This is a genomic window from Rubrivirga marina (genome assembly GCF_002283365.1).
GTDB classification, from domain to species: domain Bacteria; phylum Bacteroidota; class Rhodothermia; order Rhodothermales; family Rubricoccaceae; genus Rubrivirga; species Rubrivirga marina.
Map to the genome: position 1 here is coordinate 2,872,571 of NZ_MQWD01000001.1, position 57,671 is coordinate 2,930,241.

The window sequence follows — 57,671 nt, forward strand, 5'->3', positions numbered from 1 at the left end:
CGAGCGCGAACGCCGGCCACTCGAGCCCGTCGACCCGGGCGTGCGGGAGGTCGACGCCCTCGCCGAGGTGCGTCGACCCGAGCGCGTCGCGCTTCTGGAGGAGCCGGAGGACGAGCGCCTCGTCCAGCCCGGCCGCGTCCGCCACGCGCGGCGCCAGCGCCGCGACGACCGCTTGCCGGTCGACGGGCTCGGTCCACACCGCGACGCCGCCCGGAGCGAGGAGGGCCGGGAGCCGGAGCGACGCGTCGAAGGCGTCGGGGGGGGGAGTCAGGGCGGGGCGGCCCCGCTTCCACCAGGGGCGGGGTCGGTCGTCGGACATGCGGGGTGGGCTTCTGGTCGTCCCTTCAACCCCGGCGGCACCCGGCGTGTTCGCGGCTCGCGCGGTGTTTGGGGATTGCGGTGTTTGGGGATTAGAGAGTCGTCACGGCCACCCCCAGCTGCCAGCGACAGCGGACGCCGGGTGCGTGTCTAACCCCGAGGTCCCGCGTCCCACGAGGCCGGAGAAGAGAGCGCGAAGCCAGAGGCGGTCCGCCGCGCGACGCCTCGAACCCAGCGTCCGCGCGGGCCTCGACAGCGCGTTACACAATGGTAACCGTCCGAGACGAACCGTCCGGGTCGCGCCGGGAGTTCGAGGGGCATGCGACTCCTTGCCCTCCTCCCGCTCCTCGTGCTCGCCGGCTGCGCCGGGTGCGAGGAGGCCGACCCCTCCGGCCTCGCGGGCGCCGTCACCGTCGACGGCTCCTCGACCGTCTTCCCCCTCGCCGAGGCCGTGGCCGAGGAGTTCATGCGCGACCACTCGGGCGTGCGGATCACCGTCGGCGCGAGCGGGACGGGCGGCGGGTTCGACAAGTTCGCGCGCGGCGAGACCGACGCCTCGAACGCGAGCCGCGTGGTCAAGGCCGAGGAGCTCGAGCGGCTCCGCGCCTCGGGCGTGCGGTTCATCGAGATTCCCGTGGCGTACGACGGGATCGCCGTCGTGACGCACCCCGCGAGCGACTGGGTCGAGTGCCTGACGACCGACGAGCTCCGGAGGATCTGGGAGCCCGAGTCGGCAGTCGAGACCTGGGCCGACGTCCGGGCCGGCTTCCCGGCCGTGCCCATCGCGCTCTACGGGCCGGGCACCGACTCGGGCACCTACGACTACTTCACCGAGGCGATCACCGGCGAGGAGGGCGCGAGCCGGACCGACTACACGGCGTCGGAGGCCGACAACGTCCTCGTCCAAGGCGTCTCCGGCGAGGAGGGCTCGCTCGCCTTCTTCGGGCTCGCCTACGTGGCCGAGAACCCGGACCGGCTGAAGGTGCTCGGCGTCGACAGCGGCGACGGGTGCGTGGTGCCGACGCCCCAGACCGTCCAGTCCGGGGAGTACGCGCCGCTCGCGCGCGTCGAGTTCGTCTACGTGAACGCCGCCGAGGCCGACCGCAACGAGGCGCTCGACGCCTACGTTCGGTTCTTCCTCCGGATGGCGGGGCCGCTCGCGACCGAGGTCGGGGCCGTGCCCCTCAGCGACGAGGCCTACCGCCTCGCCACCGAGCGCTACCACTCCCGTGCCACGGGCAGCCTCTTCGCCGGCCGCGTCGGCACCCGCGTGGTCGACGTGCTGACGACCGCCACCGAGTCCGCCGCCCTCCGGGCGGCCACCCGATGACCGACCTCGCTCTGGGGCACGGCGCCGAGGCCGTCCCGTCCGCTGCGCCCACCTTTGAGGGGAACGTCTCGCGGAGCGCCACGGAGCGGACCGTTGGCGCCCTCCTCTCGGCCTGCGCGCTCGTCACCGTCGCGACGACGCTCGGCATCGTGGCCGTGCTCGTCTGGGAGACCGTCGCGTTCTTCGGCCAGGTCTCGCCCGTCGAGTTCTTTACGGCGACGGAGTGGACCCCGCTCTTCGTCGACGGCCAGTTCGGCGTGTGGCCGCTCGTGACGGGGACGCTGCTGATCACCGTCATCGCGGCCGTCGTGGCGCTCCCGCTCGGGTTGCTCGCGGCCGTCTATGTGAGCCAGTTCGCGCGGGCCGGCGTCCGGCGCGTGGTGAAGCCCGCGCTCGAGCTCCTGGCCGGCATCCCGACGGTCGTCTACGGCTACTTCGCGTTGACGTTTGTGACGCCGCTCCTCCAGGCGGTCGTCCCCGGGCTGGGCGTGTACAACGCGCTCTCGGCCGGGCTGGTCGTCGGGATCATGATCCTGCCGCTCGTGGCGTCGTTGTCGGAGGATGCGCTCCGGGCCGTCCCGCGGCGGCTCTCGGAGGGCGCGTACGCGCTGGGGGCGACCGAGGGCGAGGTCGTCTGGCAGGTCACGATCCCGGCGGCCCTTAGCGGCATCGTGGCCTCGTTCATCCTGGCCCTCGGTCGGGCCGTCGGCGAGACGATGATCGTGGTGCTCGCCGCTGGGGCGACGCCCGCGCTCACGCTCGACCCCCGCGAGAGCGTCCTCACGATGACGTCGTTCATCGTCAACGCCACGCTCGGCGACGCGGCGCAGGGCTCGGCCGTCTTCCAGAGCCTGTTCGCCGTCGGCCTCCTCCTGTTCCTGATCACGCTCGCGATGAACGTCGGCGCCCAGCGGGTCGTCCGGCGGTTCGCCGAAAAGGCGTAGCCATGTCCGCATTCGACCTCACCGTTCCGTCCCCCGCGCTCGCCCGTCGTCGTCGGCGGGGGGGCGTGCTGCGCGGGCTGTCGCTGGCGGCCGTCGTCGTCGGCCTCGGGACGCTCGTCGCGCTCCTCGGGCAGGTCCTCGTCGAGGGAATCCCGTGGCTGAGCGCCGACCTGCTGTTCGAGTACCCGTCGCGGATCGCCGAGCGGGCCGGGCTGAAGGCGGCCCTGGCCGGGACGTTCTGGCTCATGCTGGTGACCGCGGCCGTCGCGGTGCCGATCGGCGTCGGAGCGGCGGTCTACCTCGAGGAGTACGCCCGGCCCGGACGCTTTCTGGACCTCGTGACGATCAACATCGCGAATCTCGCGGGCGTGCCGAGCGTGATCTACGGGGTCCTCGGGCTGGCCGTGTTCGTTCGCGTGCTGGGCTTCGGCGCGAGCTTCGTCGCGGGCGGGATCACGCTCGCGCTCCTCGTCCTGCCCGTCATCGTGATCGCGACGCAGGAGGCGCTCCGGGCCATCCCGAAGGGCGTCCGCGAGAGCGCCTACGCGCTCGGGGCGACGCGCTGGCAGGTCGTCCGCGCCCACCTGCTCCCGCTCGCGGCGCCCGGCGCGCTGACCGGCATCATCCTCGCGCTCAGCCGGGCCATCGGCGAGACGGCCCCGATCCTCGTCGTCGGCGCGGCGACGTTCCTGGCGTTCCTGCCCGCGACGCCGCTCGACGCCTTCTCGGCGCTCCCGGTCCAGATCTACAACTGGGCGTCGCGGCCGCAGGACGAGTTCCGCGGGCTGGCCGCGGCCGGGATCCTCGTGCTCCTCGCCGTCCTCCTCGTGCTCAACGGCCTCGCCATCTGGCTCCGCGACCGCGCGGAGAGCCGGACGGCCCGCTAACCCTCTCCCCATGACCACGACCCTCCCTCGTCCCCGCCCCGTCCGCGCCCCGTCCGAGGTGGCCTACGAGCCCCCGATCAAGCTGGAGGTCCGCGACCTCTCGGTCTGGTACGGGTCGACCCAGGCGCTCCACGGCGTCTCGCTCGACGTCCCCGAGCGGTCGGTCCTCGCCCTCATCGGCGCGTCGGGCTCGGGCAAGAGCACGCTGCTCCGGGCGATGAACCGGATCCACGAGCTCACGCCCGGCACGCGGACCGAGGGCGACGTCCGCCTCGACGGGCAGTCGGTCTACGGCGCGGCCGACCCGGTCCTCGTCCGGCGGCACATCGGGATGGTGTTCCAGGCGCCGAACCCGTTCCCCAAGACGATCTACGAGAACGTGGCGTGGGGCGCCCGCATCAACGGCCTCGACGGCGACATGGACGACCGGGTCGAGGAGGCGCTCGAGCAGGCGGCCCTCTTTTCCGAGGTCAAGGACCGGCTCCACACGTCGGCGTACGGGCTCTCGGGCGGGCAACAGCAGCGGCTCTGCATCGCGCGGGCCCTCGCCGTCGAGCCGGCCCTGCTCCTGATGGACGAGCCGACGAGCGCGCTCGACCCCCGCGCGTCGGCGCTCATCGAGGAGACCGTCCGGACCCTCGCCGATCGGTACACGGTCGTGATCGTGACGCACAACATGCAGCAGGCCCGCCGGGTCTCGGACCGGACTGCGTTCATGGACGCTGGCCGCCTCGTCGAGGTCGGCGAGACGCCGCAGGTGTTCGAGGCCCCGCGAGAGGAGCGGACGCGGGCCTATGTCTCCGGCCAGTTCGGCTGACGCCGCCCCCGCCGCGGGGCGGCGGCGGCCGGGGCCACCGTGCATCGTGCAACGCAGACGCGTATGGCCGTGCGGTCCGCACGACGGGGCGACGGCGGGAGGCCCCTGGGACGGGGCGTGAGAGTGGGGGGAACGTGGCACGGAGTTTCGTAGCGGCGGCCAAGGCCCTGCTGGGCCCTCACTCCACCCCCGACGGCGCGCCCGTCCTCCGCATACCCGCATGGCAGACGCCTCGCAGACCCGAGACGCTTGGGGAAGCCGCATTGGCCTGATCCTGGCGATGGCCGGCAACGCCGTCGGCCTCGGCAACTTCCTCCGGTTCCCCGTGCAGGCGGCCGAGAACGGCGGCGGCTCGTTCATGGTGCCGTACTTCATCGCCCTCCTGCTGCTCGGCATCCCGCTGATGTGGGTCGAGTGGGGGATCGGGCGTCACGGCGGACGCTACGGGAAGGGCCACGTGCCCGGGATGCTGGCGGCCCTCTGGCGGCACCCCGCCGCGAAGTACCTCGGCGTGATGGGCATGGCCATCCCCATCATCGTCCTCATCTACTACACGTACATCGAGTCGTGGTCGCTGGCGTACGCGGTGTTCTCGATCTCGGGGACCTTCCAGGACCGCTCGCCCGACGAGATGGCGTCGTTCCTCGCCGACTACCAGTCGGGGGGGGCGTTGGCGATCGGGTTCTTCGTCGTGACGCTGGCGATCAACGTCTGGGTCATCTCGAAGGGCATCGAGCACGGGATCGAGCGGCTGGCGAAGATCGGGATGCCGGTCCTGTTCCTGTTCGCGGTCGTCCTCGCGGGCGTGGTCCTGTTCGCGCTCACGGCGCAGCCCGGCGCGGGCGGCGCGACGGCGGCCGACGGCCTCGAGTTCATCTACAGCCCGGACTTCTCGCTCCTCGGGAGCCCGAGCGTCTGGCTGGCGGCCGCGGGCCAGATCTTCTTTACGCTCTCGGTCGGGATGGGCACGCTCTCGGCCTACGCGAGCTACCTCAAGAAGGACGACGACCTCCTCCTCTCGGGCCTCGCCACGAGCGCGACGAACGAGACGGCCGAGGTCGTCCTCGGCGGGACGATCGCGATCCCGGCCGCGGTCGCCTTCTTCGGCGTCACCGGGGCGGTCGCGATCGCGGGCGAGGGCGCCTTCAACCTCGGCTTCGTGACGATGCCGATCGTGTTCCAAAGCCTCCCGCTCGGGGCGTTCCTCGGCTTCATGTGGTTCGGGCTCCTCTTCTTCGCCGGCATCACGTCGTCGGTCGCCATGGCGACGCCGCTGATCGCCTTCTTCCGCGAGGAGTTCGGGGCGCGCCGCGAGCCGGTCGCCTGGGCGCTCGGCGGCCTCGTCCTCGCCGCCGGCCTCCTCCACGTGGCGCTCCTCGATCGCGGGTTCCTCGACGAGTGGGACTACTGGGCGGGGACGTTCGGGCTGGCGCTCTTCGCCCTCGTCGAGGTGGTCCTCTTCATGTGGGTGTTCAAGCCCGAGAACGCGTGGCGCGAGCTCCACGAGGGCGCCGACATCCGCCTCCCGCGCGTGTTCAAACTCGTGCTGACGTACGTGACGCCGGCCTACCTCGGCCTCCTGTTCCTGTGGTGGGCCGTCGCCGACGCCGTGCCGATCCTGGCCATGGAGCAGACCCCGAACGGCACGCCGTACGCGCCCGAGGACGTGCCGGTCGTGCTCCTCTCGCGCGGCGTGATGGTGCTGCTCTTGGTCGTCGGCGCCGTCCTCGTCCGCGTCGCGTGGAAGCGGAACGGCTACGACGACCGCGCCGGCCTCCCACTCGTCGACGACCCGGCCCTCTCGCGGCAGGCCCGCGAGGCCGCCGAGGTGGGCGCCCCCGCTGTCCCCCCTGCCCCTGCCCTCGAGGTCTCCTGATGCCCGCTCTCTTGCTGCTCCTCCTCCAGGACGCCGACCTCGCGTCGCGCGTCGTCGCCGACGGCCAGATGGACCCCGCAGCGCTGGCCTTCCTCGCCGTCAGCTGGGCCTGCGTCCTCGGGCTCACCGGTTGGGCCTTCGCGCGGATCCTCCGCAAGCCGACGCCCTCCGCACCCGAGCTGTAGCCCCACCTCGGCGTCGAGGCCGGCCCGATCCCCTACGACGTCCGCTCTCCCTCCGGGAGAGAGACAGGGCACGGGTCGCCGCCCGTCGGATCAGGGAGTCGATTCCAGCGCCGAGGCCGGCCGGCCCCCATCCCTGGCCGCGTCGACGCTCCTCGGCAACTCCCTCCGCTCCGGGCCTGCCTCGGCGTCGTCGAGGCGGGGGGGGCTGCGGTTGCAGCATCGGAGTCCGCGTGGCCCGTCGTCCGGGGTCCGTCGTTCCCCGCCCGCCGCCCTAGAACCAGACCACCCAGATCATCAGCAGCGACACCGCCCCGACGATGAGGTTCGCCGCGGCCCCGCTGACCAGAAAGTCCGAGACGCGGTACCGCCCGGCCGACATCACCATCATGTTCGTCTGGTAGCCGATGGGCGTGAGGAAGCTGCACGACGCGGCCACGGCGATGGCCAGCGCGAAGGCCTCCGGCGGCGCGCCGACCGCCCGGGCCGATTCGAGCCCGACCCCCACCATGAGAGCCGCCGCGGCGTTGTTCGTGATGAGCTCCGTGAGCAGGCTCGTCGCGACGAAGGCGGCCACGACGACGCCCATCGCCCCGAACGGCCCGGCCGCGCCCCCGACGGCGACGGCGACCGCTTCGGCGAGCCCCGTCTGCTCGATGGCCCGCCCCAGGCCGAACGCCGAGGCGATCACGAGGAGGACGGGGAGGTCGACCGACCGCCGGGCCTCGGCGCCGCTGAGGCACCCCGAGGCGACCATCGCCAGGGCCCCGACGAACGCCGTCGTCGCGATCGGCACGTCGAACACGGCGGACACCCCGATGACGCCCGCGAGGATCGCCAGCGACGTGGCCCTCCGCGCTGGCGGAGCCGGCGCCCGCCCCGGCCGCACGCGGGCGACGACGACGAACGTGTCGCGGTCGCGGCCCCACCGCTGGGCGAACCCGGTTGGGGCCTCGACGAGGAGCAGGTCACCGGCCTCGAGGGCGGCCCGCCCCAGGCCGCCCGTCAGCGCCCGGTCCCGCCGCCGGACGCCCACCACGACCCCGCCGTACCGCTCGCGGAACGCGACCTCACGGAGCGTCCGGCCCACCAACTCGGAGCCGACGGCGACGACGGCCTCGAACAGGGGGAGCCCGTCGCCCAGGCCGCGGACCGGCCGCCCGAGCCCGGGCCGTCCGAGGAGACCGTCGAGGGCGTCGAGCGCTCCGACGAACAGGAGTCGGTCGCCGGCTCGCAGGACGGTCGCGGGCGTCGCCGGGGTCGCCTCGCTGTCCCGTGGCTCGATGTGGGCGAGGTACGCCCCGTCCAGGTCTCGCAGGCCGGCCTCCTCCACGGATCGGCCCACGAGCGGCGAGCCCTCGGCGACGCGCACCTCGAACAGGCACTCGGCAGGGACCGGTCCGGCCTCGACCGCGTCGAGCCCACGGTCGGGCAAGAGCCGGTGACCGACGAGCCCGAACCAGGCGACGAGCGCCAGCGCGGCCGGGAGCGCGATCGGCGTGAGGTCGAACAGCCCCATCTCGGGGCCCCCTGCCTCCACGACGAGCCCGGCCACCACGAGGTTCGTGCTCGTCCCGATGAGCGTCGTCGTGCCGCCGACGATGGCCGCGTACGACAGGGGGATCATGAGCTTCGACGGGGCCACGCCGGCCCGCGCGCACCACGCCTGGACGCGCGGCATGAGCATGGCCACGAGCGGCGTGTTGTTCAGGAAGGCCGAGAGTGTGGCCGTCGTCAGCATGAGCCGCGCCGTCGCCCGGCCCACGCCCTCCCCGTTCCGGAACAAGAGCCGGTCGGCGAACGCGAGCGCGCCCGTCGCCTGGACGCCGGCCGCGACCACGAACAGCGCGCCGACGGCGATGACGGCCGGGTTCGCGAAGCCCGCGAAGGCGTCCTCGGGCGTGAGCACGCCGGCCACGAGGAGCGGAGCGAGGCTGGCGAGCAGGAGGAGGTCCGGCCGCGCCACGCCCCGCACGAGCGCGACGAGCAGCGCGGCGACGACGGCGAGCGTGAGCCACGCCTCCCAGGAGAGCCCGGCCACCAGGCTACAGGAGGGCCGGGGCGTCCGCCCCGGCGCCCCGTGCGACCCCATCTCCCTCGGCGACGGGCGCGGCCTCGGACTCCGGCTCGACGGGAGACTCGGGAGAGGCCCCACGGCGCCCCAAAACGCGCCCGGCGCGCGCGCGCCAGCCGTCGAGGATTTCGTAGACCGTCGGGATGACGAGGAGCGTGAGGAGCGTCGACGTGATCACACCGCCGATGACGGCGGCCCCGAGCGGGCGCCGGAACAGGGCGCCCTCGCCGTGCCCGATCGCGATCGGCACCATGCCCGCCACGAGCGCGACGGTCGTCATGAGGATCGGCCGGAGGCGCACGGCGCCCGCCTCGATGAGCGCCTCGCGCGTGGGCATCCCACGCGCCTTCGCGTCCTTGGCGAAGTCGATGAGCAGGATCGCGTTCTTGGCCACGATGCCCGCCAGCAGGATCACCCCGATCATCGACATGATGTTGATCGTGCTCCCGGCCACCCACAGGCCGCCCATGACGCCGACGAGGGAGAGCGGGAGCGACGCCAGGATGGCGAGCGGGTCGAGAAACGACCCGAACTGGAGCACCAGGATGAGGTACATCAAGAGGATCCCCGACCCGAGCGCCGTCAGGAGCGTCCCGAACACCTCGGCCTGGTCCTCGGCCTCGCCGCCGGTCGAGAGCGTGACGCCGTCGGGGAGCGGGCGGGCCTCGGTCTGGCGGGCGATCTCGGCGAGCACGCCGTTGAGGCTCGCGCCCGGCGCCACGTTCGCCTCGACGGTCACGACAGCCTCCCCGGCGAGGTGCTCGACGAGCGCTGGACCCAGTCCGTCGCGGACCGTCGCGACCTCGTCGAGGGTGATCGCCCGCGCGCCGTCGGGGCCGGCGACGCGGACCGGGAGCGCGGCGAGGTCCCCGGACTCGGCCCGGTAAGCCTCGGCGTAGCGGACGACCACGTCGCGCGTCTCTCCGTCAGGGTCCACCCAGTCCCCGGCGTCGACGCCGGCGAACGCCGGGCGGAGTGAGGCGGCGAGCGTGGCCACGTCGACGCCCCGCTCGAGGGCCGCGTCGCGGTCGATCTGGACGTCGACTTCGGGGCGGCGCCCGCGCGTCGAGAGGCCGACGTCGGTCGTGCCCGGCGTCGCTTTGACCGTCGCCAGGAGCCCCTCGGCGGCCTCGGCGAGCACGCCCGCGTCGGCGCCCGAGAGGCGGAGTTGGATCTGCTTCGCGGCATCGAAGCCGGTCGCGAGCGAGACCTCGACGCCCGGGACCTCGGCCACGACGCGCTGGCGGAGCGCGTCGGCGACGTCCGTCTGGCCCCGCTCGCGGTCCGCGATCGGCACGAGGCGGACGTAGACGGTCCCCTCGTCGACGGCCCCGCTCTCGGCCGAGACCGTCGCGTAGGTGTAGGCCACCTCGGGGAGCGTGTGGGCGATGGCGTCGATCTGCCCCAGACGCGCGCGCGTCGTGGCGAGCGACGTCCCGGGCGGGAGCGTGACCGCGATGCGCGCCTCCGAGTTGTCGTCCTCGGGGAAGAACCCACCGCCGACGAGCCCGAGCGCCGGGAGCGCGAAGGCGGCCACGAACGAGGCCCCCGTGATCGCCAGGACGCTCTTCGGGTGGTCGAGCGCCCACGCCACGACGTGCCGGTACCCCTCGGCCTGCCGGTCGAACCACGCGTTGAAGGCGTCGAGACGGCGCGTGACCCAGCCCCGCTCGTGGGCCGGCCGGTGGGGGTCGGGCCAGTAGGCCGAGAGCATGGGGTCGAGCGAGAAGCTGACGAACAGGCTCACGAGGACGGAGCAGGCGATCGTCAGCGCGAACGGCTGGAACCACTGGCCCGCGAGCCCGCCGATGAACGCGATGGGCACGAACACGGCCACGATCGCGAACGTCGTCGCGGCGACGGCCATCCCGATCTCGGCCGTCCCCTCGCGCGCCGCCTGGAGGTGGCTCTTGCCCATCTCGACGTGCCGGACGATGTTCTCCCGGACCACGATGGCGTCGTCGACGATGATGCCGATGGCGAGCGTGAGCCCGAGCAGCGACATCGTGTTGAGCGTGAACCCGGCGGCGTAAACGGCGGTGAACGAGGCGAGCATCGAGACCGGGAGCGCGAGACCGGTGATGACCGTCGACCGCCACGAGTTGAGGAAGACGAACACGACGAGGACCGTCAGCGCGAGCCCCTCCAGGAGCGTCTCGACCACGTTCCGCACCGAGTCCGAGACGCGCTCGCCGGCGTTCTGGACAACGGCCACCTCGGTCCCCGCCGGGAGCTGCGGGCGGACGGCCTCGACGGCCGCCAGCACGTCGGCCGCGACCGTCGTGGTGCTCGCGTCGGACGCCTTGATCACGTCGACGCCCACGGCCGGCTGGCCGTCGTAGAGCGCCAGCGAGCGGGCCTCCTCGGCGCCGTCCGAGACGGCCGCCACCTGGCCCAGCACGACCGTCCGTCCGTCGGCTCCGGCGCCGATGGGGAGCCGCGCGAAGTCCTGCGGGTCCCGCAGGCGGCCCTCCAGACGGATCGCCTGTTCACCCCCGCCCGTCTGGAGCCGGCCCACAGGCGCGGCCAGGTTCTGCGATCGGAGCGCCCCGACGACCTGCCCCGCCGAGACGCCGAGGCCGGCGAGCGCGTTGGGGTCGAGCGCGACCGTCAGCTCGCGGTCCTGCGCCCCGGCCACGTCGACGCGCGCCACGCCGGGCACGCCTCGGACGGCCCGGGCGAGGTCGCGGTCGGCCAGCCGCGTCAGCTCGGTGGACGAGAGGGCCGGGTTGGTGAGGGCGACCGACACGATGGGGAAGTCATTCGGCGAGAACCGCCGGACGACCGGCTCCTCCATCTCGGCCGGGAGGTCGGCGCGGATGGCCGAGAGGGCGTCGCGGATCTCGGTCGACGCCTCCTGCCGGTCGGTCCCGAAGCTGAACTCGACCGAGAGCTGGGCATAGCTGTCGAACGCCGTCCCCTGGATCCGCTCGACGCCGGAGATCCCGCGGACCGCCTCCTCGATGGGGTCCAGCACCTCGCGCTCGACGCCGTCCGGGGAGGCCCCGGGGTACGCCACGCCGACGACGAAGAACGGCGGGTTGATCTCGGGGAACTCGTCGGTCTCCAGCCGGAGGAGCGCGACGAGCCCGAAGGCGACGAGGGCCAGCACCGCCACGACGGTGACGAGCGGGCGGCGGATGGCGAGGTCGGAGACGAACACGAGGGCTAGGAGCGATCGCCCCGGCGGCGGGCGCGGACGGCGGAGCGCGCGGCGAGCGTGAGGAGGCCGACGCCCACGGCCGGCTCGAGCGCGTCGGGCACCAGTCGGCTCGGGATCCCGACGAGGAGGCCGGCCCCGCAGAGCGCGGCGAAGGAGACGGCCCACCCCCGCCAGAACCGGACGGCCCGCGTCTGGCGGGGGGAGACGCCGCCGGCCACCATCCCCGGTGGCCGACGGGCTAGGCCGCGAGCGACGAGGCCCATCGGACCGTGAGGGCGTCGCGGAGGACGGCGGCCTCGCCCTGGACCTCGTCCACCCGGCTCTTGACCACATCGCCGATGGACACGACGCCGACGACGCGTCCGTCCTCGACCACGGGGAGGTGCCGGATCCGGCGGGCCGTCATCCGCGCCATCAGCGAGCGTACCCCGTCGCCGGACTCGCAGGTCTCGACGGGAGTCGACATCTCCAGTCGGACGGGCCGGGCCAGCGCCAACGCGCCGCTTTCCGCGACCGCACGGACGACATCGCGTTCGGACACAATGCCGACGAGGGCCTCGCCCTCCAGGACGAGGAGCGCGCCGACGTCGCGGAGTCGGAGCCGACGGGCGGCCTCGATGAGGGGGGCGTCGGGGGCCACCGAGTGGAGGACGGGGCGTTTCTGGCGGAGGATGTCGCGGGCGGTCATGGGCTGAGCGGGGAGGACTGGCCTCGTCGTTCCCAACCCCGTGCCAGACCGCGAAACCGATCCGGAGGGCCCCCGGGCGCCGCCACGTCGTGCGCCCTGCACCTCGGCGTCCCTCCCCGTTGCACCCTGCAACGCGCGCTCCGGCCGGACGAGCGCGTCCGTCAGCCCAGGCCGTACCGCTTCCGCTTGCGCCAGAGCGTGGCCTTGTCGATGCCGAGCACGCGCGCGGCCTCCTCGTAGTCCTTCGACCGGGCGAGCACGCGGACGATGTGCCGACGCTCGATCTCCTCCAGAGAGAGCGCGGCGTCGTCCGTCGGCCGGTCCGTGGAGCCCTCCGCCTCGCGGACCTCCTCGGGGAAGTGCCTGGGCTCGACCGGCCCGCCCTTGGCCAGGACGACGGCCCGCTCGACGGCGTTCTGGAGCTCCCGGACGTTGCCCGGCCAGCGGTAGGCCGCCAGCGCCGCGAGCGCGGCGTCGGACCACGACGGGACCGGCCGGCCGGCGGCCTCTGCGTAGCGGGCCCCGAGGTGCTCGGCCAGGAGCACCACGTCGCCCGGCCGGTCCCGGAGCGGGGGGAGCCGTACGCGGACGCCCGCGATCCGGTAGTAGAGGTCCTCCCGGAACGTCCCCTCACGCAGGGCCGCCTCGAGGTCCCGGTTCGTCGCGGCCACGACGCGGACGTCGGCCCGGCGCGGTGTGGCGTCGCCGACCCGCTCGTACTCGCCGGACTGGAGCACGCGCAGGAGCTTGACCTGGACCGGCGCCGGCACGTCGGCGACCTCGTCGAGGAAGAGGGTCCCGCCGTCGGCCCGCTCGAACCGGCCGGCCCGGTCGGCCTGGGCGCCGGTGAAGGCGCCGCGGACGTGCCCGAACAGCTCGCTCTCGACGAGCTCGGCCGGGAGCGCGGCGCAGTTGACGGCCACGAGCGGGCCGCGCCGGCCGCTCCGCTCGTGGACGAACTGGGCGACGAGTTCTTTCCCCGTCCCGCTCTCGCCCGTCACGAGCACCGGGAGCGCGCTCTCGGCCACGTCGGCCGCCAGGGCGAGGGCGTCGACGAGCCCGGAGTCCTGCGTCACGATGGGGCCCGCCTGCCGCTGGCGGCCCAACTCGGCGCGGAGTGCCCGGAGTTGGGACCGCAGCCGCCCGTGCTCGACGGCGCGCTCGACCATGACCCGGAGCGCGTCGACCTCGTACGGCTTCTGGAGAAAGTGGAAGGCCCCGGCCCGGACGGCCTCGACGGCCGCCTCGACGGTCCCGTGCGCCGTCACGATCACGACGGGCGTCTCGGGGGCCCGCTCCTGGAGCCCGTCGAGGACGGCCATCCCGTCGAGCGGGGCCATCCGGAGGTCGACGAGCGCGACGTCGAACCGCCCCGGGGCGACGGCATCGAGCGCGTCGTCGCCTCGAGCGAAGGCCTCGACGGCGCACCCGAACGAGTGCAGGGCGGCCCGGGTCGCGGCGCGGACGTGGGGCTCGTCGTCGACGAGGAGGACGGTCGCGGAGGGGGCGGTCATGGCGAGGGGGAGGGGACTGCGGGGATCGAAACGAAGAACCGCCCGCCGGGGCCGGGCTCGGCCCATGCCCGCCCGCCGTGGGCCTCGGCGACGCGGCGGACGATCGTGAGGCCGAGCCCGGCGCTCCCGGCGCGCGCGTCGTCAGGCGTCCCGAGTTGAACGAGCGGCTCGAACACCCGGTCCACGGCGTCGTCGGGGAGCCCCGGCCCGTCGTCCTCGACCGCGAGCCGGACGCCGCCGGGGGGCGCCTCGACGCGGACGACGACGCGGGACGCCGCGTGGCGGACGGCGTTGGCGGCGAGGTTCGAAAGCGCCATCGCCAGCCCGTCGGCGTCGCCCTCGACGATCGGTACGCCCGCCGCTTCGACGGCGACGTCGACGCCCCGCTCGGCCGCGACGAGCCGGACGCCCTCGGCCGCCGCGTGCGCGACCTCGGACAGGTCGACCGGGCCGACCGGTCGTCCGCCGACCTCGACCCGGGCGAGGTCGAGGAGCCGGGCCGTGAGCGCCTTCATCCGCTCGACGTCGCCTCGGACGATCTCGGCCAACTCGCGCTGGTCGTCCGACAGGGGGCCGACCGCGCCGCGGAGGAGGAGGTCGGCCGCCACGTGCATCGAGGTCAGGGGCGTGCGGAGCTCGTGGCTCACGGCGGCGAGGAACTCGCGACGCGCCACGTCGAGCGCTCGGAACGGCGTGACGTCGTCGAGGACGAGGACCGCGAGCCGGTCGGGCGAACTCCCGGTCGGTTCATCGGGCTCGGCGGGGACCGACACCTCGGTCCGGCGGAGCCGGAACGTCTGGTGGCCCACCTCGACGAGCGGGTCGGGACCGTCGGAGGGGCGGGCCGAGGCGAGGGCCGAGGCGACCTCGGCGAGCGGCCGGCCGGGGGCTCCGCCGCCGACGAGCGCCTCGGCCGCCTCGTTGACCAGGCGGACGCGGGCGTCGGGCCCCTCCGTCACCACGACCGGGCTCGGGATCGCGGCGACGAGCGACTCGGCCGTCCGCTTCTCGCGGAGGAGCGCCCGGACGTTCAGCGCCTCATACGCCTCGAGGCGCTCGGCCATCTCGTTGAACGCCCGCGCGAGGGCCCCGACCTCGCCGCCTGCGCCGGCCCCCACGCGCTGGCGGAAGTCGCCGCGCCCGACCTCGGCGACGCCGGCCGTGAGGTCGCGGAGAGGGCGGGTGATCCGCCGAGTCAGGAGCGCTCCGGCGACCCCCGACGCGACGACGGCGCAGGCGACGGCGAGCAGGAGGAGCCGCCGGGCCCGCTCTCCGGCCGCCTCGGCGCGCTGGGCGCGCTCCGTCGCCGCCCGCTCGTTGAGGACGAGGAGCCGGGCGCGAAGGCCGTCCACCCGCGCGGCCGACGCCTCCCCCTGGCGGTAGGCGTCGAACGAGGCCGCGAGCGTGTCGAGCAGGGCCGGCTCCTCCGGGAGCACGGCGGCCGTCCGGGCCTCGCCGAGCGCGTCGCGGAACGCGCGGTCCGCTCGCTCGGCCTCCCCGTCGTCGTCGCCGAGGCGGGCGGCCTCGGCCGCGTCGAGGGCCCGGCCCATCCGCTCGGCCGCGACCACGCTCCGCACGTTCTCGTCGAGCGTCTGGGTCACGGCCCCGCCGAGCCGCCCGAGGAGCGCCGCCGCGACCGCCCCGATCCCGACCGTGAGGAGGGTCAGGGCGAGGAAGCTCAGGGCGATCTGGACGGCGAGTCGGCGCACGGGCGGGCAGGTGGGGCCCGGAGGGTACGGCCGTTCACATCGTCAGGAACGCGCGGGCGGCGGCGATCAGGCCGAGCACGATGAGAAGGGTGAACGCCCAGAACCCGACGATGTCGCCGGGCCGGCCGCCCTTCGTGTCGGACGGGGGCCGCGGAGGCGTGACGAGGGGGGCGCCGGAGGTGGCGAGCGACGTCGGCCGTTCCTTCGGGGCCGGGGGGCGGGTGCGCGAGTGTGGAGTGCGAGGCATTGGGGAATCAGGCGAGGTGAACGAGGGTGACGGTCAGGAGGAACACGAGGAGGAGCACGGCGACCACGTCGGACGGCCGTGCGGGGAGCGGGGCGGCGGGGTCGGGCATGGCGGGCCGCGGCGGGTCAGGCCGGGAGCGGCGTGAGCGTCGGCGGCGCGCCTGGCGACGGGACCGCCAGTGGCGACGGGGGAGCGGCCCGCCGGGCATGCGGGCGACCGTAGAGCGCGTACACGACGAGCCCGACCGCGAGCCACACGCCGAACCGGACCCACGTCTGGGGCGGAAGCCCGAGCATGAGCCCGACGCACGACAGGATCGACAGCGCGGCGACCAGCCCGAGGGCCGGCACGCGGAACGGCCGCTCCGCCTCCGGCTGGGTCCGCCGGAGCCACCACACCCCGCCGGACACCAGCGCGAAAGCGAAGAGGGTCCCGATGTTGGTGAGCTCGGCCGCGGCCGAGATGTCGACGAGGCCGGCGCCGACCGCCACGAACGCGCCCGTAAGGACCGTCGCGAAGGCCGGGGTCCGGAACCGGGGGTGGACCCGCGCCATCCGCTCGGGCAGGAGTCCGTCCCGGCTCATCGCGAAGAGCACGCGCGTCTGGCCGAGCTGCATCACGAGGAGCACGCTCGCCATCGAGAGGACGGCCCCTACCGAGACGACGGCGGCGACGCCGCCCGCCCCGACCGCCCGGAGCGCGGCGGCGACAGGTTCGGCGTTCGCTAGGGCCGCCGTCGGGACCATCCCGGTGAGGACGGCGGCGACGGCCACGTACAGGACCGTGCAGACGAGGAGGCTCGCGAGGATCCCGATCGGCACGTCGCGCTGTGGGCGCTTCGCTTCCTCGGCCGTCGTGCTCACGGCGTCGAAGCCGATGTAGGCGAAGAACACGAGGGCCGCCCCCGTCAGCGTCCCACCGAAGCCATTGGGCGCGAACGGCGTCCAGTTCACGGGGTCCACGTGGCGGATGCCGACCCAGAGGAACAGCCCGATCATCGTCAGCTTGACCAGCACGAGGACGGCGTTGACGCGCGCGCTCTCGCTCGTCCCGAGGCACAGGAGCGCCGTGATGGCCAACACGACGAGGACCGCCGGCAGGTTGATCACGACCGGCATGCCAAGCACGTGCGGCGCCCCCGCCAGCACGTCGGGCGCGAGGCGCGCCGCCGTCATCGGGTCGGTCCCGAGCCACGCCGGGAGCGCGAGGCCGCCCAGGGCGAGGAGCCCCTGGAGGTACCCACTCCACCCGATGGCGACGGCCACATTGCCGACGCCGTACTCGAGGAGCAAGTCCCACCCGATGATCCACCCGACGAGCCGGCCGAACGCGGCCGTCGCGTACGTGTAAGCGCTGCCGGCGACGGGCATCATCGATGCGAACTCGGCGTAGCACAGCCCGGCCAGCCCGCAGGCCACGCCGGTCATCACGAACGAGATGATGAGGGACGGGCCCGCACCGACGTGCCCCGGCCCGCCGGCCGCGGCCGTGCCGGTCAGGACGAAGATGCCGGTCCCGATGATGGCCCCGACGCCCATGAGGGTCAGCTGAACGGGTCCGAGCGTGCGGCGGAGGGACGGGGGGGCGGGGGAGTGCATGACGGGGCGCAAGGATGGGCGGCCCGTGCCAAAGGGTGTGCCGGCCACCTCTCCCGCTCTCCCAGGCCGCTGCGGGGCGTCACCGGCCTGGACCTCGTGCAGCGTGCGTTCCCAGGCCGCGTCCCCGTTGCAGGGTGCAACGAGGTCCTGTGGCGGTGCGTCGAGCCGCGGAGGTGGGCTTTGGCACGACCCCGATCGGTGCCGGTGCCGGGCTCGGCCGCTTGCGCACGTCAGGCCAATACGCGGCAGATCCCCTTCCCGGCAGATCCGATTTCCTGCCGGTGAGGGGGGACTCCAGGCGGCTTGCCACGCCGCCGTCCTGCACGTCGTAGGGTCCGATCGGGTCGTGCTCCGAGCTCGCCGGGGGCACGCCGGTCAATCCAAGTGACCCACCCGGACGCGGGGCCGGCCTGGGGAAGTCGACCGGCCCCGCGAGGCCCAGGCGAAGCCGTCTGGCGCTCACCTGTGGCGGCGGCGTAGACCCGCGAGGTGGGCCGATCTAACCCCTAGAGGCCGAGGTACCGGTCCGGCCTCGTGGTCCGCGCGTCCCCTGCTCGGGGGCACCCAGCATGCCTCGCGAATCGTCCCTACCCGCACGTGTCGGACACGCGGACCCGCTCGACGACCGACGTCAGGACGCCCTGCGCATTGGCGGTGACGTGGAGGACGGCCTTGAGCCGGAAGTCCGGGGCGGCCCCCCGGCCGATCACCCGCGTCGACTGCGTGATGGTGTACGTCTGGCCCGCCGTCAGGTTGAGGGAGAGCGTCCCGTTCTCGTTCCCGCGGTACGTGTTGCCGAGGCTGCCCGTCCCCGTGACGTGGAGGGTGTAGTTGCTCGTCAAGTGGAGGCCGCCGCCCCGGTCCGCCCGGACGTGGTCGACGGACCTGGTGGTCCCACGTAAGACGACGACCTCGCCTGTGCAGAGGGTGAACCGCGTCCGCAGTGGGGTCTCGGTGACGGTGGCGGCATCGGCGGTGGCGGCCGTCTCGACGGCGTCGCAGCCGGGGAGGGCGGCCGCGGCCAGCAGGAGCGCGATGACGCAGAGGCCGTTGGCGAGGGGTCGTCTCAATGGAGCGATGGAGGTGGGCATTGAGGGGGAGGGAACGGTACGCCGCGCTGGGGGCCAGCGACACCCGGCCTTTCTCTGAGCCCGCTGAATGCGGCTCCAAGGCTGAATGCCGCTGCTTACCCCTGTCGCGGCGTTGGCCCTGCCGGGCACGGCGTCGAGGTGGGCTCCCCGGCGACCGAGTCGGCCTCGGGGACGGGGCCGAGCGGGGGGCGTAGGCGCGAGCGCGATTGGATCGGTTGCGTTTCCGAACGGGTCCGGGGGCCCGGTTCGGGATTCGGGCGTACTCAGAGGGCTCTCAGACCCTTGTCTGAGAGCCCTCTCTTGATTCAGGGGCCGAAGGCGGTCACCACGACGTGTCGCGGTACCGTGGTGTCCGCGGCAGATTGGGCAGGCAGGGAGTCTGCCGCTGAGGGAGCTCCGACGCGTTCGCCTGCTTCGGGAATCCGGTCAGCCCCCGTATCGGGCGTACCACACCTCTGCAGGGACCTTCTGGCCGTCGGCGAAGATCTGGACCCCGGCGGTGTCTCCGTTGCCAGAGACCCGGACGCGGTCGCCGTCGAAACTGGTGAACGACATGGACACTGGCTCGGGGTACATCGACAGCTGCTCCTCGAGGATCGACACGGCGACGCGCTCTCCCAACCGGACGGACTCCGAGTAGTCTGTGTAATAGTGGACGCCGGCCATGTTGCGTGCGATCGCGACGTTCGCCGCCAGCTTGTTGAGCTCTCCCTGGACCGTCAGCATCGGCGAGCCAGGGGCCGGCACGAGCTCGCCTCCCTCGTCCGCATTCCCGCTGAGGTCAGGGCGGAACGTCGGGACCAGCGCCGGGAGCGGCCACATGCGCTCCGCCCGCCCGTCATCGCCGTACATCTCGAAGAACGCCTTCAGCACCGTCACGCACGCTCCGGCGACCGTCGCGTGACCGGCCCCGTAGGCGGGGTGGGTCGGCGAGCCCTCCGGGAAGGCCATCGGGAGGAGGTAGTTCGTCGCGTCGGCGATGGCCGGCAGGCCCGCCGGGATCTCTCCGGCCGGCCGCGGCTTGATCCGCACGGCAGCGTTCGTGCTCGCGTTCTGGGCGGTGTTGTGAGCCGCGACGCGGCTGAGGATGTCCGCCGGAATCATGCTGTGGAGCCGGCCGATGGTGCTGCGGAGCGACTCGTCCGCGATGCGGTCGGGGTCGTTGGCGTGGAGCGTGAGCAGCCCGGCCACCGCCTCGGGGCGGGCGCGACGGTGGTGCATCCACTTCTGGCGCCACACGGCCTTCAACGCGCGCGTCGCCACCTCCGTCACCAGCGACAGGACGTGCGGACCACCAAACGAGGCGAAGGCCGACCGCGTCCGGCTGCTCGTCTCGGGGAGCCCCCGGTCCTTCGGGAAGAGCCGGCCCTCCGCGAGCATCAGGAGGCACGCCACCAAGTACGCCTGGTAGAGCGCGTCGTAGTGGACGTAGGTCGCGATGTCGCGGGGCGTCGTGAGGTACCGCCGGCGGTCGAGGAAGACGTCGAGGTTGTTGAAGTCGACTCCGTTCTGGCAGTCGAGCCAGCTCGCCCAGTTCGTCATGTAATCGATCCCGGGCTTGGCGACGATGGAGCGCTGGTCGATGACCTGCGTCCCGAACAGGACGAACCCATCGTTGGACCCGAAGTTGGCGCGCACGCCGCGGAATCCGGGGCCGGCGCCATTTCCCTGCGCTGGGGTGCCGTCGAGCGCCTGGAAGGTCGCCCTGTCGTTCCGGTTGCCCGCGATCATGAACTGCGAGAGCCACGGCCCCGTCTTCGAACCGGGAGTCGACCCGCGGAAGAGGTCGGCGCCACTCGTGATGCGGCCCCGCATCTCGTACCGCATCTGCTCCGCGTCCGTGTCCGCTTGGAAGCCGGGCCGGAAGTAGGGCATCGAGTCCAACGCGCTCACGACCGCGGCGACGCCTGGGCCGGTCCCGTCGGTGATCGCCGTGAACGGGACGTCCCGCAGCAGCGCCATGGCGTAGAGCTCGGCCATCTCGGCGGCCAACTCGGGCGTGTCCAACCGGGGCGCCGGCTGGAACCCGAGCGCGGCGGCGTCGGCGCCCTGGTTCTCGAAGACGTGCCCCGTGAACGGGCTCGTGAGCTTCCGGTAGCCGAGGCGGTCGCTCGGCGGGGCCGTCTCGTTGCCGGGCACAGTCAGGCGGATCGGATCCTCGGCCGTCCCCGCCCCGTGCCGGTTGGCCCCCATCGGCAACGTTTCGACGGCGCCGGTCTCTTGCCCCGTGAGCACCCGCACCATCGCGTGGTAGCTCGGCGGGTGGACCGCGCCGTTCACGTCGTGAGGGAGCCCTTTGTGGTAGTTGGCGGGGAAGCTCATCCCGTAGGCGGTCTCCTCTCCGTTGATGAGCGTGACGCCGTCGCCCCGGTGGTCGGCAAGCGGAGAGACGGCGTCGCGGCGGGCGCGGGCGGCGGCACGGCGGGCGCCACAGTCTGGAGCCGGGAGTCCAATCGAACGAGACATTGGAGTCGCCGATGAGGCGAGGTAGGGTCGTGGATGCTACGTACCACACTCGTTCTGCTTGGCACGATGGGCCGGACCAGTGGCCGTTAATTTTGAGAACTCGGGCGCCCAATTTTTTGTCACTCCGGCGGTTGCTCCCATGAGTAGTTGGCAGTGGTCGATTCAGATCCGGGCGGCAGGGACTACGCCGAGTGGACGAGTCCGCTTGGGCGGGCGGTGGAGGGGCTCGCGAGTGGGCCCGTCACGTCGTGGCCGAGGTCGCTGCGAGGACCGCTGAGGCGGGGCGGACCCTCGGCCCGACGTGGGCGTGCCACACCCCACACGATGTAGAGAGACCTGACGTCATGGCTGAATACGACCCGGCCCGAGGCCTTGGAAGGGAGGGGCCACCATCTGACACGGACGACCTGGGGAGCTCCTGGGGCACGCTCGGCGATGTCCCTGACGGGTGGGCCTTCGCCGAGATGGTCGTCGACACGGTCCGCGAAGGGCTCCTCGTCCTCGGCCGCGACCTCCGCGTCGTCGCGGCGAACGAGTCGTTCTACCGGACGTTCGGGGGCGCGGCCGAGGAGACCGTCGGCCGCCCCGTCTACGACCTCGGCGACGGCCCGTGGGACACTCCCGAGTTCAGGGGGCTCCTGGAGGACGTCCTCCCCCGCGACGGGAAGTTCGACGGCTACGAGGTCGACCACGAGTTCGAGCGGTTCGGGCGCCGTGTTGTGGTCCTCAACGGCCGCCGACTCCGCGACCCCGAGCTCGTCCTCCTCGCCATCGAGGACGCCACCGAACTCCGGACGGCCGAGCGCGCGTTGAGCGCGAGCGAGGAGCGGTTCGAGCTGTTCGCCGAGAACGCCCGGGAGTACGCCGTGATCGGGATGGACGCCGAGGGCCGAATCACGACGTGGAGCCCGAGCGCCGAGCGGATCCTGGGGTGGACGCGGGCGGAGGCGGTCGGCCGTTCCGGCGCCATTTTCTTCACCGAGGCGGACCGGGAGGCCGGCGCCGTCGAGCGCGAACGGGACCAGGCCCGGAGGGACGGGTCGGCGCTCGACGAGCGGTGGCACGTCCGGAAGGACGGGAGTCGGTTCTGGGGGACCGGGGTGATGATCGCGCTTCAGGACGGGGACCTCCGGGGCTACGCGAAGGTCCTCCGCGACAACACGCAGCGGAGGGCGGCCGAGGACGCGCTACGGGCGAGCGAGCGGACGGCCCAGGCCCGGCTCGACGAACTCGAGGCCGTCTACGCGACGGCCCCGGTCGGGCTTTGCGTCCTCGACCGGGACTTCCGGTACGTCCGGATCAACCAGCACCTCGCCGAGATCAACGGGCTCCCCGTCGAGGCCCACCTCGGCCGGACCATTTTCGAGGTCGTCCCCGACCTGGCCGACGAAGCTGCGGGCGTCCTCCGCCAGATCTTCGAGACGGGCGACCCGGTCCTCGGCATCGAGATCACCGGGGAGACGGCAGCCGCGCCGGGCGTCGAGCGGACGTGGGTCGAGAACTGGCTCCCGCTCCGGGACAGAGACGGCCACGTCGTCGGGGTCAACGTCGTGGCCGAGGACGTGACCGAACGACGCCGGGCCGAGCAGGAGCTCCGCGAAGCCGAGGGGCGGTTCCGTGCCTACGCCGACGCCGCCCCCGCCATCCTTTGGGTCACCGACCCCGACGGCCGGGCCACGTTTCTCAGCCGGGATTGGTACGACTACACCGGGCAGGCCGAGGGGGAGGCCCTCGGGTACGGATGGCTCGACGCCGTCCACCCCGACGACCGGGGGCCCGCCCGCGCCGCGTTCCTCGACGCCAACGAGCGGCAGGTGCCGTTCCGGCTCGACTACCGCCTCCGCCGTCACGACGGCGTCTACCGATGGGCCCTCGACGCGGGGCGTCCCCTCGACGAGGACGGATTCGGGGGGTTCGTCGGGTCCGTCATCGACATCGACGACAGGCGGCGGGCCGAGGACGACGTCCGCGAGCTCAACCGGACCCTGGAGGAGCGGGTCGAGGATCGGACGGCCCAGGTCCGCTCGCTCTCGCGGGCGCTCACGCTGGCCGAGCACGAGGAGCGCCGGCGGCTCGCGCAGGTCCTTCACGACGACCTCCAGCAGGTCCTCCACGGCGCCCAGATTCAAGCCGCCGTCGGGAACGTCGAGCGCGTCGAGACCCTGCTCGGCGAGGCGATCCAGACGGCCCGGTCGCTCTCGCACGAGCTGGCCCCGCCGATCCTGAGGGGCCGGCGGCTCGACGAGCTCCTCGCGTGGGTGGCCGAGCGGGAGCGGGCCCTCTACGGGCTCGAGGTCGAGCACGATGGGGGGACTGTGGAGGTGCCCGAGGAAGAGGTCCGGATCCTCCTGTACCAACTCCTCCGCGAGCTCCTGCTCAATGTGGCCAAGCACGCCGGCGTCCCGGCCGCGCGGGTGACGGCCGAGCAGGTGGACTCGGGGGTCCGGGTCGTCATCGAGGACGAGGGGGCGGGGTTCGACGTGGCCGTGACGCCGGGCGGGCTTGGGCTCGCGAGCGTGCGGGAGCGCCTGGAGGCGGTCGGCGGGCGGTTGACCGTGGAGTCGGCCCCGGGCGAGGGGACGCGGGTCTCCCTCGATGTGCCCGTGGACGAGTAGGCCGCCGCCCTCTGGGGACGGACGGAACCGACCCCGTCCGCCTCGGTGACGAGGCGGGCCGACCGGCCGACTACCAGAACGCCCCGACGAGGGCGGCCGTCGCCGCCACGAGCGCGAGGGCGTAGGCCCGGTAGTCGGTCCGCCAGGACCCACCGCCGGCGGCATCGGGCCGGGCCAGCGCGGGCGTCCAGACGGCCGCGACGGCCTCCGGCGGTGGGGGCCGCGTCGCGAGGCTGGTGGCCACGAGCGCGACGGCGCTGCCACAGAACACGAGCGCGGCGACGTACAGGAAGTGGAGCTCGACCGGCACGGCCAGCAGCGACAGCGCGAGGACGAGCCCGACGCCGAGGCCGGCCGCCGCGCCGGCTGACGTCGCCCGCCGCCACAGCGCGCCGAACAGGAAGCACGCGGCGATGGGCGGGGTCGCGTAGGCGAGGACCGTCTGGAGGTACTGCCACAGCGACGGGAACCGGCCGATCTGGGGTGCCCACAGCATCCCGAGCCCGAGCACGAGGACCGTCGTGACGCGGCCGATCCGGACGAGCGCCCGCCCGGAGATGTCGGGTCGGAGCCGTCGGGCGAAGTCCATCGTCACGAGCGTCGCCGCGGCGTTCAGCGTCGAGTCGAGGCTCGACATGAGCGCGGCCAGGAGCGCCACGAGCACGGCCCCTCGGACGCCCACCGGGAGCACGTCCACCAAGAGCGTCGGGAAGGCGAGGTCGGGCCGGGCGAGGTCGGGGTAGAGGGCCCTCGCGTAGAGGCCCGGCAGGACGATGACGAACAGGATAGGCAGCTTGAGCGCGCCGGCGAAGAGCGCGCCGCGACGGCCCTCGTCGAGCGTCCGTGCGCCGAGCGCCCGCTGCACCACGTACTGGTTCGCGCACCAGTAGTAGATGCCGAGGAGTGGGATGCCGGTCACGAGACCGAGCCATGGGAGGGCCGGGTCGTCGAGCGGCTGGATGAGGTGGCGCGAGGCCTCGGGCGTCGCCGCGACGACCTCCGCCCACGTCGTCTGGCCCATCACCATCGCCGCGACGGCTGTGGCCCCCGCCAGCAGGACGACGGCCTGCGCGGCGTCAGTGTACACCACGGCCTTCAGCCCGCCGACGGCGGTGTAGAGTCCCGTGACGGCGCCCACCCCCACGATGGCCGCCCACATCGGCACGTCGGGGAACAGGAGCTGGACCACGAGCGCCGCCCCGTACAACGCCCCTGCCGACTCGAGGAACACGCTCATCACGACGGCGAGGCCCGAGACCACCAGCCGGATCCGGCCGTCGAACCGCTGTTCGAGGTACTCCGGCAGCGTGAACACCCGCGCCCGGAGGTAGAGCGGGAGGAACACGACGACGAACACGAGGAGCGCTACGACCGCGGACCACTCGTAGTTGAACACCGAGATCCCCGACCGGTACGCGTCGCCGGTGAGCCCGATGAACGACGAGCTCGAGATGTTGCTCGCGAACAGCGACGCCCCGATGAGCGGCCAGCCCAGCGAGCGCCCGGCCAGGAAGTAGTCCTCCTCCGTCGACTGACGACGGGCCGCCCAGAGCCCGAGGAGCAGGATCCCCACGAGGTACGCGGCCATGACGAGGACGTCGGCGGTCGCGAGCCGAATGGGCGGCATGAACGGAGGAGCGAGGCGCGGGCTGGGCGCCCCAGATTACACCATCTGCTCCGCCATCGTCGGCCCCACGTCGTGCCCGAGGCGGGCGCGGTGGGACGTCAGCGCACGACCGTCAGCCAGCGCGTGTCCGTGGCCTCGCCGGCGGACATGCGGACGCCGTAGACGCCGCTCGGGAGCGCGGAGACGTCGGCCGCGAGGGTGTGGACGCCGGCTGCCAGCGGGCCGTCGTGCAGCTGGAGGACGCGCCGGCCCAGTGCGTCGAACACCTCGACGGTCGCGTGCCCGGCCGCCGCCACCCGGACCTCGACCTCAACGGACCGGTCCGCCGGGTTGGGGTGGGGGAGACCGAGGGCGACCGTGCGAACCGGGGCGACCTCCTCGTTCGTCTCGACGGTCGGGTCGGCGGTCAAGAGCGCCTCGGGGACCGTCTGGAAGGGGACGTTGGGGCCGGTCCATAAGAGCGCCGCCTCGGCGAGCCGGGAGTCGTCTCGGTATTCGAGTCGGATCGGGACGTCGCCTGCGGGGAGCGTCGCGGAGCCCGACGCGCGGCGAAGCCCGGTGTCCTCCCACGCGTCGACCACGAGCACGCCGTCGACCCAGAGTCGCGCCCCGTCGTCGGTCGCCGTCGTGAACCGGTAGCGACCGTCGGCGGGGACCGAGAGGAGGCCGCGCCAGCGGACCGAGAAGCCGTTCGTGGGCAGGCCCTCGATGGGCGCGTCCGTCCCCCAGTCGAAGCTCACCTGCGGATCGGTCCGCGTCACGGGCTCGCCGCTGAGGTCTGGCGAGGGGAAGTACTCCGCCACGAGCCCCCTGGGCTGTCCCTCCGCCACGGCCGCGCCCGTTCCGTGGAACCGGACCCAGTTGAGGTCGAACAGGCCGGACGACGTGGCGTCGCTTCGGAAGACGAGGTAGAGCGTGATCGTCTCGTCCGGGCCCTCGATGGGGACCGTCACGTCGCGGTATGGCATCCCCTCGGTCGTCGGGGAGACGCGGGCCGAGGCGAGGAGCGGCCCGTCCGGCGCGTCGGCGCGGAACTCGACCCGCCCGCCGGACCCGTCCAGCGAGACGCGCGCGGTCACGAACGGCACGCCTCCGAGGTGGACCGGGTCGTACGCCACCCAGTCCCCGTCGTCGATGCCGGCGACGTCGAGCGCTCCCGACCAGTCCTCCGTCGAGGCGACGACGACGCCCGACTGGCTCGAGTAGTGCTCGGCCTCCAGCGTGTTGGGCCGCAGCACGACCTGGCGCCGGCCGGTCAGCGAGCCGACGCCCTCGGCACCTGCGTCGGCATAGCGCGCGTCGACGACGACGAACACGTTCTCGCCGTCAGCGCCGTGGCCGCCCGGCGTGCGGAAGCCGCCCTCGCAGCCCGGGTACTCCTCGAGCGGGTGGTTGTGGTCGTCGTGGCCGATGCCCGGCTGGATCACGACGTCGGCGCAGGCGATCGTGCCCGCCTCGGTGCTCCCGTCCTCCAGGTCCGTCACGGACACGTCGTAGCGGAGGGAGTCGCCCCAGGCGAAGAACCCGCCGTCGGCGGGCAGCGCCGCCGTCACGACGGGCTCCGAGTTGCCGACGACGATGGGGACCGTCGCGGTCGCCGCCCGGTCGTTCGTGTCGGTCACCGTCAGGCGCGCCGTGTACGACCCATTCTCGGCGTACGTCCAGGTCGCGGTCGGCGTCGTGGCGTCGACCGCGTCGTCGCCATTGAGGTCCCAGGCGTAGGTCAGGGGAAGCCCATCGGGGTGGACGGTCCCGGTGCTGGAGAACGCGACCGTCAGCGGGGCCGGCCCGCTGGTCGCCGAGGCCTGCGCGCTCGCGATCGGCGAGCGGCTGCCGCCGGTGTAGGCGATCCGCCGGAGCGCTGCGTCGGGGTTGCCCCCGCCGAAGCCAGAGCCCCACTCGATCACGTAGAACGCGCCGTCGGGTCCGAGTTCGAGGTCGATGGGACGATTTAAGTCAAGGCTCGGCAGGAACCGCTGGAACGCGAGCGGCTGCCCGTCGGCGTCGAGGTGCGTCTCGACGATCCAGTTCCGTGACCACTCGTAGACGAACACGGACCCGTCGAAATAGGCCGGGAGCGCCGCGCCGCCGGGGGTCGACGCGCTCACGACCGGGCCGGCCATCGCGGTCCGCCCGCCGCCGTTCGGGAGGTCCGGGAACTCGGGGGACGGCGCGTATGGGTACCACGCCCATGCCGGGACGGCCGGCGGCAGCGCCACCGGCGCCTCGTCCACGTTCGGTGAGTCGTTGACGACGTCCGAGCAGTCGAACGCCGGGCCGTTCGAGCCCGTCGCGAAGTTGTAGTCGCGGTAGGGCTGGTTGTCGGCGGTGCAGTACGGCCAGCCGAAGAAGCCCGCTGAGCGGGCCTGGTTGACTTCGTCGTAGCCGCGCGGCCCTCGCGCCGACGACCCACTCCCCGCATCTGGCCCGACGTCGCCCCAGTAGAGCCAGCCGCGGTCGGGGTCGAGGCTGATGCGGAACGGGTTGCGGAGGCCCATCGCGTAGACCTCCGGACGGCCCTCCGACCCATCGGCAGCGAAGAGGTTGCCCTCGGGGATCTCGGCGGTCCCATCCGCGAGCGGGCGGACACGGAGGATCTTGCCGCGGAGGTCGAAGGGATTGCCCGACGTCCGCTGGGCGTCCCACGACTCGCGGCCGGGCCGTTCGTCGATCGGCGCGTAGCCGTCCGAGTCGAACGGGTCGGTGTCGTCGCCGGTGGCGACGTAGAGGAGCCCGTCGGGGCCGAACGCGAGCGACCCGCCCGAATGGCCACCCTGATCGCGATCGGTGCGGACGGTCAGGAGCACCGATTCGGAGCCGAGGTCGATCGCGTCCCCGACGACGCTGAACCGGGAGAGCCGTTGGATGGGCTCCGAGCCGGCGGGGGAGTAGTAGAGGTACGCCCAGCCCGTCGTCTCGAAGGCCGGGTCGAGCGTGATGCCGAGGAGCCCGTCCTCGAACGACGTCGTCACGGGCAGCGACGCGGCGACGCGCGTGACGCTCGTCTGCGGGTCCCAGACCTTCACTGTTCCGCCGCGCTCGGCCACGAACACCCGGCCGTCCGGCGCCACGGCTAGCTCCATCGGGTCGTTGACGTCGCCGTCGAGCGTCGAGATCTCCCAACTCGTCTCGACCGTCGCAGAGCAGTCCCCCGGCGCCCAGCCGGCGGCCCACGCGAGGCCGCCCCAGAGGTGCCCGAGGTAGTCGACCTCGGCAAACGAGGCGCCTGTGTGCCCGCCGGCCGTGTAGAACGACCGACCGCCCTCGTAGGCCTGGCACCACGCGATCGGGTGATCGCCGAGCATCGTCCCGCCCGAGTACGTCTGCTCGTCGAGCGTCGCCAGCACGTGGACGTCGCCGCGGGGCGACCGGCGGAAGTTGTACCACTCGTCGGTCCGGGCCCACGACGCCGGCAGGTCGCGCGTCGCCGGGTGCACACGGTCGGCCACGTGGACGACCGCGTCGGGCGTTCCCGGCGGGTGGCTCTCGAAGTACGCGCCGACGAGCCCGCCGTACCACGCCCAATCGTACTCCGTGTCGGCCGCCGAGTGGACGCCCACGAACCCTCCGCCGGACTGGATGTACCCTTCGAACGCCGCCTGCTGGCTCGCGTCGAGGATGTCGCCGGTCGTGTTGAGGAAGACGACGGCGTCGAAGGGAGCGAGGCCGGCCGCCGAGAAAACCGACGGGGCCTCGGTCGCCGTCACCGAGAACCCGTGTGTCTCGCCCAACTGGCGGACCGCGGCGATGCCGTTGGGGATCGAGGCGTGGCGGAAGCCTGTCGTCCGCGAGAAGACGAGGACGGCGCCGCCGTCCTGGGCGTGCGCGGCCGGTGCGAGCGGGACGCCGAGGCTGACGAGGAGGGCGAGGGTCGCGAGGCGCATGGGGTGTGAAAACGTTTTCAAGGTGCCAAGCTACGCGTGGTCCTCGGACGAGAGCGGCTACTGACCCGCCGCCGCCTGGTACCGGCCGAAGTAGACGCGGGCCCGCGCCGTGTCTCCCCTTAGGACGAGCAGCCGCGCCCGGTTGAACAGCATTTCAGGGGAGTCCGGCGCGACCCGCTCGGCGGCGTCGAGCAGTGCGTCGGCCCCATCCAGGTCGCCTCGCCGCAGGGCAACGGCCGCGAGCGCGTTGTAGCTGAAGGCGTCGCGGGCGTGCGTCGTGGCGTAGCGGCCGAGGATCGCCGTCTCGTCGTCGTACGCGGGGTTCGCCAGCGCGTAGCTGACGGCCTGCGCCATCAGCGACTCGTTGAACGGCTGCCAGTGGAGGAGGCCGCCATAGAGCCGGAGGGCCGCGAGCGTGTCGCCCTCGGCGCGCGCCTGCTGCCCCGCGAGGTCGAGCGCGTTCATGATCGGGAGGTCGTCGAGCGCGACGCGGGCCGCGAGGGCGTCGGCGCCGCCCGCGGCCCGCATTCGCTGCGCCTCGGCCCGGGCCGCGTCGGCCGCCTGCTCCGGCGTCCGGTCCTTGCGGAACGGGTAGCCGCTCGTCAGCACCGTGAGCTGGAGTCGGGCAACGCCCTCCTCGACGGGGTCGATCGCGCTCGGCGCGGGGCCGGGGTCCTCCGCCTCGCCAAGCGCGGGGAGCGTCTGGCGGAGCGCGTCGGCGAAGGCGTCGGCGAGGAGGGCGTAGCCGCGGGCGTTCGGGTGGAGGTGGTCGGCGAAAAGCGTCGCGTCCTCGAGGCCGCCGCCCGCGTCGCGGAAGCGCGCTTGCGCGTCGACGAGCGTGACGTTCGGGAACGCGTCGGCGAGGCGGCGGACGACATCGTTGAGCGCCTCGGGCGCGCGGAAGCGGAGGCCGTCGGCCTCTTTGGCGTCGAGGAAGGCTGCGCGGGCCGCGGCCGTGTCACCGGCCGCGAGCAGCCGGCGCCCGCGCTCGTAAGCCTCCGTGGCCTCCGGCTCGTCGCCGAGGGGGGGCTGGTCGGCGAGGTTCGAGGTGAGCGTCGAGAGGAACACGGGAATGCCGGCCTCGGTGAACGTCTGGAGCGCGTCGCGGAGGTTGGCCTCGTACTGCGCGATCCCGGCCCGGTAGGTCTCGCTGTCCCGGTCGATGGCCGCCTCTCGGACGACGCGGGCCATCATGGTTCGCGACTCGCCGGCATCGTCTTCGCCGCGCCCGAGAAGCCCGCTGAGGCCCGCCACCGTCGACCACTGGCCGGCGCGGATCAAGAAGCGCTTGAGCGGGATCGACGTGCCGGTCCACCCCTGCGTCCCGCCCGTGCCGTAGGCGCCGTAGAACTCGTTCTGCCCGGAGTAGATGACGACGGCGTCAGGGCGGAGCTCGGCGACGGGCTCGGCGAGGGCCCACAGCGTGTAGCTGTTGGTCGCCGTCATCCCGAGGTTGGCGACCTCGACGGGCTGGCCGGGCAGCATCGCCGCGAGCCGGTCCTCGAGGCGGGCCGGGAAGCCATACGGAAACGTATACGGGAAGCTGGCCGTGGTCGAGCCGCCGAGGGCGACGACGCGGAGACCGCCCGCCGGTTTGCCGACTAGGAGCGGGTCGAACGCGACGCCGGGGCGGAAGCCTCGGAAAAACTGGGCGCCGAAGTCGGGCGAGAGGACGACGGCCTCGGGGTGATCCGGCGCCGGCTGGAACGGCGCCCGCCGTGCCTCGGCGGCGCCCGCCAGCCGCAGTGCGCCCTCGACCAACAACAGGGCGAAAAGGGGGAGCGCGATGGCGATCGCGCCGAACACGAGCGCCTTCGACCGGGGCAGGGCGACGGGCTCGGGGGGCGGGGACGTTTGCACCGGGTGGGGCGGCCGAGTAGCTTCGAAAACCTTTTCAATCTAGCGAGCCCGCCCTCGGACATGGTCCCCACGATCCGCGACGTCGCGCAGCGCGCGGGGGTGTCGATCTCGACCGTCTCCCGGGTCCTCAACAACTCCGCCGCGGTCGACGAGGCCAAGCGGCAGCGTGTCCAAGAGGCGGCCAAGGCCCTCGGCTACAGCCCCAACCCCGCCGCGCTCAGCCTGCTCGGCCAGAGCACGGGGGGGATCGGTGTGCTCCTGCCCTACATCGCGGGCGACTTCTTCTCGGAGTTCCTCCACGGCATCGACCGGCTGACGAGTGACAACGGGTACTTCCTCGTCGTGTCGTCGTCGCACCGCAACGTCAAGGAGTTCCGGGCCGTCATCCAGGGCCTCAACCGCCGCGTCGACGGGCTCATCGTGATGTCGACGGAGGTCCCGGCGCAGACGGTCTGCGGCTGGCTCCCCCCAAACCTGCCGATCGTGTTCGTCAACACGGAGGTCGACCGTGACGACATCGAGGCGGTCAACTTCGATAACCGCGGCGGGGCGTACCGGCTCACCGAGCACCTGCTGGAGCAGGGGCACCGCCGCATCGGGTTCGTCAAGGGGCCCGACGCCTCCTGCGACGCGGACGACCGGTTGGAGGGGTTTCGCGCCGCGCTCCGCGATCACGGGGTCGAACCGAACCCCGCACTCGAGGTCGCCGGCGACTTCACGCTCGAGGCTGGCCAGTCGGCCGTCCCAGCCTTCCTGGCGCTCGATCCACGCCCGACCGCCATCTTCGCCGCCAACGACCTCTCGGCGTACGGCGTCGTCAGCGCGCTCCGCGACGCCGGCCTCGACGTGCCCGGCGACGTAGCCGTCGCCGGCTTCGACGACATCCAGCTGTCGCGCTTCTCTTCGCCGACGCTGACGACCGTTCACGCCCCGGTCCGCGAGATGGGTCAGAGTGCCATCGAGCGGCTCCTCGCCCAGATCAAGGGGGCCGGCGGGCGCGACCGCGAGGCGGTCACGCTGGACACCGAGGTCGTCGTCCGCGAATCGACCGCGTCCTAGTTCCGCACGGCGGTTCTGCCGTCGCTATTCTCTGGCTATGAAAACCTTTTCAGGCTCCCGGCTCGCCGCCCGATTCGGGCTCGCCCTCGTGATCCTCTGGACCGTCCCGACCGCCCTCGCCCAGTCCCGCGCCGAGGTCGACGCGCGTGTCGAGGAGATCCTCGCCGGCATGACGGTGGAGCAGAAGGTGGGGGAGATGACGCAGCTCACGCTCCAGGCCGTCTCCGCCACCGCCGCCACCGACGAGACGACGCAGCACGCGCTCGACCTCGACAAGCTCCGCGAGGCCGTGGTCGAGCGGCACGTCGGGTCGCTCCTCAACGTGTGGGACGTGGCGTTCACGCCGGAGTATTGGGCCGAGGTCATTACCCAGATCCAGGACCTCGCCGCCGAGCGTGAGACCGGTGTCCCGGTTCTCTACGGGATCGACGCCGTCCACGGTCACCACTACATGCAGGGGGCGACGGTCTTCCCGCACAACCTCGCGCTGGCGGCCACCTTCGAGCCCGACCTCGCCCGCGCCGCCGGCCGGGCGACGGCCGTCGAGATGCGGGCGAGCGGCATCCCGTGGAACTTCTCCCCGGTGTTCGACCTCGGGCGGCAACCGCTGTGGAGCCGCTTTTTCGAGACGTTCGGCGAGGACGTCCACCTCGTGACCGAGATGGGCGTGGCGACCGTCGAGGGGCTGCAAGGCGACGACGTCGGCGCGCCGGGTCACGTGGCGGCGAGCGGCAAGCATTTCTACGGCTACAGCACGCCCACCTCGGGGAAAGACCGGACCCCCGCCTGGATCCCCGACCACGTCCAGCGGGAGTACTACCTCGAGCCGTTCCGCGCCGCCATCGAGCGGGCCGACCTCCGCACGCTCATGGTCAACTCGGGATCGATCAACGGCGTCCCGGTCCACGGCGACGCAGCGATTCTGACGGACCTGCTCCGGCAGGAGATGGGCTTCGAGGGCGTCGTCGTGACCGACTGGGCCGACATCGACAAGCTGGTGAACCACCACCGCGTTGCGGCCGACCAGCGGGAGGCCACGCGGATGGCGGTGATGGCCGGCATCGACCTCGCGATGGTGCCCTACGACTACGCGTTCACCGATCACCTGATCGCGCTCGTGGAGGACGGCGAGGTCCCGGAGAGCCGCCTCGACGAGTCGGTCCGCCGGATCCTCCGCCTCAAGCTCGACCTTGGACTGTTCGACGACCCGTACCCGGCCCAGGACCTCGTGGAGGAGATCGGGAGTCCGGCGCACCGGGCGGCCAGTCGCCGTGCGGCCGAGGAGGCCATCACGCTCCTCGAGAACGACGGGACGCTCCCGATCGCCCGCGGCGCGCGCGTCCTCGTGACCGGCCCCGCGGCCGACGACGCCGTCATCCAGCACGGCTCGTGGACGTACTCCTGGCAGGGCACGGTCCGCGGGATGTACCCCGACACGGCGCGGACCGTCCTCACCTCGATCCGCGACCTCGCGGGCGACGACAACGTGACGTTCGTCCCGGGCGCCACGCTCACCGAGGCGGGCGACCTCGGCGCCGCCGCGGAGGCGGCCCGCGCGGCGGACGTGGCCGTCGTGGTCCTCGGCGAGTGGCCGACGACGGAGCAGCCCGGCGACATCGAGACGCTCGACATGCCGGCGGCGCAGATCGCCCTGGCCGAGGCCGTCATCGAGACCGGCACGCCGACCGTGGTCGTGCTCCTCGAAAACCGCCCGCTCATCGTCCGCGCCATCGCGGAGCGCGCGGCGGCGGTCGTTATGGGGTACCAGACCGGCCCGTACGCGGGCGACGCCATCGCCGGCGTGCTGTTCGGCGAGGTCAACCCGAGCGGCCGGCTGCCGTTCACCTACCCGCGTTTCGCCAACTCGCTGGCGACCTACGACCACACGCAGAGCGAGGAGACGGGCCCGCACGGGTTCAATCCGCAGTGGCCGTTCGGGCACGGCCTTTCGTACACGACGTTCGAGACGAGCAACCTCCGCCTCGGTCGCGAGACGGCCACGGCTGCCGACGCGGTCGAGGTGTCGGTCGACGTGGCGAACACGGGTGATCGCGAGGGCGACGAGGTCGTGATGGTGTTCGTCCGCGACCTCGTGGCGTCGATCGAGCCGGCGGTGCGGCGCCTCCGGGCGTTCGAAAAGGTCACGCTGGCGCCGGGCGAGCAGCGGACGGTCTCGTTCTCGATCCCGGTGCAGGACCTCGCCTTCGTCGACCGGACCGGCGAGTGGGTCGTCGAGGCCGGCACATTCGAGGTGCAGGTGGGCGACGAAACGGCGAGCTTCGAGGTGACCTCGTCCGCCTCCGGCACCCGCTAGCGATGCGCCCACCGCTCCTCCTCCTGGCCCTGCTCGCCTCGGTCGCCGTATCGGCGCAGCCGGAGGGCGAGGGCTACTACCACACCCGCGGCACGCGCCTCGTCAGCCCCGACGGGCAGCCCGACGTGCTCCGGGGGATCGGCCTCGGCGGCTGGCTCATGCCCGAGGGCTACATGGTCCGCGTCCCGGGCCACGGCTCGCCGACGACGATTCGCCAGCAGGCCGTCGAGGTGGCGGGGGAGGAGGGCGCCGACCGCTACTTCGAGGCCTTTCGCGCCAACTACGTACGGGAGGAGGACATCCAGAAGATCGCCGAGTGGGGCTACGACCACGTCCGCCTGCCCTTCCACTACAAGGTGCTCTGGGACGAGGAGGCCGGGGCCTTCGATGAGGACGGGTTCGCGCTGGTCGATGCGTTCCTCGAATGGTGCCGCGAGGCCGGGCTGCCGGTCATCTTCGACATGCACGCGGCGCCGGGCGGCCAGAGCGAGCACAACATCGCCGACGCCCACGGGACGGCGGAGCTGTGGGTCGGGCCGAACGCCGCAGTGAACCAGGCGCTCACGATCCGGATCTGGGAGGAGATCGCCCGCCGCTACCGCGACGACCGGCTCGTCATCGGCTACGACATCATCAACGAGCCCGTCCTGCCGGAGGGCGTGACGCGGGCCGAGCTGCGCGACTTCTACGTGCGCTCCCGCGACGCCATCCGCGCCATCGACCCGCACCACGTCCTCTTTATCGAGGGGGACTTCTTCGCCAACTTCTTCGACGGGCTCACGCCGGCGTTCGACGACAACATGGTGTGGGCCTTCCACAAGTACTGGAGCCCGACCGACCCGGCCGACATGACGCGGTTCGTCGAGCTCCGCGACTCGACCGGCGTGCCGCTCTGGCTGGGCGAGACGGGCGAGAACTCGAACGACTGGTTCCACGAGGTCGCGACGTGGGCCGTCGAGAACGGGATCGGGTGGAACTGGTGGACCCACAAGAAGATCGAGACGGTCACGAGCCCGCTCTCGGCCCCGATGCAGCCCGGCTACCGCGACCTCGTGGCCTACTGGCGCGGCGAGGCACCGAAGCCCGACCGCGAGACGGCCGAGGCGGCCCTCCTCGCCCAGGCCGCCGCGCTCCACATCGACTCGACGGCGTTCCGCCCCGACGTGCTGTGGTCGCTGTTCGACCCGGCGTGGGCCACGTTGGCGGTCCCCTTCAAGCCCCACACGCTCCCGGGTACGCTCGACGCCGTCGACTACGACCTGGGCGCCGACGGGGTCGGGTACCACGACACGCGCTCGAAGAACGAGCAGGGGACGCCCGGCCTCGCCAACGAGGGCGGCGTCTACCGCAATGACGGCGTCGACATCGCCGCGAACGAGCGTGGGGGCCCGGCCTACCGCGTCGGGTGGACCGAGGCGGGCGAGTGGCTCCAGTACACGGTCCGCGTGCCCGCGGGCGGGACGTTCGCCGCCTCCGCCACGGTGACCGGCGGCGCCGGGCAACTGGCCCTCGAGGTCGACGGTGAGTCGTGGGGCGAGGCCGCCGTGCCCGCCTCGGGCGGGACGTGGGCCGAGGTCGACCTCGGCACGCACACGCTCAGCGCCGGTCCCCACGTCCTCCGCGTCCGGATCCGCGAGGGCGGGTTCGACGTCGGCCGCCTGACGTTCGACTCTACCGATTGACTCCAGCTGCCATGCTCCGACTGCTCTTCCTCGCGTTACTCCTCGGGAGCGCTTCCGTTCACGCCCAGGACTGGCAGCTCGTCTGGTCCGACGAGTTCGACGTCGACGGCGCGCCCGACCCGGCCAACTGGAACTACGACATCGGGGGCCACGGCTGGGGCAACGCCGAGCGCCAGTTCTACACCGACCGGACCGACAACGCGCGCGTCGAGGACGGCGTGCTGGTGATCGAGGCGCGAGAGGAGGAGTACGAGGGCAACGACTACACGTCGGCCCGGCTCGTCACGCGGGGCACGGCAGCGTGGACGTACGGCCGGATCGAGGCGCGGATCAAGCTCCCGTTCGGGCAGGGCATCTGGCCGGCGTTCTGGATGCTCCCGACGGACTCGCCCTACGGCGGCTGGCCGGTCGGCGGCGAGATCGACATCATGGAGTACCTCGGCCACGAGACGAGTAGGGTCCACGGCACGCTCCACTACGGCGGCGGCTCGATCGGCCACCGGTACACCGGAACGTCCTATGACCTCCCGGAAGGGAGCTTCGACGAGGACTTCCACACGTTCGCGATCGAGTGGGAGCCGCGGCGGATCCGGTGGTACGTCGACGGCGAGCTCTACCAGACGCAGATCAGCTGGACGTCGGCCGGGGGACCGTACCCGGCGCCGTTCGACAGCCCGTTCCACCTGCTCCTCAACGTCGCCGTCGGCGGCCAGTGGCCCGGCTACCCCGACGAGACGACCACCTTCCCGCAGCGGATGGAGGTCGACTACGTCCGGGTGTATCAGGACGCCGAGGCGTACCCCGAGGTGGGTCTGGCCGACCCCTCAGGCGGTGGGACGGTCGAGGCCGGCGCGACGCTCACGCTGGAGGCGACGGCCGAGGACAACGACCCGATCGAGGAGGTGCGCTTTCTCCAGGGCGACGGGGTCCTCGGCGCCGACATCTTCGCGCCGTACGGTCTGACGGTCGAGGGCGTCGTGGACGGGTGCTACGCGCTCTCGGCGCAGGCGACCGACGCCGTCGGGTACACGGGCCGCAGCGAGCCGGTCGACCTCGTGGTCGGGGAGGGGTGCCCGGACGGCACCGCGTGGCCCTACCTCATGCGGCCGGCCGAGGTCCCCGGCGTGGTCCAGGCCGAGTACTTCGACCTCGGCGGGGCCGACGTGGCCTACCGCGACTTCTCCTCCGCCAACACTGGCGAGGGAATCCGCCTCGGGGAGGGCGTCGACCTCCGGCCGTCGAAGGACGACGGCGGCGGGCACGACCTCACCGACGTCTCCGCCCGCGAGTGGGTGACGTACACGATCGACGTGGCCGAGGCGGGCCGGTACCGGGTCCAGGCTCGGATGGCCTCCGGCGTCGGCGGCACGGTCCGGCTGTCGCTCGACGGCGACGACTTGACCGAGGACATCGCGCTGCCCCCGACCGGCGGCGACATCACGTATCGCAATGAGGTCATCGCGGAGGTCGAGTTGCCCGCGGGCCGCCACGTTTTCCGGGTCGACTTCCGGAGCGGCGGCCTCTCGATCAACAACTTCCGGTTCAACTACCTCGGAGGCGTGGCCGTCGAGGACGACGCGCCGGGCGGCCTGGGACTCCGAGTCGCGCCCACGCCCGCCGCAGGCCGCGCGCGTATCGCCTTCGAGCTTCCGACCTCGGGCCCGGTCTTGGTCCGTGTCCTCGACGCTCTCGGCCGGGAGGTCCGGCGCGTGATGGCCGAGGATCTTGCGGCCGGCGACCACGCTACCGAGGTCGACCTATCGGGGCTCGCGCCCGGCGTCTACACCGTGACGCTGGCCGCGGGCCGAGACCTGCGGTCCGCACCGCTGGTCGTCGTTCGGTGAGCCGTGAAGGGGTCATGAAACGTTTCAACTTGGAAGCGCTTCAGGGGCTCCTCGGATCGCCTTGCAGAGTGGCCGGATTGACGTACCTTCCGTCCTGAAAAGGTTTTCAGGGTACTGTCTTGGCACCCCTGCGATCCTGGCGCTCGAAAGCGCTCCCGTAGTCCCTCCCTCTCCATCCCGACGCTATGCCCACTGCTACTCTCCGGCGAACGGCCCTGCTGCTGCTAGCGCTCCTCGTGAGCCCCGTGGTCCTCGCCCAATCGATCGGCGACGAGTTCATCCTCTTCGTCGACGGTACCAACGTGATGGTCCCGTCGTTCGACGGCGGCCAAGTTGTCAACGACCCGCTCGACCCGACCTCCGGCAACAAGGTCGCCCGGTTCAACAGCGGGTCTTGGACCCACTCCGGCTTCGCGTGGGATCGGCTGGAGGGCGTCGACGCCACGGCCGCCGTCTCGGAGACCTACGGGGAAGGCTCGACGCTGTACCTCCGGATGCTCTCGGACCCGGCCAACACCGACGTCCCGGGCATCTCGATCATGCTCTCCGACGCCACCGACGACAGCGGGGCCAACGACGGGACGGCCGACCCCGAGTTCCGTCTGCTCTGGCAGATCCCGAACGAGCTCCATGACGGCCAGTGGCACGACCTCGCCATCCCGCTCCCGCCGACGACGTACGCGGCCCTCGAAGAGGCCCGCGCCAACGGCGAGCTCGAGGACGGCGCGGAGAACTGGACGTACCCGGGCGCGTGGAGCACCGGCGGATTCGGCATCGGCCCTGGCTTCGGGACCGACACCGAGGACCCGCTCTGGGAGGAGTTCGGCTGGGACCACCTGTATCGGATCGGCCCGTTCTGGGATAACAACCAGGCCTCCGGACCGATCTACCTCGACGACGTCTACATCGGCGGCCCGAACACCGACACGTCGCAGGCCTCGGAGCCCCCGGCGGCCATGAGCAACGTCTCGTTCACGACCGACGGGGCCGTCAACGTGGTCGATTGGCCTGACTCGGAGGAGTTCGGCGGCTACAACGTGTACGCGAGCCCGAGCCCGATCACGGACGTCGGCGCCGAGGGCGTCGTCCTGCTGAAGTCCGTCGGGTTCGGGGAGGAGACCGAGCTCCGGCACCGCTACGAGGTCCCGCACCCGTCGATGGGCGCGGAGCCGCTGTACTACGCGGTCACGAGCCGGAGCGCGTTCGGCGTCGAGAACCCCGACGTGGCAACCAGTTCGGGCGAGATCGTCAACCCGGACCTCCCGCAGAAGGCGTACATCCTCGAGCTCACGGGCGACCAGGCCGACGCCCTCTTCGACGCCGTCGCCTCGGGCGTCCCGTCGGACGAGGCGTTCGGCGACAGCCACCCCGTCTTCTACCTCGACTCGAGCCACCGCTCGCCGGGCGACGGCAGCTCGGCGGCGACGCTCCCGGACGACTCCGACAGCTCTGGCGAGTTCAAGATCGGCTACTCGAGCCTGAACGAGATGTTCATCTATGGCGAGATCACCGACGACCAGGTGACGTGGGCGCCCCAGGCCGAGACTGGGGCCAACACCTGGAATTACGACTCGGCGGAGATCGTCTTCGGCCACTACGACGTCCGCAACACGGTCGGCGGGGGCATCTTCGAAGGCTCGCCGCACCAGGACATGATGCGCGGCGACGAGCCGGACTACGGCATGCGCCTGACGGCCTTCGGGGACGGCGCTGGCGGCATCGACCGGACGAGCACCTGGGTCGGCTGGAGCATCGACTTCGACATCCCCGGCTCGACGGCCGTCGAAGAGACCGACACCGGCTGGCGCTTCCTCACGCTCCTCCCGCTGGACCAAATCCAGAACACGGACGAGGGCGACGTCTTCCTGCCGGTCCCGGCCACCGACGAGATCCAGTACCTCCCGTTCATCATCTCGATCAACGACGCCGACGGCGGCACCCGCGAGTCGCAGATCGTGTGGTCGATCAAGCCGAACGTGACGGGGCAGTGGTGGAACACGCCGGCGATGTGGGAGACGGTCGCCATGGCCGGCCTCGACGCCAGCTCCGTGGCGGTCGAGGACCCGGCCGGCCGCGACGGCTTCTCGCTCGCGCAGAGCGTCCCGAACCCGACGGCCGGCACGGCCGACATCGCGTTCACGCTGGGCGCCGCCACGTCGGTCCGGCTCGAGGTGTTCAACACCCTCGGCCAGCGCGTCGCGACGCTCGCCGACGGCCCGGTCGCCGCCGGTCCGCAGTCGCTCACGTTCGACACGAGCGGCCTCGCCGCGGGCGTCTACGTCTACCGGCTCTCCGCCGGCGACTACGTGACGACCCGCCGGATGACGGTCGTCCGGTAACCCCGCAGGGCGGACGGGGAGGTCCCGTCCGCCCGCACTCTTGACTCCGGGGCGCCGGCCCGCGCTGGCGCCCCCCGTCGACGAACGCTCACCCGTTCCCTGGCCCATGTCCTCTCGGCCGATCCGCACACTCGTTCTGACCCTCCTGGCCGCCGTCGTGGCGCTGGGGTCGTCCGCTTCGGCGCAGTCGCCGGGCAAGCTCGCCGGCCGCGTGGTCGACAACACGGGCGAGCCGCTCGTGGGGGCCAGCGTCCTCGTCGAGGGCACCACGCTCGGCGCCTCGACCGACGCCGACGGGTACTACTTCATCCTCCAGGTCCGGCCCGGGACGTACACGCTCCGCGTCTCGTACATCGGGTTCGGGACGAAGGTGGTCGAGGGCGCCGTCGTTGAGGTCGACAAGACGACGACGATCGACGTGACGCTGGGCGAGGCGGTCGTGGCGGGGGAGGAGGTCGTGGTCCGGGCCGAGCGTCCGCTCGTGGAGCCGGCGCGGACGACGACGACGGCCGTCCTCGAATCGAAGGCGCTCTCGGAGCTCCCGATCGTCAACATCCAGGACGCCATCAACCTCCAGGCCGGCGTCTCCGACGGGCACTTCCGAGGCGGGCGCATCGGCGAGGTGGCCTACCTCGTCAACGGCGTCCCGATCAACAACGCGTTCAACGGGCAGCAGGCCTTCGAGGTCGAGCAGAACATGGTCGAGAGCCTCGAGGTCATCTCGGGCGTGTTCAACGCCGAGTACGGCCAGGCCCTCTCCGGCGTCGTCAACATCACGACGAAGGGCGTGCCCTCGGAGTGGAACGCGCAGGTGCTCAGCTACGTGGGGTCGCTCGCGTCGACGCGCGAGATCGAGTTCGTCTCGCGCACGACGGACCCGGGCACGGGCCTCTCGACGAGCGACTTCGAGAGCGAGCGCGTCAGCTACATGGACGCCGCGGCGTTCCCGAACCTCCAGGACTACCAGGTGTCGCTGGGCGGCCCGCTGATGGAACGGCGCCTCGGCTTCCAGCTCTCCGGGCGGTACCTCGAGGACAACTCGTACTACCTCGGGCGCGACCTCTTCTCGCCGGGCGACCTCTCGTTCGGCCTCAACTCGGGCCTGCCGGACTCGCTCTGGTCGATCTCCTCGACCGGCGACGGCGACTTCGTCCCGATGAACCGGACGCAGCGGCTCTCGCTCAACGGCAACCTGTCGTTCGACGTGACCGACGCGCTCCGCCTCAGCTACGACGGGTTCTACCAGGGCGGGACCTACTACCCGTTCTCGCACGACCGGAAGTACGTCCCGCGCGGGCTGAACCCCACGGACTTCGTCAACCACACGCACATCGCGGCGGCCCGCTACACGCTGGGCCGGAGCGCGTTCGTCAACCTGTCCTACAGCTTCCTCTACGACGACACCGACGTCGAGCTGTACGACGCGCCGACCGACGAGCGGTACGTCCGCGAAGAGCTCGGCCAGCTGGCGGGCGCGAACGCGTTCCAGGTCGCCGGCAACGACCTCTACACGAACTGGCTGCGGACCGAGACCCAGACGGTCGTCGGGAGCTACACGCACCAGCTCAACCGGGTCCACCTCATGAAGGCCGGCTTCCAGGGCCGGTTCCACCGGATCGACAACCGGTACTTCGGCATCGAGATCCCCGAGACGGGGGAGGCCGGGCCGGACATCTCGGAGAGCCCCTACGAGGACGATCAGCTCTCGACGACGCCCACCGAGTGGGCCGCTTATGTGCAGGACAAGATCGAGCTGGGCCGGATGATCATCAACGCCGGCCTCCGGTTCGATTACTTCGACCCCGACTACGAGATCCCCGTCGACTGGACCCAGGCGGGACTCGAGCGGATCCCAAACCCCGAGGCCCCGGCGGACTCGATCTCGAACCGGACCCAGGCTGACATCGAGTACCAGGTCAGCCCGCGGTTCGGCATCGCGTTCCCGATCTCGTCGACCGGCGTCATGCGGTTCTCGGCGGGACTGTTCTTCCAGATCCCCAACTTCGGGCTGCTCTACTCGAACCCCGAGTACGAGGTCAACCCGCAGTCGGCGACGACGCAGTTCGGCAACCCGAACCTCAAGCCGGAGCGGACGCTCGCCTTCGAGCTCGGCCTCCAGCAGGGGCTGACGGACGACATCGGCGTCGACGTCACCATCTTCGCCAAGGACATTCGCAACCTCGTCGGCCAGGAGATCATCCGCGACCCGCGCGGTGACTTCGCGATCCGCTGGATCAACACGGACTACGGGAACGTGCGCGGCGTGACGTTCTCGCTGTTCAAGCGGGGCCGGAGCGCGCTCAACGGGTCGCTCGATTACACGCTCCAGTTCGCGCAGGGCACGGCGTCGTCGCCAGGCGAGGCGTTCGCCCGCCAGCAGGACGGCCTCCCGCCGATCCTCACGCTCGTCCGCCTCAACTGGGACCGGCGGCACATCTTGAACGGGACGATCACCTACGCGCCGAGCCCGACCACCTCGATCACGGCCGTGGGGCGGTTCCAGAGCGGGACGCCTTACACGACGGTGCGCAACTTCGTCCGCTCGCCGGTCACCAACAACGCCGACCGGCCGCTGACCTTCGTGACCGACCTTCGGGCCTACTACAAGCCCCCGTTCGTGCCCGTCGACGCCAGCCTGTTCCTCCAGGTCCAGAACCTGTTCGACTCGGTCATCCAGCAGAACGTGTACTCTGATTCGGGCCGGGCCGACGAGACGATCAACCTGTCACTGTTCAACAACGTCCGTGTGGGCGGGCTGAACACGCTCGACGAGTACTACTACCGCCAGGACTTCTACGGCTCGCCGCGCCGCGTGAGCGTCGGCCTGCGCGTCGACCTCTAGGCCCCCGATGACGACCGACCGCGCCCCGCGTCCTTCCGACCGCCCCGTGCTCCGACCCCTCGCTTCCCTCGTCGTCCTCGCCCTCGCGGCGCCTGCGCTCGCGCAGGGCGGCTCCGACATCCCCGCCGGCATCCGAGGCGAGGAGACCTCGATCGCCCGCGGGATCCTCGACGGCAACCTCATCGAGACCAACTTCCGCAACCAGGGCGAGCTCTCGCGCTACGACGACGCGCCCTGGGGCGTCTGGCCCCGCGGCATCGGCGGGCGCCACATCGACGGCGTCGGCGTGATGGTGGCCGGGCAGGTCCCCGGCGAGCGGTCCGACTACCCGCAGTTCTACGGCGGGGCGCCGGACACGACGCTCAACCCGGTCATCCTCAACTACCGCGAGGCCGGTCGGCGGCTCGGGCCGCGGGGCAACCTGTGGGGCTGGCTCCCGCTCCCGGGCTTCCACAACCCGAACCGCCTTGACCCCTTCACGGGCGCCCGCAACCCGACGCCCGCGCTCAGCGACGACCCGACCTCGTGGCCGAACTCCTGGCCCGACCGCCTCAGCAACCCCGACGACCCCGGGTGGGCCGGCTTCTGGAATGGGTTCTTCGGCAAGGGCGTCTTCAACGCGGACCTCGAGGGGTTCTACGTGATCGACGACCTGAGCGACCACGAGTACCTCATCGACCCGCAGACCGGGGCGCCCTACAGCCCGTACGGCGTGTTCGACCCAATCCCGAGTGACCCGTTGGCTGGCGGCCTCGGCCTCCAGACGAAGGTGCGGCTCTTCCAGTGGGCCAACGTGCTCGCCGAGGACCTCATGTTCGTGCTCTACCGGATCACGAACGTCGGCCAGCACAACCACGACCGGCTCTACTTCGCGCAGGCTCAGGACTACGGCCTCGGCACGGAGGAGGGCGACGAGAACGCGGCGTTCGATCCGCTCCAGGATGTGGCCTACGGGTGGGACCAGGACGGGCTCTGCACGCGGACGACCGGCGGCCAGTACGAGTGCGGCTACACCGGCTTCGCGTTCCTCGAGAGCCCGACGCTCCAGGCCGACGCGCTCGACAACGACCAGGACGGGATGACCGACGAGCTCCGCTTCGGCGGGGCCGGCGCGCTCATCGAGGGGCAGGCGCAGATCCAGGCCGCCGCTGCCGCCGCGTACAACCTCCCGCTCTTCGAGGCCGCGTACAGCCCGATCACGCAGCGCCCCGCCTACGAGGCCGGCCGCTGGTGGACCGGTGACGAGAACATGGACTGGGTCGGGTTCGAGGACACGAATGGGAACGGGATGCCGGACCCCGGCGAGCCGGTCAACAACGACGTGGGCCGTGACGGGCTCGGGCCGTTCGACCTCGGCTACCCCGGGCCGGACGACGGCGAGTCCGACGGGATGCCGACGCCGGGCGAGCCCAACTTCGACGAGCTCGACATCGACGAGTCGGACCAGGTGGGCCTAACGGGCTTCGACCTCGGGACGCGGCCGTTCTACGAGAACGGCGACAACCTCCGGAGCGACACGTGGCTGTTCGACCGGATCATCAACTACGCCCAGTTCGAGCTCGGCACGCCGGCGGCCGACTTCCAGGCCGACATCGAGCCGTTCCTCCTGTTCGTCTCCGGGCCGGTGCCGCTCGCGCCCGGCGAGACGTCGTTCTTCTCGACGGCCTGGATCTTCGGCGCCAACGAGGCGGACTTCTTCAAGAACCGCCGGACCGCGCAGAACATCTACAACGCGGACTACAACTTCGCCCAGCCGCCGTTCACGCCGACGCTGACGGCCGTGCCGGGCGACGGCCGCGTGGTCCTCTCGTGGGACACCCTCGCCATCGCGAGCTACGACCGGTTCAGCCAGGAGTTCGACTTCGAGGGCTTCCGCCTGTACAAGGGGACGGACCCGCTGCTGACCGACGCCCGGCTCATCACCGACGTCAACGGCACGCCGACGTTCTACCGCCCGATGGCGCAGTGGGACCTCGACAACGACATCTCGGGCGGCGTGTCCGTGCTCGAAGGCGAGGCGTCGTACAACGTGGGCTCGAACTCGGGCCTCCAGTTTTACTACGTCGACGAGAACGTGACGAACGGGGTCACCTACTACTACGCGCTCGTGGCCTACGACCGCGGCTTCCGGGACCCCGACAACCCGAACGCGGCGCCGATCGACCCGCAGGAGAACACGTTCAACTTCACGGTGAACCAGGCCGGGGCGCTGACGGGGATCTCGCAGAATGCGGCAGTGGTCACGCCGCGCGCGCCGGCGGCGGGCTACGTCGCGGGCGCCGCGAACGAGGACCTCTCGCGAGTCGCGGAGGGGATCGGGACCGGGTCAGGCAACGTTGAGGTCGTGAGCACCGAGGCGCTCGAGGACGGCGCGGTCTACCGGGTCACGTTCCACTCGGAGTACCTCGAGAACAGCGAGCTCTACGAGACGACGGGCTACAGCGTGACCCAGGTCGGCACTGGCGAGGTCCTTGTCGACCGCGCCGACCTGTCGCCGACGACGCCGTACCTCGACGGGTTCGTGTTCCAGATGAACAACGACGCCGAGTCCGACATCGACCCGAGGCGGACGGGGTGGCGAGGGACCGGGTCGAACGGCAACACGGCCTACAGCCTCAACCCGGGCTCACTCAACGGCGTGTCGACGGAGTGGGGCGCGGTCATCGGCCGCGACTCGACCGGCCTCGGGGCCCGCACGCCCTGGGACTACCAGCTCCGCTGGGTCGACGCGGCCGACTCGCTCTACTCGCCGCCGCGCGCCGTGGGCTTCCTCCGGACGCCCATCCCCATCTACGCGGTCAACGCCAGCAAGAACGAGCTGATCGAACTCCTGCCACGCGACATCGACGGAGACGGCGAGTTCGGGGTCGGGGACGAGTTGGTGATCGCCGAGGCGCCACCGAGCGGCGTCGGTCGGCGCTACGTCTACGTGGTTCGGTTCACGGGCGACGGCGCGGCGCCCGCCCCCGGGACCGTGTTCCAGGTGGGGGTCACGCGGCCGTTCTTCGAGGGCGACTTCTTCCAGTTCAGCCTCCGCGGCGCGTCGATCGACATGGACGCGGCGCAGGCGGAGATGGAGCGGATCGCCGTCGTGCCGAACCCCTACATAGGGACGTCGATCTACGAGCCGCGCTCCCAGATCGAGGGCCGCGGCGAGCGGCGGGTCCAGTTTATCCACCTCCCACAGCGGTGCACGATCCGGATCTACACGATCCGCGGCGAGCTCGTCCGCACGATCGAGCACGACGGGATCGCCAGCGACGGGTCGGAGGCCTGGAACCTCCGGACGGAGGGCAACGAGGACGTCGCCTACGGGATCTACCTCTACCACGTCGAGGCCCCGGGCGTCGGCGAGTACGTCGGCCGGCTGGCCTTGGTGAAATGACGTCGACGCGCACCCGCACCGGGCCCCACGGCCCCACCCCCATGCATCGCAGCCTCCTCCGCCGGATCGCTCTCGTCGTCGCCGCCGCCGCGCTCGCGGCGCCGGCGGGCGCCCAGGACCGCGTCGCCACGACGGCCGCGCCGTTCCTGACGCTCGGGACCGGGGCGCGGGGCCAGTCGCTCGGCCACGCCTACACGGCCACGGCGACCGGCGCCGACGCGCTCTTCTGGAACCCCGCCGGCGCGGCCCGGACGTACGGCTCGAACGGGACCGTCTTCCTGACGCAGCACGAGTGGCTCGCCGACCTCCGCTACAACGCGGCCGGCGTCACGCTTCCGGCCGGCGCGGGCGTCCTCGGGATCAGCCTCGCCTCGCTCGACTACGGCCGCGACGAGGTCCGCACGGAGCGGCAGCCGGAGGGGACCGGCGACACGTTCGGGGCCTCGGACTTCAGCTTCGGCGTGAGCTACGCCCGCCCGCTCACCGAGGCGTTCTACTTTGGCGGGACCGCCAAGGTCGTCCGCCAGTCGATCTGGGACATGAGCGCGACCGGCTTCGCCGCGGACTTCGGCATCAGCCTCGACACCGGGTTCAACGGGCTCACGCTCGCGGCCTCGATCCAGAACTTCGGCACGAAGATGCGGATGAGCGGCATCAACGCCCAGCGCTACATCGACGTGGACGAGGGGACGAGCGGCAACAACGAGAACGTGACCTCCGAACTCCAGATGGAGGGGTGGGACCTCCCGCTGTCGTTCCGCTTCGGCGCCTCGGCGCCCATCGTGCGGATGGCCGGCGCCGAGCTCCGCGTCATGGCCGACGCCCAGCAGACGAACGACAACGTGCTTAACACGGACCTCGGCGGGATGCTGAGCTACGACGCCGGTCCGGTCCGGCTGGAGGCCCGCGCCGGCTACCGCGACGCGTTCGTCGAGGACGTCGACAACCACCTCTCGTTCGGCGGCGGCCTCTCGGCCGACGTGGCCGGCTACGACCTGGGCGTCGACGTGGCGTACCTCCCGTTCGACCGTCTCGGCAGCGCGACGCTGTTCGACCTCCGCCTGGAGTTCTAGGCGGAGGACGGCCGCCTCGGCGAGATTCCGGAGGGGGCGAGATCCCGGCAGCACACGGCTGCCGGGCCGCCCCGTGCCCACCACCGCCCCGGAGATGGCTCTTGGTCTCGACGTGCTCACTCGACGGATCGGCCTCGCGGTCGCCGCCGTGCTCTGCCTTGGCGTCGCTGGCTGCGCCAGCGACGCGCCCGAGGCGGACCCGGTGATCGCCGTCGTCGACGGCCTGGAGATGACGGCCGACGACTACCTCCGCTCGTACATCGACTACCTCGTCACGACCGGCCAGAACGACACGGAGGCGCTCCGCCAGCGGCACTTCGAGGCGCTCGTCGACGCCTACCTCCTCGGGGCCGAGGCCGAGCGGCGCGGGCTGGCGGCCGACAGCGCCCTCGACGCCGCGTCAGCGCTCGCGCGGCGGCGGCTGGTGGGCGCGCGCTACTACGAGGCGTCCGTCCTCGACACGCTCGCGGCCCCGGCCGAGGCCGACGTGCGCCGGGCCTACCAGCTCGGAACGGAGCAGCGGGTCGTCCGCCAGCTCTACTTCACCGACGCCGACTCGGCGCAGGCGGCCTATGCCCGTCTCCAGGCCGGCCGGCCGTTCCTGGAGGAGGCGTGGGACCTCTACGGCACGCGCGACTCGACGGCCGGCTCGCTCGGCGCCGTCAGCTACTGGCAGGTCGACGACGCGTTCGCCGAGGCGGCCTTCGGCACGCCCGTCGGTGAGGTCACGCCGCCGGTCCGGTCCCGCCTCGGGTATCACATCATCAAGGTCGAGGACCGGCTCCGCAACCCGGTGCTGAGCGAGGACGAGTTCGCGCGCCGTCGGAAGGGCGTCGAGAGCCAACTCCGCCTGCGCCGCCGCCGCCTCGAAGGCGACTCGTTCGTCCGCGACTTTATGGGCCGCCGGAACGTGGCCGTCAACGGCCCGGCGCTCCGCGCGCTCCAGCAGGCCGTGGCTGAGTTGGAAGGGGACCCGCCACCGGACGCGCAGCAGGGCGGGGGAGAAGCCTTCACGCCCGGCGAGATCCACGTCTTGACAGAGGCGCTCCAGCCTCAGACTCCGCTCGCGACGTTCGACCTCGGCGGCCGGCAGCGCGTGTTCACGGTCGAGGATTACCTGTTCTGGCTCGACGTGCTCCCGTTCTCCGAGGCCCGCAACCGGACCGGCGCGTCCCTCGGCCGGGCCCTCCGCAACGAGGCGCTCGCGCAGGCCGGCGAGGCCGCCGGCGTCGCCGACGAGCCGGAGGTCCGCCACGAGCTGGCTCGGATGGACCGGCTCCGCCTCGCCGACGCCCTCCGCGCCCGCCTCCGCGCCGACTCGTCCGCCGCCGACCGCGCCCGCCTCGGTCAGGTCGCCGACCGGCTCGCGCTCGACCCGCGCCAGACCGTCGCCGACTTCTGGGTCGTCTCGTTCGAGAGCCGCGCCGAGGCGGAGGGCGCGCTCGCGGCGCTCCGGGCGTCGCCCGCCAGCGCGGAGGCTCGCCCCGGCTTCGAGCGCTTCGAGCGGCAGCCGCTGGCGGAAGCCCGCGACCTCGCGGCGGCCGTCCGCTCGGCGCCGCTCGGCGAGCCCGTGCTGGCGGCCACCGGCGACGGCCGGTGGGTCGTGCTCCGCGTGGCCGACCGGGCCGTCGAGGCCACCGGCGACGCGGCCGACGCCCTCGCCCCGTTCGCCGCCGAGGCGGGCCTCATTGAGCGGCTCCGTGCCGAGCGGCCCATCGAGATCCACGAGGAGGCGCTCGCCGCCGTCCTCCGCCCGCCGCCGGTCCCCACCGCACCGCGCTGACCCATGCTCCGCTCTCTCGCGCTCGTCCTCCTCTTCGCCGCGCCCGTGCTCGCCCAGGGCGACGGCTTCTTCCGCGCGAGCGACGGCCAGATCCTCGACGGGTCCGGCGAGCCCGTCGTGATTCGCGGCGTCGGGCTGGGCGGGTGGCTCGTGCCCGAGGGCTACATGCTCCACATCAGCGCGCCCGACGGTGGGTCGCCGCGCTCGATCCGCGCCCAGATCGTCGACCTCATCGGCGAGGACGGGGCCGACGAGTTCTTCGAGGTCTACCGCGCCAACTACGTCGAGCAGAAGGACATCGACCAGATCGCGGCGTGGGGCTACGACCACGTCCGCCTGCCCTTCCACTACCTCGACTTCTGGGATCCCGAGACGGAGACGATCCGCGAGGAGGGCTTCCAGATCGTCGACGATCTCTTGGCGTGGTGCCGGCCGCACGGGCTCGAGGTGGTCCTCGACATGCATGCCGCGCCGGGGGCCCAGAACGCCGGCAACATCAGCGACAGCGACGGGACCGCGCGCCTCTGGACCGAGCCCGACCCGTACCAGGACTGGGTGGTCGAGATCTGGACGGCCATCGCCGAGCGCTACGCCGACGAGACGCTCATCATGGGGTACGACCTCATCAACGAGCCCGTCCTCCCCGACGGCATCCCCGGGAGCGACCTCCGCGACCTCTACGCCCGCCTCGCGGAGGCCATCCGCGAAGTCGACCCGAACCACCTGCTGTTTATCGAGGGCAACTTCTATGCGACCGACTTCAGCGCCCTCGAGGAGCCCGTCGACGACAACATGGTCTACGCGTTCCACAAGTACTGGAGCTCGGTCGGGCAGCCGTCGATCCAGTACCTCCTCGACCTCCGTGCGGAGACCGGCGTGCCGCTGTGGCTGGGCGAGACGGGCGAGAACTCGAACCCGTGGTTCTACGCCGTCCGCCGGCTCGCCGAGGCGAACGGGATCGGGTGGAACTGGTGGACCCACAAGAAGATCGAGACTCTGAGCGCGCCCGCCTCGGCGCCGTTCGCGCCCGGCTATGAGGCGCTCGTCCGCTACTGGCAGGGGAACGGCGGCCGCCCGAGCGCCGAGGCCGCGCGGGCCGCTCTGCTCGCCATGGCGAACGGGCTCGACCTGGACCGGACGACCCGCAACGAAGGCGTGATCGCGGCCCTCTTCGACGACTCGTTCGGCACGACGCCGCGGCCCTTCCGCACGCACCGGATTCCGGGCACCATCCACGCGGTCGACTACGACCTCGGCGATCAGGGCGTGGCCTACAGCGACGCCGACCCGTGGGCGATCTCCGGGACGCCCGGCGGCGGCAACACGGGAGGCGCGTACCGGAACGACGGCGTCGACATCGAGCGGTCGACGGACCCGCAGGGCGCGGCGTACAACGTCGGCTGGGTCGAGACGCTTGAGTGGCTTCGCTACACGGCGACGGTCGAGGAGGCGGGGAGGTACGACGTCGAGATCCGCGTCGCGAGCGGCGGGACCGGCGGGCGGCTGGCGCTCGACGTCGACGGGGCGTCGCTCGGGACGGTGACGGTGCCGGGCACCGGCGGGTGGCAGTCGTGGCGGTCGGTCACGCTTCCCGGGGTCGCGATCCCGGCCGGCGAGCATGCGATCCGGGTGACGGTCCGCTCCGGCGAGTTCAACATCAACCAGATGCGGTTCATCCGCGTCGGTGACACGGCGGTCGAGGGCGAGCCCGCCGTGCTCGGCGTTCGGATCGCGCCCAACCCGGCGGTGCGCTCGGCCACGTTGTCGCTGACCCTGCCCGCCTCGGGTGACGTGTCGGTGGTGGTGTTCGACGCGCTCGGCCGGCTCGCCGCAGTGACCGAGGCGGGCCGTCTCGGGGCGGGGGAGCGGGAGATCGACCTTCCGCTCCGGGGGCTCGCGCCGGGCATCTACCTCGTGCGGGTCACGGTAGGGGACGCGGCGGTGACGCAGCAACTCGTTGTCCACCGGTGAGCGCGGCGACCGTAGGGTCCGGCCGGCGGTAGTTCCGTTCACCTCATGTGGAGGGGCCGGAGGCTCGGCTCAGGGCAGTAGCCGACGTCGGCACGCGGGCGGACTGGGGTGCCATCTTGGGCGCAGGCGCCGTCGAGTCTCGTGTGAAGCCTACACACTGTGACTTCACGGGACACGATCTCGCGGCCTGGCTAGGTTTCAAACCTCAGCAAACCTACGGATGCCGACCTCTGCCACCCTCCTCAGCGTCAGCGCCGCCGCCGAGCGGCTTGGCGTCCACGTCGGGACGATCCGGCGGTGGACGGACGAGGGCGTGCTCTCGGAGGTCCGGACGCCGGGGGGCCACCGTCGCATCCCGGCCGAGGCCGTCGAGCGGCTCCGAAGGGAGCGCGCGGGTGAGGCCCGCCCGGGCCCCGTCTCCGCCGGCCTCGGGCCCGACGGCGACCCGGCCGACGAGGCGTGGGCCGACCACGCCGTCGTCCACACGCGCTACGAGGTCCGCGCCAACGGCGACGCCGTCTGGAACCGGGCATTCGACGGGGCCGAGCGGGGGCACCGCCGCGAGACCGGTCGCCAGATGGTCGGTCTGCTGCTCCGCCACGTGGCGGGGCAGGGCGACGCCGAGGCCCGCAGCGCCGAGGTCCGCCGCCTGGCGTGGGGCTACGCGCTCGACATGAAGGACCGCGGCCTTCCGCTCTCCGAAGCGCTCCGCGCGACGCTCTTCTTCCGCGACGTCCTGACTGAGTCGACGGCCTACCACCCGCGCTTCGAGCAGAAGCCGCCGACGGACCAGATCGCCTTGATGCGGCGCGTGAACGAGTTCATGAACGAGGTCCAGATGACGATCGCGCGGGCCTACGAGACCGACGACCCCGCTGCCCTCCCACCCGCCGACGCATGACCGACGCTCCGACCCTGGCCGGCCTCTGGCTCGACGGCGACGCCTGCGCCGTCGACGTCCGCGAGTCGTGGGCCCTTTCGGCGGACGAGATGGCGGGCCTGTACGCCGCGGCGCGGGCCGACGACCTCGGGCTGTGCGTGGTGTCGACGTGCTTCCGGCTCGAGGTGGTCCTCTCCGGCCGGCGGCCGTCGGCGGAGCTGCAGGCGTGGGGCCGCCGCCGGCTGGCGGCGCTGCGGCCAGACCTCGACCTCGGCCGGTTCCGGGTGACGGAGGGCCCGGGGGCCGCGCGGCACCTGTTCCGGGTCGCGGCCGGGCTCGAGTCGGCGGTGCTGGGGGAGGCGCAGATCCTCGGCCAGGTCCGCCGCGCACGTGCCGAGGCGGAGGAGGCCGGGGCGCTCGCTCCGGAGCTCCGCGAGACGCTCGACGCCGCGGTCCGCGTCGGCCAGTGGGCCCGTGGGGCGACGGACCTCGGGCGGGGCACGGCGTCGACGGCCTCGGCCGCGGTCCAGTGGGCCGACGACGCCATCGGCGGGCTCGCCGGGCGCGGCGTCGCCGTCGTCGGGGCGGGCCAGATCGGGCGCCTCCTCCTCACCCGTCTTGCGGGCGTCGACGCGGCCTCGGTCACGCTCGTCTCGGGGCACGCCCCGGCGCACCACGGCTTCGAGGTCGTCCGCCCCGACGCGCTGCCCGACCTCCTGCCGCGCGTCGACGTGCTGTTCACGGGCACGGACCGGCCGGTGCTCGACGCCTCCACGGCGGAGGCCGCCTGGACCGACGGCGTGCCCCGAGCGGTCGTCGACCTGGGCGTCCCGCGCAACGTGGACGCCGCCGTCGGCGCCGTCCCGGGCGTCGCTCTCGCCGACGTCGACGCGCTCGGGGCCGTCGTCGACGCGGGGCTGGCGGCGCGGCAGGCCGCGATTCCGGCCGTCGAGGCCCGCATCGAGACGTCGCTCGACACGCTGGACGAGGCGCTCTCCGCGCTCGAGCGCGAGCGGCTCGTCGGCGACTTCCGCCGCCGGGCGGAGGCCATCCGCCAGGACACGCTCACCTACGTCTGCTCCCGGTGCGACGAGCGGACGTGCCATCCGGAGGCATCGGACGCGGGCGTCCGCCCCGGCCCCGGGCCGTGCAGCGACCCCGACGGGCTCACGCGGACGCTCACCACGCGGCTCCTCCACGACGTGACCGCCGCCCTCCGCAACCGCCCCGAGCACGCCGACGACGACACGATCCGCGCGCTCCTCTCGCTCCCCGACGCCGGTGCCTGACGTCCTCCGCCTCGGCACCCGGACGTCGCGCCTCGCCACGTGGCAGGCCGAGCACGTCGCCGCCGCGCTCCAGCGTGCGTGGCCCGGCCTCGAGGTGGAGTTCGTCCCGTTCGTCACGAAGGGCGACAAGACGCTCGACCAGCCGCTCCCCGAGATCGGCGGGAAAGGTCTGTTCACGGCCGAGCTCGAGGCCTCGCTCCTCGACGGCCGGATCGACCTCGCGGTCCACTCGCTGAAGGACCTCCCGACGGAGGACCCCGCCGGCCTGACGGTCGGCGCGACGGCCGAGCGGGCAGACCCGCGCGACGCCTGGATCTCGCCCGAGGGCCTCCACCTCGATGAGCTTCCTGGGGGAGCCGTCGTGGGGACGAGCAGCCTCCGACGCGGGGCGCAGCTGCTCCGGGCGCGGCCCGACCTCGTGATCCGGTCGATCCGCGGCAACGTCGAGACGCGGATCCGGAAGGTCCACGAGGAGGACTACCACGCGGGCGTCCTCGCGCTCGCCGGGCTGATGCGGCTCGAGATCGAGGACCGCGCGCAGTCGGTCCTGGACCTCGACACGATGCTCCCCGCGCCGGGGCAGGCCGCGCTCGGCATCCAGGTTCGCGCCGATGGGGGAGAGGCCGCCCGCCTCGTCGCCGCACTCGACCACCCCGCGACGCGCGCCGCCGTGACGGCCGAGCGGGCGTTCCTGGCGGGCCTCGGTGGCGGCTGTTCCGCCCCGATCGCCGCGCTGGCGGAGGTCTCCGGCGACCGGCTCACGTTCCGGGGCCGCGTCGTCTCGACCGACGGCGCCCGGACGGTGGCGGTCGAGGCCGACGGACCGTTCGATCCCGACGCCGCGAGATCCTCAGGCCTCGCGCTCGGCCGGGACGCTGCCGCGACCGCGTTGGACGGGGGAGCGCGCGACCTGTTGCCATGACGCTCGCCGGCCGCCGCATCGTCGTGACCCGGACCGAGGAGCAGGCGGGGTCGCTCGTCGACGGGCTCCGCCAGCGCGGCGCGACGCCGGTCCTCGTGCCGTCGATCCGGTTCGAGCCTCCGGAGGACCCGACGCCGCTCATCGAGGCGGCCCGCGACCTCGCCGAGGCGGCCTGGGTCGTGTTCACGAGCGCGACGGGCGTCCTCTACGGGTGGGCCGCGATCCAGCAGGCGTGGCCGGACGGGCTGCCCGACGGCGTCCGCGTCGCGGCGGTCGGGTCGGGCACGGCGGACGCGCTCCGGGCGGTCGGCGCGCCGGTCGACTTCGTCCCGCACGAGGCGCTCGGCGACGTGCTCGTGGAGGAACTGCCGCTCTCGAAGGACGACCGCGTCGTCCTGCTCCGCTCGCACATCGGGCGCGAGGCCCTGGCCACCGGTCTCGACGCCCGCGGCGCCGACGTCCGCGACGTGCCGGCGTACCGCACGATCACGGAGGCCGACCCGGAAGCCGCCGCCGCCGCGCTCGACCCCGCGCCGGACGCGATCACGTTCACCTCGCCCTCGACCGTCCGCGGATTTCTCACGGCCCTCTCGAACCCTGCCCGGCTGACGGACGTGCCGCTCGTCGCCATCGGTCCTGTGACGGCCGCGGCCCTCGATCCCGCCGGCCTCCGCGCCGCCGCTGTCGCCGACCCGCACACCGTCTCCGGTCTGCTCGACGCTCTCGACCGCCTGTTCTCGTGACTCCCGTGGACCTCCTCGCCCCTCCGACTCTCGGCTCCGACCGCCCGCAGCGCCTCCGCCAGTCGCCCGCGGTCCGCCGGCTCGTACGCGAGACGCGGCTCGACCCGGCCGCCTTCGTGCTCCCGCTCTTCGTGCGCGGCGGGGAGGGCGTGCGCGACGAGATCGCGTCGATGCCCGGGGTGTTCCAGCTTTCGGTCGACGAGGCGGTCCGCGAGGCGACCGAGGCGGCGCGCTTCGGCGTCGGCGGGGTGCTCCTCTTCGGGATCCCGGCTCGCAAGGACGCCGAGGGCTCGACGGCGAGCGACGACGCCGAGGCCGTCCAGCGCGCCGTCCGCGCGATCAAGGAGGAGGTGCCCGGCATCGCGGTCATCACCGACGTGTGCCTCTGCGAGTACACCGACCACGGGCACTGCGGGTTCATCGACTCGCACGGCGGCCTCGACCTGGAGGGCTCGCTCCCGCAGCACGTCGCCGCGGCCGTCTCCCACGCCCGCGCCGGCGCCGACCTCGTGGCGCCGTCGTCGATGATCGACGGCGTCGTCGGGGCGATCCGCGAGGGGCTCGACGCGGCCGGCTTCGGACACGTCGGCATTTTTTCCTACGCAGTCAAGTACGCCTCGGCGTTCTACGGCCCGTTCCGCGACGCGGCCGAAAGCGCGCCCGTCTTCGGCGACCGCCGGACGCACCAGATGGACCCGGCCAACGCCCGCGAGGCGCTCCGAGAGGCCGCGCTCGACGTGGAGCAGGGCGCCGACCTCCTCATGGTCAAGCCCGCCGTGGCCTACCTCGACGTCGTCCGCCAGGTCAAAGACGCCTTTCCGGACCGGCCACTCGGGGCGTACCACGTTTCGGGCGAATACGCCATGCTCAAGGCCGCCGCCGGGCGCGGCTGGATCGACGAGCGCCGCGCCGTCCTCGAGACGCTGACGAGCCTCCGGCGCGCCGGCGCCGACATCCTCATCACGTACTACGCGCTGGAGGCGGCCCGCTGGCTTGCGGAGGGCGGGGAGCGGGGGCCGAGCCGCCCCTCCTGATCGACCGGATCCACCGACCCCAGACTCACCGACTGCCCCCACCGATGGCTCTCGACCTCACGACCCCGCCGCCGAGCGCCGAGCCGGCGGAGCGCTCCGGCCTCGACCTCGCCGAGCGCGGCAAGACCGCCGACGGCGCGCCGCAGTCGCTCGACCGGCGCCTCCTCGTCCAGCTCCACGCCTACACCGGCTGCGCCGACCCGGCCCGCCTCGGGCAGGCCGCCGAGGCGGCCGGCGTGGGCGGCGTGGTCTACCAGAGCGCGCAGGACCCGCAGGGCGTCGCCGTCGTCACGTTCAGCGAGAGCGACGACTTCTTCGTCGAGGCCGGCCGCGACCTCCTGCTCTCCGAGCCGTTCGCCGCGCTCACGCCGCGCCCCGAACTGACCATGTTCGGGCGGACGTACTCGATCGGCTACGAGACAGACCTGCTGGGCGCGCTCGTCGCCCGGCCGGTCAAGACGATGACGAACCCCGCCTGGCCGTGGGCCGTGTGGTACCCGCTCCGCCGGGGCGGGCGGTTCGAGCGCGAGCCGCGCGAGGAGCAGCGCCGGATGCTCATGGAGCACGGTGGCATCGGTCGCGCCTTCGGCGAGAGCGACCTCGCCCACGACGTCCGCCTCGCGTGCCACGGGATGGACGAGAACGACAGCGACTTCATCGCCGGCCTCGTGGGCAAGGATCTGTATCCGCTCTCGAAAGTGGTCCAGCGGATGCGGGGCACGCGCCACACGGCCGAGTTTCTCGAGCGCCTCGGGCCCTTCTTCGTCGGCCGCGCCGTCTGGCAGAGCGCTGGGCCCTACGCCTGGGCCCTCAGCCACGAAGGCTCGGGCCACTAGCCGACCTCCGCCGATCCCCCTCCGCCTCGGCCCCGAGGCGGACCGACCCGTCCCCCCGACCGACCGCATGTCCCGCTTCCTGAACGCCCTCCGCGGCGAGCCCGTCGACGCCACGCCCGTGTGGTTCATGCGGCAGGCCGGCCGCTACCTCCCCGAGTACCGCGCCATCCGCAAGGACCACGACTTCCTGACGATGGTCAAGACGCCGGAGATCGCGGCCGAGATCACGCTCCAGCCGATCCGCCGGTTCGACCTCGACGCGGCCGTCATTTACTCGGACCTCCTCCCGCCGCTCCAGACGATGGGTCTCGGGCTCCACTTCGAGAAGGGCGTCGGGCCGGTCATCGAGAACCCGATCGACACGACGCGCGACGTCGACATGCTGGCGACGCCGCCGGCCGGCGAGACGATGCCGTGGACGCCTGAGGCGATCCGCCTCGTCAAGGCCGAGCTGGAGCCGAAGGGCATCCCGGTCCTCGGCTTCGCGGGCGCGCCGTTCACGCTGGCGGCGTACGCCATCGAGGGCGGCGGGTCGAAGAAGTACGAGAAGACGCGGGTGTTCATGTACACCGAGCCCGCGGCGTGGGCCCGGCTCATGGACAAGCTGGTGACCGTCGCCGGCAGCTTTTTGACGGAGCAGGCGAAGGCCGGCGCGGATGCCCTCCAGGTGTTCGACTCCTGGGCTGGCGCGCTCTCGCGCTACGACTACGAGCGCTACGCGGCGCCCTACACGAAAAAGCTCATCGGCATCGCGCAGCGGACGGGCCTCCCGGTCGTCCACTTCA

Annotated in this window: 38 protein-coding genes (2 of these 38 running past the window's edge); 24 read left to right on the forward strand and 14 right to left on the reverse strand. The window is 72.5% G+C overall.

What is annotated here, in order from left to right:
* On the reverse strand, positions 1-319 hold the 5' portion of the coding sequence (locus BSZ37_RS12010) for a PTS sugar transporter subunit IIA (protein ID WP_095510773.1). Its footprint begins 233 nt before the window's first position; the window shows 319 of its 552 coding nt (coding positions 1-319); it begins with the start codon at positions 317-319; the stop codon falls past the left edge of the window.
* 318 nt (positions 320-637) lie between these two features.
* Between BSZ37_RS12010 and BSZ37_RS12015 the strand changes: the two genes are divergently transcribed.
* The 6 genes from BSZ37_RS12015 (at position 638) to BSZ37_RS12040 (ending at position 6,357) form a co-directional block, all read left to right on the forward strand.
* Positions 638-1,648: a PstS family phosphate ABC transporter substrate-binding protein gene (locus BSZ37_RS12015; protein WP_095510774.1), complete on the forward strand. Its 1,011-nt coding sequence runs from the start codon at positions 638-640 to the stop codon at positions 1,646-1,648.
* Entirely contained in the window at positions 1,645-2,592 is a 948-nt protein-coding gene (pstC, locus tag BSZ37_RS12020; protein WP_095510775.1) for a phosphate ABC transporter permease subunit PstC, read from the forward strand. The genes BSZ37_RS12015 and pstC overlap by 4 nt, the downstream gene beginning before the upstream one ends.
* Before the next feature lie 2 nt (positions 2,593-2,594).
* Positions 2,595-3,479 carry a phosphate ABC transporter permease PstA gene (pstA, locus tag BSZ37_RS12025; RefSeq protein ID WP_095510776.1) on the forward strand — a complete coding sequence of 295 codons (885 nt, stop codon included), beginning with the start codon at positions 2,595-2,597 and terminating at the stop codon, positions 3,477-3,479.
* 10 nt (positions 3,480-3,489) lie between these two features.
* On the forward strand, positions 3,490-4,296 hold the full coding sequence (pstB, locus tag BSZ37_RS12030) for a phosphate ABC transporter ATP-binding protein PstB (RefSeq protein WP_095510777.1): 807 nt from the start codon (positions 3,490-3,492) through the stop codon (positions 4,294-4,296).
* A gap of 220 nt (positions 4,297-4,516) precedes the next feature.
* Positions 4,517-6,172 (forward strand): SLC5/6 family protein, encoded by a 1,656-nt coding sequence (locus BSZ37_RS12035; RefSeq protein ID WP_095510778.1) that lies wholly within the window; start codon positions 4,517-4,519, stop codon positions 6,170-6,172.
* Positions 6,172-6,357, forward strand: a complete 186-nt coding sequence (locus BSZ37_RS12040; protein WP_095510779.1) for a hypothetical protein — start codon at positions 6,172-6,174, stop codon at positions 6,355-6,357. Before BSZ37_RS12035 ends, BSZ37_RS12040 begins: the two co-directional genes overlap by 1 nt.
* A 271-nt stretch (positions 6,358-6,628) precedes the next feature.
* Here BSZ37_RS12040 and BSZ37_RS12045 read toward each other — a convergent pair whose 3' ends face one another.
* From BSZ37_RS12045 to BSZ37_RS12085, 10 genes are all read right to left on the reverse strand, one after another.
* Positions 6,629-8,395 (reverse strand): SLC13 family permease, encoded by a 1,767-nt coding sequence (locus BSZ37_RS12045; protein WP_218830493.1) that lies wholly within the window; start codon positions 8,393-8,395, stop codon positions 6,629-6,631.
* Between the two features lie 4 nt (positions 8,396-8,399).
* Entirely contained in the window at positions 8,400-11,591 is a 3,192-nt protein-coding gene (locus BSZ37_RS12050; protein WP_179299604.1) for an efflux RND transporter permease subunit, read from the reverse strand.
* Between the two features lie 5 nt (positions 11,592-11,596).
* On the reverse strand, positions 11,597-11,854 hold the full coding sequence (locus tag BSZ37_RS22035; protein ID WP_179299605.1) for a hypothetical protein: 258 nt from the start codon (positions 11,852-11,854) through the stop codon (positions 11,597-11,599).
* Positions 11,830-12,279 carry a CBS domain-containing protein gene (locus BSZ37_RS12055; protein ID WP_095510782.1) on the reverse strand — a complete coding sequence of 150 codons (450 nt, stop codon included), beginning with the start codon at positions 12,277-12,279 and terminating at the stop codon, positions 11,830-11,832. The genes BSZ37_RS22035 and BSZ37_RS12055 overlap by 25 nt, the downstream gene beginning before the upstream one ends.
* Before the next feature lie 161 nt (positions 12,280-12,440).
* Entirely contained in the window at positions 12,441-13,793 is a 1,353-nt protein-coding gene (locus tag BSZ37_RS12060; RefSeq protein WP_179299606.1) for a sigma-54-dependent transcriptional regulator, read from the reverse strand.
* A complete protein-coding gene (locus tag BSZ37_RS12065; RefSeq protein WP_095510784.1) occupies positions 13,790-15,502 on the reverse strand; it encodes an ATP-binding protein in 1,713 nt (570 codons plus the stop codon). Before BSZ37_RS12065 ends, BSZ37_RS12060 begins: the two co-directional genes overlap by 4 nt.
* 34 nt (positions 15,503-15,536) lie before the next feature.
* Positions 15,537-15,749 carry a hypothetical protein gene (locus tag BSZ37_RS12070; protein ID WP_095510785.1) on the reverse strand — a complete coding sequence of 71 codons (213 nt, stop codon included), beginning with the start codon at positions 15,747-15,749 and terminating at the stop codon, positions 15,537-15,539.
* A 125-nt stretch (positions 15,750-15,874) separates the two neighbouring features.
* Positions 15,875-17,347, reverse strand: a complete 1,473-nt coding sequence (locus BSZ37_RS12075; RefSeq protein ID WP_095510786.1) for an amino acid permease — start codon at positions 17,345-17,347, stop codon at positions 15,875-15,877.
* Between the two features lie 587 nt (positions 17,348-17,934).
* Entirely contained in the window at positions 17,935-18,417 is a 483-nt protein-coding gene (locus BSZ37_RS12080) for a hypothetical protein (protein ID WP_095510787.1), read from the reverse strand.
* Between the two features lie 447 nt (positions 18,418-18,864).
* Positions 18,865-20,904: a vanadium-dependent haloperoxidase gene (locus BSZ37_RS12085; protein WP_095510788.1), complete on the reverse strand. Its 2,040-nt coding sequence runs from the start codon at positions 20,902-20,904 to the stop codon at positions 18,865-18,867.
* 344 nt (positions 20,905-21,248) lie between these two features.
* On the opposite strand from BSZ37_RS12085, the gene BSZ37_RS12090 reads away from it, so the two are divergent.
* A complete protein-coding gene (locus BSZ37_RS12090; protein WP_095510789.1) occupies positions 21,249-23,519 on the forward strand; it encodes a PAS domain-containing sensor histidine kinase in 2,271 nt (756 codons plus the stop codon).
* Between the two features lie 70 nt (positions 23,520-23,589).
* Here the strand turns inward: BSZ37_RS12090 and BSZ37_RS12095 are convergent, their stop codons facing one another.
* The 3 genes from BSZ37_RS12095 to BSZ37_RS12105 form a co-directional block, all read right to left on the reverse strand.
* Positions 23,590-25,146 (reverse strand): sodium:solute symporter family transporter, encoded by a 1,557-nt coding sequence (locus BSZ37_RS12095; RefSeq protein WP_095510790.1) that lies wholly within the window; start codon positions 25,144-25,146, stop codon positions 23,590-23,592.
* Positions 25,147-25,244: 98 nt separating this feature from the next.
* Entirely contained in the window at positions 25,245-29,030 is a 3,786-nt protein-coding gene (locus BSZ37_RS12100) for a ThuA domain-containing protein (protein ID WP_095510791.1), read from the reverse strand.
* A 57-nt stretch (positions 29,031-29,087) separates the two neighbouring features.
* A complete protein-coding gene (locus BSZ37_RS12105) occupies positions 29,088-30,890 on the reverse strand; it encodes an SGNH/GDSL hydrolase family protein (protein WP_095510792.1) in 1,803 nt (600 codons plus the stop codon).
* A gap of 60 nt (positions 30,891-30,950) precedes the next feature.
* Between BSZ37_RS12105 and BSZ37_RS12110 the strand changes: the two genes are divergently transcribed.
* From BSZ37_RS12110 to hemE, 17 genes are all read left to right on the forward strand, one after another.
* Positions 30,951-31,949, forward strand: coding sequence for a LacI family DNA-binding transcriptional regulator (locus BSZ37_RS12110; RefSeq protein ID WP_095510793.1), 999 nt, complete (start codon positions 30,951-30,953; stop codon positions 31,947-31,949).
* A gap of 37 nt (positions 31,950-31,986) precedes the next feature.
* A complete protein-coding gene (locus tag BSZ37_RS12115; protein ID WP_095510794.1) occupies positions 31,987-34,263 on the forward strand; it encodes a glycoside hydrolase family 3 N-terminal domain-containing protein in 2,277 nt (758 codons plus the stop codon).
* A 2-nt stretch (positions 34,264-34,265) separates the two neighbouring features.
* Positions 34,266-35,945 (forward strand): cellulase family glycosylhydrolase, encoded by a 1,680-nt coding sequence (locus BSZ37_RS12120; protein ID WP_095510795.1) that lies wholly within the window; start codon positions 34,266-34,268, stop codon positions 35,943-35,945.
* An 11-nt stretch (positions 35,946-35,956) separates the two neighbouring features.
* On the forward strand, positions 35,957-37,789 hold the full coding sequence (locus BSZ37_RS12125; RefSeq protein WP_095510796.1) for a family 16 glycosylhydrolase: 1,833 nt from the start codon (positions 35,957-35,959) through the stop codon (positions 37,787-37,789).
* 185 nt (positions 37,790-37,974) lie between these two features.
* Positions 37,975-40,128, forward strand: coding sequence for a T9SS type A sorting domain-containing protein (locus BSZ37_RS12130; RefSeq protein ID WP_095510797.1), 2,154 nt, complete (start codon positions 37,975-37,977; stop codon positions 40,126-40,128).
* 106 nt (positions 40,129-40,234) lie between these two features.
* Positions 40,235-42,970 (forward strand): TonB-dependent receptor, encoded by a 2,736-nt coding sequence (locus tag BSZ37_RS12135; protein ID WP_095510798.1) that lies wholly within the window; start codon positions 40,235-40,237, stop codon positions 42,968-42,970.
* A gap of 46 nt (positions 42,971-43,016) precedes the next feature.
* A complete protein-coding gene (locus tag BSZ37_RS12140) occupies positions 43,017-46,355 on the forward strand; it encodes a fibronectin type III domain-containing protein (RefSeq protein WP_143537645.1) in 3,339 nt (1,112 codons plus the stop codon).
* Between the two features lie 41 nt (positions 46,356-46,396).
* Positions 46,397-47,428 carry a PorV/PorQ family protein gene (locus BSZ37_RS12145; protein ID WP_179299607.1) on the forward strand — a complete coding sequence of 344 codons (1,032 nt, stop codon included), beginning with the start codon at positions 46,397-46,399 and terminating at the stop codon, positions 47,426-47,428.
* Between the two features lie 73 nt (positions 47,429-47,501).
* Positions 47,502-49,211: a peptidylprolyl isomerase gene (locus tag BSZ37_RS12150; RefSeq protein WP_143537646.1), complete on the forward strand. Its 1,710-nt coding sequence runs from the start codon at positions 47,502-47,504 to the stop codon at positions 49,209-49,211.
* A 3-nt stretch (positions 49,212-49,214) separates the two neighbouring features.
* Positions 49,215-51,182, forward strand: a complete 1,968-nt coding sequence (locus tag BSZ37_RS12155) for a cellulase family glycosylhydrolase (protein WP_095510802.1) — start codon at positions 49,215-49,217, stop codon at positions 51,180-51,182.
* A 220-nt stretch (positions 51,183-51,402) separates the two neighbouring features.
* A complete protein-coding gene (locus BSZ37_RS12160) occupies positions 51,403-52,083 on the forward strand; it encodes a MerR family transcriptional regulator (protein WP_095510803.1) in 681 nt (226 codons plus the stop codon).
* Positions 52,080-53,351, forward strand: coding sequence for an NAD(P)-dependent oxidoreductase (locus BSZ37_RS12165; protein WP_095510804.1), 1,272 nt, complete (start codon positions 52,080-52,082; stop codon positions 53,349-53,351). The genes BSZ37_RS12160 and BSZ37_RS12165 overlap by 4 nt, the downstream gene beginning before the upstream one ends.
* Complete coding sequence (gene hemC / locus BSZ37_RS12170) at positions 53,344-54,273, forward strand: hydroxymethylbilane synthase (RefSeq protein ID WP_095510805.1); 930 nt, start codon at positions 53,344-53,346, stop codon at positions 54,271-54,273. Before BSZ37_RS12165 ends, hemC begins: the two co-directional genes overlap by 8 nt.
* On the forward strand, positions 54,270-55,016 hold the full coding sequence (locus BSZ37_RS12175) for a uroporphyrinogen-III synthase (protein ID WP_095510806.1): 747 nt from the start codon (positions 54,270-54,272) through the stop codon (positions 55,014-55,016). The genes hemC and BSZ37_RS12175 overlap by 4 nt, the downstream gene beginning before the upstream one ends.
* A gap of 5 nt (positions 55,017-55,021) precedes the next feature.
* Positions 55,022-56,050 carry a porphobilinogen synthase gene (gene hemB / locus BSZ37_RS12180; RefSeq protein ID WP_095510807.1) on the forward strand — a complete coding sequence of 343 codons (1,029 nt, stop codon included), beginning with the start codon at positions 55,022-55,024 and terminating at the stop codon, positions 56,048-56,050.
* Between the two features lie 44 nt (positions 56,051-56,094).
* The gene (locus BSZ37_RS12185) at positions 56,095-56,886 is read left to right on the forward strand and encodes a chlorite dismutase family protein (RefSeq protein WP_095510808.1); all 792 of its coding nucleotides are present in this window, start codon (positions 56,095-56,097) and stop codon (positions 56,884-56,886) included.
* A gap of 67 nt (positions 56,887-56,953) precedes the next feature.
* Positions 56,954-57,671, forward strand: partial view of a uroporphyrinogen decarboxylase gene (hemE, locus tag BSZ37_RS12190; protein ID WP_095510809.1) — the 5' portion only. The gene runs 305 nt beyond the window's last position; the window shows 718 of its 1,023 coding nt (coding positions 1-718); its start codon is at positions 56,954-56,956; its stop codon lies off the right edge, out of view.

Coding starts and splice junctions, on each gene's coding strand:
- BSZ37_RS12090 (WP_095510789.1), top strand. CDS start 21,249: ATGGCTGAATACGACCCGGCCCGAGGCCTTGGAAGGGAGGGGCCACCA.
- BSZ37_RS12165 (WP_095510804.1), top strand. CDS start 52,080: ATGACCGACGCTCCGACCCTGGCCGGCCTCTGGCTCGACGGCGACGCC.
- BSZ37_RS12115 (WP_095510794.1), top strand. CDS start 31,987: ATGAAAACCTTTTCAGGCTCCCGGCTCGCCGCCCGATTCGGGCTCGCC.
- BSZ37_RS12055 (WP_095510782.1), bottom strand. CDS start 12,279: ATGACCGCCCGCGACATCCTCCGCCAGAAACGCCCCGTCCTCCACTCG.
- BSZ37_RS12135 (WP_095510798.1), top strand. CDS start 40,235: ATGTCCTCTCGGCCGATCCGCACACTCGTTCTGACCCTCCTGGCCGCC.
- pstB (WP_095510777.1), top strand. CDS start 3,490: ATGACCACGACCCTCCCTCGTCCCCGCCCCGTCCGCGCCCCGTCCGAG.
- BSZ37_RS12160 (WP_095510803.1), top strand. CDS start 51,403: ATGCCGACCTCTGCCACCCTCCTCAGCGTCAGCGCCGCCGCCGAGCGG.
- BSZ37_RS22035 (WP_179299605.1), bottom strand. CDS start 11,854: ATGGGCCTCGTCGCTCGCGGCCTAGCCCGTCGGCCACCGGGGATGGTG.
- BSZ37_RS12185 (WP_095510808.1), top strand. CDS start 56,095: ATGGCTCTCGACCTCACGACCCCGCCGCCGAGCGCCGAGCCGGCGGAG.
- BSZ37_RS12130 (WP_095510797.1), top strand. CDS start 37,975: ATGCCCACTGCTACTCTCCGGCGAACGGCCCTGCTGCTGCTAGCGCTC.
- BSZ37_RS12145 (WP_179299607.1), top strand. CDS start 46,397: ATGCATCGCAGCCTCCTCCGCCGGATCGCTCTCGTCGTCGCCGCCGCC.
- BSZ37_RS12085 (WP_095510788.1), bottom strand. CDS start 20,904: ATGTCTCGTTCGATTGGACTCCCGGCTCCAGACTGTGGCGCCCGCCGT.
- BSZ37_RS12015 (WP_095510774.1), top strand. CDS start 638: ATGCGACTCCTTGCCCTCCTCCCGCTCCTCGTGCTCGCCGGCTGCGCC.
- BSZ37_RS12110 (WP_095510793.1), top strand. CDS start 30,951: ATGGTCCCCACGATCCGCGACGTCGCGCAGCGCGCGGGGGTGTCGATC.
- BSZ37_RS12035 (WP_095510778.1), top strand. CDS start 4,517: ATGGCAGACGCCTCGCAGACCCGAGACGCTTGGGGAAGCCGCATTGGC.
- BSZ37_RS12040 (WP_095510779.1), top strand. CDS start 6,172: ATGCCCGCTCTCTTGCTGCTCCTCCTCCAGGACGCCGACCTCGCGTCG.
- pstC (WP_095510775.1), top strand. CDS start 1,645: ATGACCGACCTCGCTCTGGGGCACGGCGCCGAGGCCGTCCCGTCCGCT.
- BSZ37_RS12155 (WP_095510802.1), top strand. CDS start 49,215: ATGCTCCGCTCTCTCGCGCTCGTCCTCCTCTTCGCCGCGCCCGTGCTC.
- BSZ37_RS12060 (WP_179299606.1), bottom strand. CDS start 13,793: ATGACCGCCCCCTCCGCGACCGTCCTCCTCGTCGACGACGAGCCCCAC.
- BSZ37_RS12175 (WP_095510806.1), top strand. CDS start 54,270: ATGACGCTCGCCGGCCGCCGCATCGTCGTGACCCGGACCGAGGAGCAG.
- BSZ37_RS12120 (WP_095510795.1), top strand. CDS start 34,266: ATGCGCCCACCGCTCCTCCTCCTGGCCCTGCTCGCCTCGGTCGCCGTA.
- BSZ37_RS12125 (WP_095510796.1), top strand. CDS start 35,957: ATGCTCCGACTGCTCTTCCTCGCGTTACTCCTCGGGAGCGCTTCCGTT.
- BSZ37_RS12100 (WP_095510791.1), bottom strand. CDS start 29,030: ATGCGCCTCGCGACCCTCGCCCTCCTCGTCAGCCTCGGCGTCCCGCTC.
- pstA (WP_095510776.1), top strand. CDS start 2,595: ATGTCCGCATTCGACCTCACCGTTCCGTCCCCCGCGCTCGCCCGTCGT.
- BSZ37_RS12095 (WP_095510790.1), bottom strand. CDS start 25,146: ATGCCGCCCATTCGGCTCGCGACCGCCGACGTCCTCGTCATGGCCGCG.
- BSZ37_RS12070 (WP_095510785.1), bottom strand. CDS start 15,749: ATGCCTCGCACTCCACACTCGCGCACCCGCCCCCCGGCCCCGAAGGAA.
- BSZ37_RS12075 (WP_095510786.1), bottom strand. CDS start 17,347: ATGCACTCCCCCGCCCCCCCGTCCCTCCGCCGCACGCTCGGACCCGTT.